Genomic DNA, 57,671 nt, shown 5'->3' with positions numbered 1-57,671 from the left:
CGGCCGGCCCGCCGAGCGCTCCATGGCGGCCGCCTGCCGCGAGGCGACCGGCGGCAATCCGCTTCTGCTCCGGGCCGTCCTGCGCGGGCTCCGCGAGGCCGGGCAGCACGACCCCGGGGCGTCCTTGGCCGCACGGATCGCCGAACACGTCCCGGCCGACCTGGGGCCGGCCGTCCTCGCCCGGACGGCGGCGCTCGCGCCGCACGCGGCGGCCACCGTCGCGGCCGTCGCCGTTCTCGGTGGCGAGCCGGGCACCGACCTGCTGGCCGAGGTGACCGGGCTCACCGAACCCGAGGTCGAGGACGCCGTGCACGGGCTCGTCCGGTCCGGCTGTCTGCAGCGGACCGGTGTCGGCACCGGTGCCGGCACCGAGTCCCGAACCGGAACCGACTCCGAGCCCGATCCCGGGTCCGAGCCCGAGGCCCGGTCCGGGGTCGCTGCCGGTCCCCGGGCCGGGGTGGCCTTCCGGTTCGAGGCCGTCGCCGCCGCCGCCGCGTCCACCGTCCTGCCCAGCCGGCGGATGGACCTCCACGCCCGGGCGGCCCGGTTCCTGCACGCGCACGGCGCCCCGGCCGAACGGATCGCCGCCCACCTCCTGTCCGGGCCGCCGGGCGAGCCGTGGGCGTCGCGGGTGCTGGCCCTGGCCGCCGAGCGAGCGGGCGAACGGGGCGATCAGGCGCAGGCCGCGGCCTACGTGCGGCGCGCCCTGCGGGAGGACGTGCCCGGGAAGGAGCTGGCCGGGCTGCTGGGCGCGCTGGGGCGGCTGGAGCTCGCCTCCAGCGTCCCGGTGGCGGTGCGCAGCCTGGAGCACAGCCTGCGGCTGTGCCGGGAACCGGGCGAACGGGCCGAGGTGGCCCGCAGGTTGGCCGGCGCGCTGCTCGCCCTGGACCGCCACCCCGACGCCGTGGAGGTGCTGCGGCAGGCCGGTGAGCAGATCCGGGAGGAGGACCCCGACCAGGCGATGCGGCTGGAGATCGACCGGCTCCACATCGACCTGACGAACGCGGCCAATGCGCCGCAGACCGTACGGCGGCTGCTGGAGCTGAACGTCCTCGACACCGGCGACCCCGGGGTCCGACGGCCGCTGGCGGCGCTGCTGAGCCTGCGTGAGGCCATGGTCGGCCGCTGTCCGCAGGAGGTGGTGAACCTCGCCGAACTGGCCCTGGGCCAGGGGGCCGACCCGCTGTCCGACGAGTCCGTCGTCTACTACGACGCCCTGATCGCCCTGCGGGCCGCCGGGCGGACGGAGACGGCGCTGGAGCTCGCCGACGCCGCCGTGGACCGGGCGCACGCCCGCGGCTCCGTCCTCGGACGGGTCCAGGCACTCAGCGTACGGGCGCACATGGCGGCCCGTCTGGGGCGCCTGACGGAGAGCCACGCGGACGCGCGGTCGGCACTGGTGGAGCTGCAGGGGATCGGCATCGGGCCCGCGCACAGCTTCGCCGTCTTCGCGACGACGACCGCGATGGACTCCCTGGTGCGGCGGGGCCGGGCCGACGACGCCGAGCTGCTGCTGACCCGCGCCGGCCTGGACGGCGCGCTGAGCCCCAACTGGGTCAACGACCACGTGCTGATGGTGCGCGGACGCCTGCGGGTGGCCCAGGGCCGGCTGGAGGAGGCCCTGGCCGACTTCCTGCACTGCGGCAAGCGGGCCTACGCCCGGGGCATGGCCGGACCGGCCTTCCACTCCTGGCGTTCCGAGGCCGCGCTGGTGCAGGCCGCGCTGCGGCGCGGCGCGGGCGCCCGCTCGCTGGCCGCCGAGGAGGTCCGGCTCGCCCGGCTGTGGGGCGTCCCGGAGGCGGTGGGCACGGCCCTGCACGGCATGGGACTCGTCGTCGGCGGCCCGGAGGGGCTGGAACTGCTCCGCGAGGCCGTCGCGCTCCTGGAACGGTCACCCGCGCGCCTGCGGCACGCCCAGGCGCTGGCCGACTGCGGGATCCTGGCCCGCAAGGCCGGCCGGCTGCCCGAGGCACGCGGCTTCCTGCAGCGGGCCGCCAGCCTCGCCGACGAGTGCGGCGCGACCGTGCTCGGCGACCTGGTCCTCGCCGAACTCCGGGCGGTCGGGGACCGCCCGCGCAGCCGGACCTTCCACGGGGTCGCCGCCCTCACCCCCTCCGAGCGGCGCGTCGCCGACCTCGCCGCCCTCGGCCTGACCAACCGTGAGATCGCCCAGCGCCTCTTCGTCGGCCTGCGCACCGTCGAGGTCCACCTCACGAACGTCTACGGCAAGCTCGCCATCGACGGCCGCAGCGGACTGACGGCCGCGCTGGCGGGCACCGGGGAGCAGCCCGCCCCCACGGTCGTCGGCCCCCGCCCGGGCACACCCCGGGGACTGCCCCGGCCGGCGGGTGTCTAGGGCGGCGGGTGTCCAGGTCGGAGGGTGCCCAGGTCGGCGGGTGTCCAGGTCGGAGGTGCGGCAACGCCGGGGCCACCGGGGCCACCGGGGTCGCCGGGGTCGCCGGATCAGCTCTCGGTCGGCGCCGCCCCGCCCGTGGCCCGGGCCAGCAGGGTGCGCGCCCGTTCCTCGCCCGGGGCGTCACCGAGCCGAACGGCGGCGGCCAGGGCCAGGGCCGCGAAGTCCTCGGCCTCGCCCGGACGGTCCGTACCGGCGAGGGCGGCCGCGCGGGAGAGCAGGGTGCGGGCGTGCTGGGTGCGCAGTCCGCGCGCCTCGCACAGTTCGAGGGCGGCCCGGTACTCCGTGCGCGCCTCGTCGTGGCGGCCGAGGGCGGCCAGTGCTTCGGCGAGGGACCGCTGGGCGACGACGACACCGGCCGGACTCTCGGCCTCGCGGCAGCCGTCGAGCGCGTCGCGGGCGGCTTCCAGTGCCTCGTCGGGCCGGCCGAGGGCGAGGTGGGCCGGGGCGAGTTCGAGGGCGCAGCGGGCGGCCATGCTGATGTCCCCGGCCGCGCGGGAGAGGTCACGGGCGCGGCGGTTGTGGGTCAGGGCCTCGGTGAGGCCGTCCGGGCGTCTGCCCGCCACCAGCCCCCTGACGTGCAGCATCCGGTGGGACATGTCGGGGCCGGGCGGGGGCGGAACCTCGTGCGCGCGGCGGGCCAGGGTCCGCGCCTGTTCGTGGCGACCGGTCTGCGCGCAGGCGATGGCCTCCACCGCGCAGCCGTACATGACGGCCGCGCGGTCGCCGTGGCGCTCACCGACCTCGGTCAGTGTGCGGGCGGCGGCGCCCAGGGCGGACCAGGGCACGGACAGGTCGGGGTAGGCGGTGAGCAGCGCCAGCAGGCCGGCGAGCGTTGCCGTGTCCTCGGCGCTCACCGGCCGGTAGGGGTGGTCGAGGATCTGGGCGGCGACCGCGAGCATCGCCGGGAGCTCGTTGATCACCCACTGCTGGGCGCGGGCCTCGTCGGTGAACGCCGGACCGGTGGAGCCGGTGGTCGGGTCGACGGCACGGCGCAGGCGGCTGTGCGGCCACTCCGCGTGGACGGCGGCGGCCGTCCCGGCGAGGTGGAAGCGGGCGATCCGGCTGAGCACGCCCTGGCGCTCCGGCGAGGAGTCGGCCTCCAGCGTGCGGTGCCGGGCGAACAGGCGCAGCAGGTCGTGGTAGCGGTAGCGACCGGGTTCGGCGGGTTCCAGCAGTCCGGCGTGGGCGAGTTCGTCGAGCACCGCCTCGGCCGCGCGCGGGCCGCACTCCAGGACGGCCGCGGCGGCGGCCACGGACAGGTCGGGGACCTCGGGGATCGCAAGCAGGCGGAAGGCGCGGGCATGGTCGGGTTCCAGCGCCGAGTAGCCGAGGTCGAAGACCGGTTCCACGGCGAGGCTGCCGGTCTCCAGTTCGCCCAGCCGCCGTCGCCGGTCCTCCAGCCGCTCCGCGAGGAACACCGTGCTCCACCGCGGCCGGGCGGCCAGGCGGCTGCCGATGATGCGGACGGCCAGGGGCAGCATGCCGCTGGCACGCACCAGGTCACGGGTGGCGTCCGGGTCCCGGCGGCACCGCTCGGCGCCGGCGATCCGCTCCAGCAGGCCGGTCGCCTCCGCTTCGCTGAGCGGCTCCAGCGCGGTGCGGCCGGTCGTCGGCAGACAGGCCAGCGGCGCCCGGCTGGTGATCAGGACGGCGCACCCGGGCGTGCCCGGCAGCAGGGGGCTGACCTGTTCGGTGCCGGCCGCGTTGTCGAGGAGGACGAGGAGGGTGCGGCCGGCCAGCCGCGAACGGTAGAGCGCGGTGCGCTCGGCGCGGTCCGCAGGGATGTGCTCGGAGGCGACGCCCAGCGCGCGCAGGAACACCTCCTGGACGTCGTACGGATCGGCGGCCTCGGCACCGGCGCCCCGCAGGTCGGCGTACAGCTGGCCGTCGGGGAACCGCTCGCGCGCGGTGTGGGCCGCGTGCACGGCGAGGGTGGTCTTGCCGACGCCGCCCATCCCGTGGACCGTCCAGACGGTCGGTGCGGTCGGTGCGGTCGGTGCCACCGGTGCTGTCGTTGCGGTCGGTGCGGTCGGTGCGGTCGGCGCCACCGGTGCGGTCCGGGGCTCGTGTCCGCCGCCGCCCAGGGCCCGCAGCAGCGCCGCGACGTCCTCCGTACGGGCGGTGAAGTCCGGTACGTCAGGTGGGAGTTGGGCCGGACGAGGCCAGATCTGGCGGTCGCCCTCGACCGGCCGGGCACCCGACTCGCGACCCTCCCCACCGACCGAACCGGCTCCACCGACCGAACAAGCTCCACCGACGGGACCGGCTCCACCGACGGGACCGAGCGGGCCGACCGCACCCACCGACCCCACCGCCCCGGCAGCCCCGGCCAGGTCCGCGTCCAACGCCGGATCGGCGGTCAGGATCCGCTGGTGCAGACGCGCCAGGCCCGCCCCGGGATCGACCCCCAGCTCCTCGGCGAGCACCGCCCGGGCCCCGGCGAAGGCCGCCAGGGCCTCCCCCTGCCGGCCGCACCGGTACAGCGCCAGCATCTGCAGTTCCCGCAGGCGCTCACGCAGCGGGTGCTCGTCCGCGAGCGCGGTGAGCTCCGCGACCGCCGGGGCGTGCCGGCCCAGGCGCAGCTCCAGCTCCAGCCGCGCCTCCGTCAGCGCCAGCCGGTACTCCGTCAGCCGGTCGCGGTGCCGCTGCGCGCCGTCGCCCGGGACACCGGTCAGTGGCACCCCCTGCCACAGGCCGAGCGCCCGGCCGGTCAGCCGCAGCGCCGCCTCCGCCTCGCCACGCGCCTCGGCGGCCTCCGCCTCGGCCCGCAGCCGCTGCGCCTCGGCGAGGTCCAGCGCCCCGTCCTCCAGGTGCAGCGCGTAGCCGCCGGCCCGCGAGAGCAGGGCCCTCGGGGCGGACGGCTCCGGTTCCAGGGCGGCACGCAGCCGCGAGACGTGGTTGCGCAGGGCCGCCGGGGCGCTGGCCGACGGCTCCGCGCCCCACACGTCCCGCACCAGGTCCTCGGCGGTGGCGACCCGGCCGGAGCGCAGCGCCAGGGCCGCCAGGACGGCGCGCCGCTGCGCCGGGCCGGTGTCCAACTCCCGTTCGCCGCGCCACGCGCGGAGCGGCCCCAGTACCGCGATCCGCAGTCCGCCCATGTCCTCGCTCCACCGTTCCGTACTGCCCCGTCCACGGTGCCGGCCGGGGCAGCGGGTGGCCGACGCGCCGGGCGGCCCGGCCGCGGCGAGCCCCCATTGTCCCCCACCGGAGTGGCGCCCGGCCCCGGGCGCTCACGGTGCCGGGGCCCAAAGCCTTCGGTGCGCCCCGTCGTGCCGCGCGGCCCGGGCGGTTCGTAGCGTCACCACGAGGCCTGCTCCCCGCAGACCGGAACCGACCGGTCGGCGCACGCCGGCACCGAGGAGGAGAGCAGCGGATGGCCCTGCGCAAGTCGACGATGGTGAAGCAGGTGGCGGAGGCGGTCGCCCGGGACCTCCCGGGCGAGCAGCCGGTGGCCACCGTGGGCGTCCTGCGCGGGGGCAGCCCGTACCGGTACGCACTGATCGGCGTCTTCGACAACAACGACTGCTTCGTCACCCTCACCGACCGCTCGCTGGCCTTCCACGACGTCGACCCGATCCGGGTGCGCCCGCAGGGCCTGGCCCACCGCGTCCCGCTCCCGGACGTGGCCAGGCGGCTCGTCCCCCTCCGGCGCGGCATCTTCTGGAGCCACTTCGGCTTCGTCCTGCCCGGCGACCGCAACGCGACCCGCCTGAACGTCTGCCGGGCCTGGTACCCCGAACTGAACCGCCTCCTCGACGCCCTGGCCTGACCGGCTCGGCCCCGGCCGGACCTGACCGGGCGAGACTCCACTTACCACGAACACCGCCGGATGCCGGGGCAGTTCACCGCTGTCGCGGAGACCCGCGTTGCCGTTCAGTACGGTGGTGCCGGGCGGCGGGGCGACCGCACGCGGCACCGGCCCCACCCGCCGAACCGTCGAGGCCGGGAGGGCACGCATGGCTGTCGCCGTACGGAACGAGTACGAGGACGCGGCGGCGCTGCGGGCCCTCGTCGAGCGGAGTTCCGAACTGAAGCGCCGGCTCGTCGACTTCGGCCAGGGCGCGCGCTTCGACCGGTGGCTGACCCCCCTCCTGCTGGACGCGGCCGGGCCCGGACGGCAGCTGGACGAGTGGGACGCCGTCCGGATCGTCGACGACTTCATCCTGCGGTACCGCCTGCCGGACGGTACGACCGTGGTGGACCGGTTCGTCGCCGGACAGCGGGACCTGACCCAGGACGACCGGGCGGTGCTGCTCGGCTGGCGCGACCCGGTCGAGGGCATCTTCGAGGTCCGGCGCAAGGAAGGGGACGGTGTCGTCCTGCTGAACCTGCTCGACGACCTGGAGTACCGCACGTACTCGAACATCGGGCGGTCGGCCTTCCGCGGCGTGTCCGCGGGGGGATTCCTCCTCACCCGTCTGGTGCCCCTCCACCCGGTCGACGGGGTGTGGCTGGTCTCCGGGGTGATGACGCCCTACCCGAAGTCGGCCGCCGCCGAGATCGCCAGGGCCGCGCTCCACCTGGCCGCGAGTCAGCTCGAGCTGGTCTTCCGCGACCCCGAGAAGATCGAGCAGGGCTGGCAGTCGATGCGGACGGACCGGGCCGCGTTCGTCGACTTCTTCGGCAGCGACGAACTGGTCCTCCCCCCGGCCGAGGCCGAGGACCGGCTCAACGCCTACCGGCACCGGCCGAAGGCCACCACCACCGCGCCGCCCGGCCGGCCCCGGGGCGGGCACCTGCCGGACCACGGTCTCCCGGCCTTCGAACTGCCCCCGGCCCTGGCGGAGGCGGACACCCTCGGCGTCATCTACGACGAGGTCGACGGACTCAACTTCTACGCCGACTACGGGATGCTGCGGGACCTCTTCGCCGACCCCACCCTCCCGGGCCGCAGCCGCCACCAGGACCTGCTGCGCACCTACCTGCGCGACGAGTCGATCGCGCCGCTGCCGATCCGCCGCTTGGCCGCCGCCCACCCGCGGACGGTCGACGCGGTGTTCCGCAAGCTGCTGCGGAAGCCCGGGTTCACCTGGACCGAGCACGGCGAGGACCTGCTACGCCGGCGCAAGCCCCGGTACTACGAGCAGGAACCCCGGCCGGGCGTCTCCGTGATCGGCGACCGCCTCGGCGAACTCGCCGCCGCCGGCACCCGCCGGCGATCCACCAGGAGGCGGCGCGGCTGACCCGCGGACCCACCCGAAGCCGCGACGCCATCGAGGCGTCCTCCGACACCTCGCGACGTCGGGACGGGGCGTGGTCGACCCTCCCGGTGGTGCGCGATGCCGGACGCCATGATCACGGCCCGGGTTCCGCCGGACGGTGCCGGGCCGCATCCGCCTGCGGCCCGGCACCGTGCTCAGGTGAAGGGCAGCAGCAGCACCGGTGCCGAGGTGGGGTGCGGCGAGCCGCCCGCGGGTTCCACCGTGACGCCGATGCCCACCGCCCCGTCCAGCGGTCCGGACAGCAGTCGTGCGCCGTTCCCGCCGGGGAGCAGTCCGGCGGGGCGCATGGTGCCGGAGTCGTTGAACCACAGTTGGTAGGTGGTGCCGGCGGCCGGCGCCGGCAGGCCGGAGGCGAGGAAGGCGGCCTGGCCCCGGCTGTGGGACCACACCGCGGTGCCCACACCGCCGACGGCACCCCCGGAGGCAAGGCCGGTGGTCGTCCGGGCGTCGGGTGCGGTCAGCAGGTCGGTGACCCGGTCCTGCTGGACCTGGAGGGCGGCTGCCCGGGCCCTGGCCTGGTCGGCCCGGTGGTGCTGCTGGACGGCGATACCGCCGGCCGAGGCGGCGAGGGCCAGGCAGGCGGCCAGCGCCAGTTTCGTCCAGCGGGGTGCCCGTCGCCCGGGGCGGGACGGCCCCTGTCCGGGGGCGGGCGCGGTGTGCGGGGCTTCCTGGCGGATGGTCGGCAGGGCCGCCATCACGTTCGCCTTCAGGGTCTGCGGCGGCACCTCCGACTGCGCGGTGCCGAGTTTGGCCAGGGTCGCCGCGAACTCGGCCACCTCCTGGGCGCAGGACGGGCAGCCGGCCAGGTGGCGTTCGAACTCGGCGTTCTCGTCGGGGTCGAGGGCGTGCGCGGCGTACGCGCCGGTCAGGGTGTGCGGGTCTGCGACGTTCATGCTCCCACCCCCAGGCAGTCGCGCAGCCGGATCAGCCCGTCGCGCATGCGGGTCTTGATCGTGCCCAGCGGGACGCCGAGGACCTCGGCGACCTGCGGGTAGGTGTACCCGCGGTAGTACGCGAGCGTCAGCGACTCGCGCTGCAGTTCGGTCAGCATCCTCATGCACCGCCGGACCTGCTCGCGTTCCAGCCTGCTCTCGACCTGCTCGGCGACCTCGTCGAACGCCGGGGCGTGGGAGGCCCCGGCGGCGCGCCGGTCCCGGTCGGCCGCGGCCTGCGCCGACCGGACCCGGTCCACGGCGCGCCGGTGGGCGATGGTCAGCACCCACGGCATCACCTCGCCGCGTTCGGCCCGGTAGCGGGCCGCGGTGCGCCACACCTCCAGCAGCACCTCCTGGGCGACCTCCTCGGACTGCGCCGGATCCCGCAGGACCCGCCGCACCAGCCCCAGCACCGGTCCGGCCACCGCGTCGTACAGCCGTGAGAACGCGTCCTGGTCCCCCAGGGCGACCCGGGTGAGGAGTTCCTTCAGGTCCGGGCCCGGACGGGCAGGGCCGGACAGGTGGACGACGGCGTTCATCCGACCACCCCGTCGGCACGGCGGGCGGGCGGTGGGCCCCACGAACGGACGGCGGACATCACGGGCCTCCCCACAACCCACGACCGGGACACGGGGTTCCCGCCGGGGCCAACAGAACCAGCTGACATCCCGCATTCGGAGCTGCTCACGGACCGGATTGCCCGCCGTTTCCACTCCTTCGCGCCACCAATCCGCCCGGGTGCGGAGTGCGAATCCCTGGTGGGCGGAGCGGTTCACCTCCGGGAGCGCACCGGCCGGGCCCATGTCGTTCGAATACGTACCGTCCGGGCGTGCCGCCCCGGCCCAGGCACCACCGTCTGGGTGTGCCGCCCCGGTCCACGCGCGGCGCCGGACGGACCGCGGAGATCCCCCGCACGGAGCGATCACCACGAATGAACGATCACGCCGCAGCACTCCCGGTTCACCCTCGCGATCCTGCTGCCGGTGCCCGACAACCACGTCGCCGGGGCCGGAACCGCCACCGTCGTACTCAACAGCGACGACACCGCCAGGGTCACGGTGAACGCCAGCGGGCTGCTCGACGGCGCCCCCCACGCCATGCACATCCACGTCAAGGGCAGCGGCGAGTGCCCCACCGCGGACGCCGCCACGCTCCACAACGGCCACCCCGCGATCAGCACCGCCGACGGCCTGCCCGCCTACGGGCCGATCGGCACCTCCCTGGCCACCACCGGCGACACCAGCCCGGCCAGCGCCCTGGCCGTCGACCGCTTCCCCTCCACCGGGACGTTCCACTACTCCCGCACCATCCAGCTCACCAGCGACGTCGCCCGGCAGGTCCGGGCGGACAACGCCGTCGTGGTGATCCACGGGATCGACTACAACCACAACGGCCGGTACGACGGCGTCCTCGGGCCCAGCGAGCTGAACCCCGCGCTGCCCCAGGAAGCCACCCCCCCCCCCGCCCTGTGCGGCGCGCTCGACTGACCACCTCCCTCCCCCAGCCGGTCTCCCGCCGCACCGGCGGCGGTCGGGCACCGGTGGGCGGTCCCGCCGCCGCGCTGCACGGCGGGACCGCCCGTTCGTCTGTCGGCCCGTCGGCCCGTCGGCCCCTCCGCCCGCGTTCCCTCCCCTCCGCGCGTTCGAGCGTCCGCGCGTTCGAGGACTGCCACTCCTGCGGGTGAAGCGGAAATCCCACCCATCCGGGCCCCGGGAGCCGACGAATCGGGGCTGTGAGTACCGACCCGACACCGACCCCACCGCCATTCGGCCGACGCCCTGCCCGCCGTATCCGCCCGACCCGCCGCACCCGCCGCACGCAGGCCGGAGCGGTCACGGCGGCGCCCCCGGCGGTCACGGCGGCCGGGCCGACCGTCACGGCGGCACTGGCCGCGGCGGCCGGAGTGGCCGCCGCCGTGGCCGCGCTCGGGGCGGGCGAACTGGTCGCCGCCCTCACCGGCCCGGACACCGCGCCGGTCCTCGCGGTCGGCTCGGCGGCGATCGACCTGACACCGACTCCGCTCAAGGAGTACGCCGTCCGCACGTTCGGGACCAGCGACAAGACGGTGCTGCTCGGCGGGATCCACCTGACGATGGCCCTGCTCGCCGCACTGGCCGGGCTGCTGGCCGCCCGTCGACCGGCCGTCGGCGCGGGTGTCTTCGCCCTGTTCGGCGGGCTGGGCGCCTGGGCCGCCCTGTCCCGCCCCGGTGCCGGGCCCGCGGACGCCGCACCGGCGCTGGTGGCCGGCCTGGTCGGCGCGGCCACCGTCCGGTGGCTGACGCGAAGGCTGCGCGCCACCACGGCGACGGGGCCGGAAGCGGCGCCCGAAGCAGGGCCGGACACGGCGGCGGCGCCGGCTACGGCTACAGCGGCGGATGCAGCCGTACCGGCCGAGGAACCGCCCGCCCCGCAGGGCCCCGGCCGCCGGTCCGTGCTGGCCGCCACCGGCGGGACGATCGCCGTCGGCGCGCTCGCCGGTGTCGTCGGCCGCACACTGTCGGACCGCCGCTACGACGTCACCGCCGCCCGTGACGCCGTCCGCGTCCCCCCGGCTGCCCGGCCGCTGCCGCCGTTGCCCGTCCCGGTCCACGCCAAGGTCTCGGGCCTGTCCCCGTTCGTCACACCGACGGCGGACTTCTACCGGGTGGACACCGCTCTCACGCTCCCCCGGATCGACCCGCGCCGCTGGGCCCTGCGCATCCGCGGGATGGTCGACCACCCGCTCCTCCTCACGTTCGACGACCTGCTGCACGAGCCCCTGGAGGAGCTGGACCACACGCTGACCTGCGTCTCCAACGAGGTCGGCGGCCCGTACGTCGGCACCACGCGCTGGCTCGGCGCCTCTCTCCCGGCGCTGCTGCGCCGGGCGGGTGTGCGTCCCGGAGCGGACCAGCTGGTCGGCCGGTCCCAGGACGGGATGGCGATCGGCACCCCGCTGGAGTCGGTGCTCGACGGCCGGCGCGCGTTGCTGGCGGTCGCGATGGACGGTGAGGCGCTTCCCGTCGCCCACGGCTTCCCCTGCCGCAGCGTCGTCCCCGGCTTCTACGGCTACACCTCGGCCACCAAGTGGCTCGTCGACCTGGACGTCACCACCTTCGCCGCCTTCGACCCGTACTGGGTGCGCCGGGGCTGGGACCGTACGGGCGAGGTGCGCACCGCCTCGCGCATCGAGGTGCCGGCCCCGTTCGCCCGGGTCCGCGCCGGTGACGTCGCCGTGGCCGGCACCGCCTGGGCGACCCACCGTGGCGTCGCCGCCGTCGAGGTCCGGGTCGACGGCGGGCCCTGGCAGGAGGCGCTGCTCGCCGCCGATGCCGGACCGGACTTGTGGCGGCAGTGGACCCACACCTGGACCGGGGCCACGCCCGGCACCCACCGGATCGAGGTCCGGGCCACCGACGCCACCGGCGCCGTCCAGACGGAGGAGCGGGCCGCCCCCTTCCCGTCCGGCGCCACCGGCTGGCACAGCACGGTCGTGACCGTGACGTCCTGACGCATCACCCCGCGACCTGCGTCATGCCCGACCCGTGACGCCCCCCGACCCTCACATCCGAGACCCCGGCCGGCCCGACCGACGGACCGGCCGTCACACCCCTGCCAAGGAGAACACCGACATGACCGTCACCCACCGCCGCCGCCACACCGCCGCCGCCCTGTTCGCCGCCACGGCACTCACCTTCGGCCTGGGCGCCTGCGGCAGCAACGGCTCCGGCTCCTCGTCCACCGCCGCGGCGCCCGCCCCCTCCTCGTCCGCATCCGTCGCCGCAGCTCCGGAAACTGCCGCTGCCGCTGCCCCTGCCGGAACGGCGACCGGCGCCGCCATGAGCGGACAGCCGTTCGGCGCGGCCTGCACCGCCGTGCCCAAGGACGGCGCCGGGTCCTTCACCGGCATGGCCAAGGACCCGGTCGCCACCGCCGCCTCCAACAACCCGCTGCTGTCGACCCTGGTGACCGCCGTCAAGCAGGCCGGTCTCGTCGACACCCTCAACTCCGCGCAGAACATCACCGTGTTCGCGCCCACCAACGACGCCTTCGCCAAGATCCCCAAGGCCACCCTGGACGCCGTCCTCGCCGACAAGGACAAGCTCACCAAGATCCTCACCTACCACGTCGTCCCGCAGCGCCTCGACCCCACCGCCCTCACCGGCGCCCGCAAGACCCTCGCGGGCGACAACCTCACCGTCACCGGCTCCGGACAGGACTTCACCGTCAACGGCAACGCCAAGGTCCTGTGCGGCGACGTCCAGACCGCGAACGCCACCGTCTACATCGTCGACACCGTCCTGATGCCCGCTTCCTGACACCTCTCCGGCCCCGCCCACGTGCCGCGGGCCGCCCTGCCGACAGGCGTCCGACAGGACTCCCGACAGGGCGGCCCGCGGCACGGCAGCGACCGGAGCGACCGAGACACCGGGATCCGCCGGCCCAGCGACCGGAGCGACCGGAGCGACCGAGGCCGCCGATCAGGCCGACGTAGCGACAGCAGCAACCACCGCAGCAGCCGGCGACCGGCGACCGAACGCCTCGCCCCCGGCCCGCCGCGCGCCACGAAGGCCGCCGCAGAGCCCGTGCATAGGATCGCCGGCATGGCACTGCGACCCGTGACGGTGAACATCAAGGCCCTTGACGGCCCGGCAGTCAGCCGCTTCTGGGCACAGGCACTCGGCTGGAGTGCCGACCGCACCGGCGTGACCACGTACGTCGGGCCGTCGGGCGGCCTCGTCCGGCCGGGACCGGTGGCCCTCGGGATCGGCGTCGTCCCCGTACCGGAGCCCAAGTCGGCGACGAAGAACCGGGTGCACCTCGATCTCGCCACCACCTCCGCCACCCACCAGGAGGAGACGGTCGCTCGCCTCCTGGCCCTCGGTGCGACGCCCGCCGACGTGGGCCAGGGCGACGACGTGCCATGGACGGTCCTTGCCGACCCCGAGGGCAACGAGTTCTGCGTACTCGAACCCCGGGAGGTCTACCGCGACACCGGGCCGGTCGCCGCGGTGGTCGTCGACTGCGCGGACCCGCGGGCCATGGCCCGGTTCTGGGGCGCGGCAATCGACTGGACCCTGCACGAGGTGACCGACGACCAGGCCGTGTTCCGTTCCCCCGACGGTGTCGGCCCGTACCTGGAGTTCCTCCGCCGGCCCGACCCGAAGACCGTGCCGGACCGGGTCCTCCTCGGCCTGCTGCCGTATCCGGGCGACGACGAAGCGGCGGAGGTGGCCCGACTGCGGTCCCTCGGCGCCACCGACCTCGACCGCGAGCGCGACCCCGATCGTGACCGTGACCCCGACCGCGACCGCGACCGCAGCCTGGGCGACGTCCCGTGGACGTGCCTGGCCGACCCGGAGCGCCACGAGTTCTACGTCCTCGCCCCGTCCTGACCCGGAACCGTCACCGAACGCCTCACCCCGCCCACCCGCGCGCCCACCCGCGCACCGACCCGCACGCCGTCGGAACTCAGTGCCGTATCGGCGGCTGCTCGGCCGGCCCGTGGGCGCGGAGCTGGTACGGGATGCCGGTGGGCCGGCGCCACCGGGCGTCGAGGCCGCACGCGCCGAGGACGGAACCGATGGCGTGGCGCATCGCGTCCCGGACGGCGGTGTGGGCGCGCGCGGCCTGCTCGGCGGCGGGTCCGTCGTCGGCGGCGGCCGTGGACAGCCGCCAGGAGGGGTTCCAGCCGAGGTCGGCGAGGCCCGTGGTGTCGTCGCCGTCGTCGACCGGCGGGCACGGGCCGAGGGTGATGCCGGGCGCGGAGAGGTGGTCGGCGACGGGCAGGCCGGCGAGCGCGGCGGCCCGGCGGACCGCGGCGACGACGTCGGCCCCGACGCCGGACTCCTGCGGCCGGGCCCCGACCGTCGCCGCGGCGAGGCCGCCCGAGCCGACCGCCGGAGCGGGACCACTCACCCGGACGACCCGGACCTCCCCACCCGCCGAACCGGGTACGACCTCGATGCCGAAGCCCGGCAACAGCTCCGCCAGCGCGTTCCCCATGCTCGCGGTGACGACCCGGCGGGCAGAGGCCACGGGGTCCTCGGGCCCCTCCATCGCCGCGGCGGCCACCAGCCGGGGGCCGGGCTTCCAGTGCAGGACGAGCAGGCCCGCGAAGTCGTCCGATTCGCCCGAGTCGCCCGAGTCGTCCGACGGCCGCGCCGACCCCAGCCGGACACCGGGCCCGTGCCCGCCGTGGGCGACGGGCAGACCGGCCAGCAGCAACGCCTCGGTGACCCGGTCGGCGAGCAGCGGGTCGATCCGGGCCCCGCCGTCCCGGCCGTCCCGGCCGGCCCCGGAGGAAGCAGCCGCGGTCACCGCAGGCCCGCCATTGCCCGTCCGAGCCGCGCGGAGACCGTGTCCACCTCTGCCCCCTCCGTCGGGTCCGGGACGACTCCCGGCCGCCCGCCAGAGGGTATCCGCGTGCACGGACGGCTCCTCGACGAATCCGGAAACCGGCCGGCCTCCCTCACCCCCGCCGCCACTGCCACCAGCGGCGGGGCTCGGCCGGGGCGCGTCCTCCGAGGGCGGCACGGATGCGGTCGAAGGTGGCGATCTCGTTCGCGCCGCTCGCGCCGGGAAGGGCGAGGCCGACGCACACCAGCCGGAAGCGGCGGCCGCCGAGCGAGCGGCCGACGAAGACCGGTCCCCCGGCACACCCTTCCGGCAGCGGGCCGCCCCAGCGGACCACGCCGTCCGCGTCCCGCGCGATCGCACCGACGACGACGGCCTGCAAGCGCTCGCCCCTTTCCTCCCCGACGTCATGTCCCAGCAGGTAGGCCGGTGTCCAGCGGTCCCCGATGGCGGCGACGTCCCGGTCGGAGGCCGCCAGCCCGTCGGTGATCTCGTCGGTGGTCCACCGCCAGCCCTTGCGTTCGGCGGTGGCGTCGAGAACCCCGGTCGGCATCACGGCTACCCCGAGCCCGTCGAGACCGGTCCACCCGGCGGCGAACCCGGTCATCGCGAGACGGTCGGCACTCATCGCCGGCTCGCACACGTCGGCGCGCAGCGTCCACTGCCCGAGGTCGTACCGCGTCAACGCCTCGGCGGTCACCAGGTACTGCCTGACGGTGTCGCCGTCCGGCGCGCTCTCGACCAGGTGGTTGTACCGGAACGCCGTCCCGTGGTTCCGGTCGGCGTTCGCCTCCTGGAAGGGCAGGGTGGCGCGCCCGGCGTTCTCCATGATGGCGGTCACGACGTCGTCGTGGGGGGCGAAGGTCTCGTTCACGGGGCCGGACCCTACCGGCCGACCGCACGACGAGCATGATCTTTTCCCCTCGCGTCGCACCACCCTCGCGCCACCCTCGCGTCGCCCGCGCTGCCCGAGCGCGCTCCCCGTGGATCAGCTGCCGTCGGCCTGCCCGCCACCGTCCGCCCCGCCACCGTCCGCCCCGCCGTCGGCCGCCCCGCCGTCGATCCGGTCGTCGAGGACGATCCGCGGCTGGACCAGCTGTCCGCCCCCGCGGCCCCGTCCGCGGGCCGCGTGTGGTTGATCACGGCGGCGATGCGTTCGTAGCTGGTGACGGCCAAGGCCCAGGTCTCGATACCGCTGTCACCGTCGACGCCGTTGTGGGCGGTCCTTCGCAGGGCATTGAGAAGCGCGATGATGCTGCGACCGGACGGCACCATGTCCTCGTCGCTGCCGCTGACGGGCTTGGAGAAGTGGTCGGTGCCCTCGATCTGCGCGGCGAGGAAGTCCCAGGCCCCAGCCATACACGCAGGCTACCGACGAGCGGCTTCGGCCTCCGTGATCACGATCTACGGCTGGAGTACTGATACTCCAGCAGGACTTCGATGTTTTGCCTGCTCAGAGGCTGCGTCGTGGTGAGCGCAGTGGGCTGATGCCCGATCAGGGGCGGTCTGCTCCGGACCGTCCCTCGATCGTGTGCGGCCCACGTTGGTAGTGGCAACGGCGGGCGCCGGCCTGCCGCTGTCCGCGCCAGGTGGGCCGGCTCAGGGCGTGAGTACGGGGCGGGCATCGTCGCGGATGCGGAGCCTGGTCATGGTCAGACACGCGCGGTACCAGAAGGGAGGTGCTTGACCCTCACGTGGCGTGATGCTGCATTGTCGGTCGCGTGGAAGAGCACCTGACCGTGGGACGCGTGGCCGAGCTGGCGGGTGTGAGCGTCCGCACGCTGCATCACTACGACGAGATCGGCCTCGTGCACCCGTCGGCACGGACCGCGTCCGGGTACCGGGCCTACTCGCCCGACGACGTGGAGCGGTTGCGGGAGGTGCTCGCCTACCGGCGGCTGGGCTTCGGATTGCGCGAGGTCGCGGATCTGGTGGACGACCCGAACACCGACGCCGTCGCGCACCTGCACCGGCTGCGCGGTCTGCTGGTGGAACAGCGCGACCACGCCGCCGCGACGGTGACGGCCATCGACAGGGAACTGGAGGCACGGGCCATGGGGATCAGGACGACGCCGGAGGAACAGCTCAAAGTGTTCGGCGCGCGGCTGTACGAATCCATCGGGTCCGCCTACCCTGCGACGCGGCGCACCGAGCCGCGGATCGCCGCGAGGATCTGGGAGGCGCTCGGGGACGCCCGGACGGTCTTGAACGTCGGGGCCGGCACCGGCTCCTACGAACCGCAGGACCGCGAGGTCACGGCGGTGGAACCGTCGGCGGTCATGCGGGCACAGCGTCCTGCGGGCGCGGCGCCGTGCGTGGCTGCCAGTGCGGAGCGGCTGCCGTTCGCCGACCAGTCCTTCGACGCCGCGATGGCGGTCAGCACCGTTCACCACTGGCCGGACCCGATCGCCGGGCTGCGCGAGCTCAAGCGGGTGGCCCGGCGCGTGGTGGTGTTCACGTACGACGCCAGCACGACCGGCTGGCTCCAGCGGTTCTGGCTCACACGTGACTACCTGCCTGAATTCGCCGACCTTCTCGTCGGGTGGCCTTCGCTCGCCGACATGGCCCATGCGATCGGGGGCCGCGCGGAGCCGGTGCTCATCCCGTGGGACTGCGCCGACGGCTTCTTCGAGGCCCACTGGCGCCGCCCCGAGGCGTACCTGGACGATCACGTGCGCCGCGCGGTGTCCGTCTGGACCAGGGTCGGACCGCAGGCCGAGCAGCGGGCGGTGAACATGCTCCGGGACGACCTCTCCTCCGGCCGCTGGGCCGAATGCAACCGCGACCTCGTCGCCCTCGACGCGGCGGAGCTCGGCCTGCGCCTTCTCGTGGCCTGAACCATCGTGCACGAGAACGCCGAAAGGAGTTGACCCGCCGGAATCGGTAGACGTCGCCGCGGCGTCACGTAGCCTCGGTGGCAGACTCGACCTGGCGTTTCCCGCTGTACAGGTCGAGCACGGACCGGTCGGTCCGGTCCATCGGCCCACCACACTCACCACGCAGCCTCTGAACAGGAAGAACGGCCGGAGACGCCCGGATAGCAGTAGTGCACCGTCCAGGCGCGGTCGGTGAAGGCCGGGTCGGGTCGGTCGATGCGGTCGCCGGTGGCGGCGGCGAGGTTCAGGGCGGGCAGCCGGTGGCCGGTCAGCGCCATGACGCGCCTGGTCCAGGACGCCGTCGGCGACGAGTGCTTCGAGGCGCTCGGTGAGGACATCGCGACTGGTTCCGAGCCCCTTCTGCAGCCCCTCGAATGGCGCGTGCCACCAGCGACGTTCCTGATCAGAGGCAGGGTCCAAGCGTCCCCGACCACCGTCAGGGCCTGGGAGATCGCGCAGTCGGGGTCCGCCACCTCCGTGTGCGCACGGCCGCCGACTACATGAGTTCCCAAGAGAGATTGACTTGCGAAAGGGCGGACGTGTCGACACAGACGGTGGATACGGCGGCAGCGGAGGCGGTGCGAGGCGACCGCGCGGGGGTGTTCTGGCGTTACTGGACCGCCTCGACGGTCAGCGGCCTCGGCGACCAGGTGACGGTGGTGGCGCTGCCGCTGATCGCCGTGGTCACCCTGCACGCGTCGGCGATCCAGGTTGGTCTGATCACGGCCGCCGCCTATGTCGCCTGGCTGCTGCTCGGACTGCCCGCCGGGGTCCTGATCCAACGGCTGCCGCTGCGCGGCGTCCAGGTCACGATGGACCTGCTCCGCGGCGCCGCCGTCGCCTCGGTACCGCTGGCGGCGGCCCTCGGGGTGCTCGGGCTTGCGCAGCTGATCGTCGTGGCGCTGCTGGTCGGCCTCGCGAACGTCCTGCGACGTGGGCAACTCAACCTTCCTGCCCTCGATCGTCGCCAAGGAGCAGCTCACCTCCCGCAACAGCCTGATCTCCGGCAGCGTCGCCGCAACTGAGCTGGCGGGCCCGTCGTTGGGCGGCGCGCTGGTGCAACTCGTGGGCGGAGCGGCGGCGATGCTACTGGACGCGGTCAGCTACCTCGCCTCGGCCGCACTGCTACGCAGCCTGCCCCGTGCCGAACAGCCTGAACCGTCAGTGGTCGCCTCCCGACGCCCTGGCATCCGCGAACAGATCCGCGAGGGCTGGCAGTTCGTCGCCCGGCATCCGGTGATCAGGCTGTGCGTCGCCGGCGCCACCGCCGTGAACATCGTCTACGGCGGGCTGATGACGCTCACCCCGGTCTTCCTGGTCCGCACCCTCGATGCTCCGGCCGCCGCGGTCGGCGCCCTGATGGCCACCGGCGGCGTCGGCAGCGTCGTCGGCGCTTCCCTCACCCCCCGCCTGGTTGCCCGGTTCGGCAGCGGGCGCGCGCTGTGCTGGTCGGCCGTCATCGCCAGCGCCTTCGCCCTCCTCCTGCCCCTGGCCGAGTCCGGCTGGGCGATGCTGGTCTTCGCCCTCGGCAGCGCCGGCTTCTACGGCGGCGTCGTGGTCACCGCCATCGTCACCCGCACCCACCGCCAGACCCAGACCCCGCCAGAGCTGCTGTCCCGGGTGATGGCCACCGCGCGCTTCGTCTCCTGGAGCACCATCCCGGTCGGCGCCCTCGCCGCCGGCGCCGCCGCCTCGACTTTCGGCCCCCGCACGGCCCTCCTCTTGCTCGCCCTGGCCTCCGTGGCGAGCCCCGCCATCCTCCTGGCCGGCCCGATCCGCCGCATGCGCGATCTGGCCTGAGCATCAACGTACCCTCTCAGGGCGGCAGTTGAGGACGATCACTTGGGCCGGCCAGAGCCCTTGATGGCTCAATGAAGTCGTCGAACTCAAGGCCGGAGGCCGGAGACGAAGTGGGCGAAGACGTCGGCCTTGACGTCACCGAACGCGGTGCCGCCCTGATGGGCCATCAGCCCACTGCACACACCCCACGCAGCCTCTGAACAGGCAAAACGTCGAAGTCCCCCTGGAGTGCCAAAGCGTGGCGGTCCGGACGCATGTGCACCGGGAGGATTGATGACAGTGTCGAGAAGGCGTCGACCGCTGTCCGATATCAGATCATCACGCAGAAATGATGGAATGCCAGTTCGTGCCGGTAATACTGGTAATCGATCAGGCGAGGGAGTCGGCACAGCACAACCGCCGCCGCGGGAAGCAGATGGGCGAAGTGCACCGCAGGTCGTCCCGGTCGTCCCGGTCGCCCCGGTCGTCCGGGTGCCGCAGCGGTCATGACGGCACGACGCCGCTGACACCCGATCGAGCGATTGCGCGCCGTTGCCGCCGCCCCATAGCGTCGAGAAAACCTTGGTTCGTACCCATACAGGAGGCTTCCATGACGACTGCCCTCTTCGGCCTCGTTCCGTCACCGAACGAAGACGAGTTCATCGTCCGACTTGATGACGAGGCGAAGATCAGGCACGCCCGGGACATCCTTTCCGGAAACGAGACGTCCCAGGTGCATGTCCAGGGGCGGGTCGTCCCGAAGACCGCCGACCACAACCCGGACTGGAACTTCCACCTGGACCCCGACAGCATCACGTTCTTCGACAAGGCGGACGAGGACTGCGACGCCACCGGGCACTACGTCGCAACGCAGCTGGACCACGTCGGCGAGGAGGGCTTCCTGCCGGAGAACGTCTGGGCCCCGTCCCGCTCCAAGATCACCCGCGAACTCGGCAGCTGAGTGCTCCCCAACTGCCGAGGTCGCTGCCGAGGTCGCCCCCGATCAGGATGCCCCCGCGCCGGGGGTGTCGGATCCGCCGGCCGCGGGGTCAGCTCTTCTCGTCGTCCGCCCAGGTGATGTATTCCTGGTCGATGAAGTAGCGGCCGTCGAAGCAGAGGAAGACCTTGGACGTGGTGTCGTTGTCCGCGATCCAGGTCTTGTTCCACTGCACGACGGTGCCGGCGCCGTCGCGTTTGGGGAAGTAGAGGCCCTCGCGGCGCTCCGGCTGGTTGTAGAAACCGTGTCCGTTGGGCAGCCGGTACGGCGTCCGGAAAATGGCGCCGCTGCCGCCGATGCGGTCGAACAGCGGCGCGGGGAAGTTGGTGCGGGCGACGAGCTTCGGCGGGACGTAGTGGACGTCGACCTCCTCGGCGTCCACGTAGCGGGCGGGTTCCCCCGGCAGCCGGTGGAAGGCCCTGCGCACGGCGCCCGCCGTGTCGTAGCTGTCGGTGAAGATCACGAGACTGCTCTCCCGCCCCTCCTTGTACCAGTCGCCCTGGGAGTACTGGTCGAAGTCGAAGGTCTCGATGCGCGTGCCCGGGGTGAGGAGTTCGCCGGGGACCTCCCGGAAGCTGGTCTCATCGAAGATCTGCTCGATGGTCCGCACATGCTTCTCGTAGCGGCGGGCCGGCACGCGGACCCGGCCCGTCCCCACCGGCAGGTCGGTGGCCTTCGGCGGCGGAGCGGGTGCAGGCTCCGGCGTCGGGACGGGCGCGGGCGCCCAGGCGGTGCAGGACCGGTCCTCGGCCCCGGCGCCCTTCTCCAGGACCAGCGGTCCGCCCGGCCGCTCGGCAGCCGGGTCGGCCAGGCCGAGGAGGCAGTTGGAGGAGTCGTGGAGGGCCATCAGCCGACCGGTGTCGCGCTGGACGAAGGCCCGCCACGCCTGCCTCCAGTACGAGGAATCGCTGCCGGTGTCGGGGAACTTGGGGCGCAGGGTGACCGTGGCGCCCTTGCCCGTTCCCTCGGCGGTCAGGTAGAGGCCGGTGGCGGCGTGCCGGATCCGGTGGTTGATCACCCGGAACCGCTCGGCCACCCACTGCTCGCCGTCACTGCCGGTCTCGGGCGCGAGCACCACGGGAGTGCCCTCCGGGCTTCCCGGTGCGGCTCCCGCCACCAGGCCGGGAATGCGGTGCAGGCGTAACACGAACATCTCGCTGGGCCAGTCGACCGACATCGTGAAAACCCTTTCAGAAAAGGAGACATGACTTTATGTCACCTCATGAGGACCCCCGCGGGAGGGGCCGCTCCGGCGCGTGACGAACGCGCCAGGCGGGCCGCAGGCGCGAGAAGCAGGTAGCGGGACCACAGGGGCCACGATCCCGCCGCACCGACCGACGGAGCGTCATGTCCTCGATCTACCAAGGAAATCAGGACACGAACCCAAAGGGCGCGGAGGACGCGATGGCCGGGGCGGCCGACGCCCACACCGGATCGCATGGAAACCGAAGACACCCCCACGCTCCGCCGCGAGATCTACGACGCCGAGCGCAAGGAATCCCTCCCGGGCACCCTGGTGCGCTCCGAAGGAGACGACGCGAGCACGGACGAGCTGGTCAACGGCGTCTACGACGCGCTCGGCACCACCTTCGACTTCTTCCGGACGGCGTACGGCCGCAACTCCCTGGACGGCCAGGGCGGCCCGCTGCGGGCGACCGTCCACTACCGCGACAAGTTCACCAACGTGTTCTGGGAGAAGGGGCGGCTGGTTCTCGGCGACTGGTTCTCGGCGACTTCGACGGCGAGGTCTTCCAGCTGCGCCCGCGCGAGCTCCTCGACGTCGTCGCGGCCGGCGTGAGCAGGCAGATCCTGAACCCGCAGCTCGGGTACTTCCATCAGTCGGGGGCGCTCTCCGAGTCCGTCTGCGACGTCTTCGCCTCGCTCGTCAAGCAGTACTCACTCGGTCAGAGTGCCGACCAGGCCGACTGGCTCCTCGGCGCCGGGATGCTCGCCCCGAGCCTCAAGGCCAAGGCGCTGCGCTCGCTGGCCGCACCCGGAACCGCCTACGACGACCCCCGGCTCGGCAAGGACCGTCAGAAGGCCGACATGGAGCGCTACTTCGATCTGTCTCTCAACCAGGACAACGGCGGGGTGCACATCAACTCGGGCATCCCCAACCGCGCCTTCCACCTCGCCGCCACCGCCATCGGCGGCAACGCCTGAGAAGGCCGGCCGGATCTGGTACGACGCCGCGACCGGCGGCAAGCTCGCCGCCGACGCCACCTTCGCCGACTTCGCCGAGCTGACCGCGACCGTCGCCGAGGACCTCTACGGCAGCGGGACCGAACTGGACGCCGTCGACAACGCCTGGAAGACCGTCGGCGTCCGCTGACCGCTTCCCTCGGCAAGGCCCTTCCGGCACGACGGTCCGTGCCCCGATGCCCGGATGCGGCGGGGTACGGACCGCCTGGCGGGGTACGGACCGTTCGGCGGGGTACGGACCGTTCGGCGGGGTACGGACCGCTTGGCGGGGCAGGGGTACCCACTCCCACCCTCCTGGCATGTCCGCGGCCATAAAGATTGCAGGTCACAGGCCTGTTCACCGACCCCGGTCAGGTCTAGCATTCCGGTCACGGCAGCCCCACCACCCCCTCCCCGGGCTGCTGACCAGGCCGGCCACGCCCCCACGATGGCCGGTGCCTCCCACGGCCGGGACCCCGGGAATCCCCCGTCCCCGCGGTCCCGGCCGGCCTCACGGACAGGCCCGCACGTTCGGCGGTCGGTCCTCGTCCCGCCGCCGCGCCGGTACGCCGGGGACTCCCCTGATGGCGCCGCGTAACGGTCACGTCCGGAGGCGGCGCGGTCGCCTCAACCGAGGTCCCGATGAATCGACCTGGCGAGTCGAGACCACGGGTCGCGGGGGCTCGCAGCGAAGGAACGCCGTCCCGCCCACGTGCGGGACCAGGGAGCGTCGCAGTCCCTCTCACCGGGTGTCGGCACGCACGGCCCGGGTGCCGGCCGCGTACGGCGACGCCCCCACCCGCCGCACCACCGCCGGGGCCCGCAGGAACCACTCCGGAGCCGGCACGGGCATCAACGCCGGAACCGACCTCGCGCTCGCCCTGGACCGGCACGACCACGGCGCCGACGCGGCCCGTGCCGTGGCCCGTGAGCCGGTCGTCTTCACACAGCGCCCTGGCCGCCGGTCCCGGTCCTCCACCGCCCTGGCCACCCCGCCGGCCCGCAGCGAGCTGCTGCGCGCGCTGACCGACGCCGTCCTCGCCGACCCGGCCGCCGGCCACAGCCCGCCCGCGACGGCCGCCACCGCCGCCGTCAGCACCCGCCACCCGAGCAGGCTCTTCCAGTCCGAGCCGAACACCATCCCGGCCGGCCCGCTGGGTCGAACGCGTCCGCCCGGACCGCGCGCCCCGCGACTCCTCCTCGCCGGCCACAGCGTCACCGCCGCCGACCGCCGCAGCGGCCTCGGCAGCGACGAGACCCGGCGCCGCGCCTTCGCCCGACACCTGGGCACCACCCCGACCGACTTCCGCACCCGCTTCGCCACCACCGGCAGCCCGACCGGCAGCCCGACCGGCGGCCCGACCGGCACTCCTACCGGCTGACGCGGCCCCAGGGGCGCACTGTCCACACAGAGGGCTTCCGGAGCGCCCAGAAGGCCTCTCAGCGGCGCCCCCGGACCCGGAGACGCCTCCATCCACCCAACCCGCCCTCCAGGCCCTCAGAGGCCCCTTCAGTCGCCTCCTCGCCCATACTCAAGACTGCTGCCCACTGTCGGTACCGACGCCGACGCCGAGGCCACGTCCGTTGCCACGCGCGTCCGGACCGGCCCGAAGCCATTCGCACGCCGTCATGACCTCGGCCCGGTGCCGCGACTCCGTGCCCGCGATGACGGTGCTGACCTGGCGCGTTCGCTCCGCCTCCCGCTGCACGGCCTCGCGGTAGTGCAGCCAGCGACGCACCACCGCCCCGATCACCACCGGAACGACCACGGCCGCCGCCCGGGCGTCACCCAGACCTGTCACCACTGCGTCGAACACCATCGCGCTGCCTTCCCCGTCGTTCGCCGAACCGATGCGACAAACCCTCCACCCGGTACGGGATTTCCCTCTAGCGTGAGGAAACTCTGCGGAAACCCGGGAGCACCGGGACCTCTGGAACCCCGGAACCCCCGAAGAGCCAGCGCCATAAAGCCCCGGGCCAGGGCCCCGAGCCCCGAGCCCAGAGCCCCGAAGCCCCGAAGCCCCGAGGAAAGCGAGCCCATGCCCAACGGACGGCCGAGGAAGACCGATCAGCAGCCGCTGCCGGAACTGTCCGACCTCGCCGAGTGGTTCCACGCCAAGCTCCGGGCCGCCGGGCACGTCAGCGTCAACGCCTTCCGGATCGCCCCGCGCCCGCCCGGTGCCCCCGCGCTTCCTCCCAAGGACAGCGTCTACGACATCCTCAACGCCCGCCGTCTGTGCAGCCTGCCGACCACCCGGCAGCTCGCGACGGCCCTCGGGCAGCCCCCGGAGGCCGTCACCGCCGTGTGGAAGCGCGCCAGGCGGCAGCTGGAGCGGCGGGAACTCGCCCTGCGCGACAGGACGCGGGCCGCAGGCGTCCCGGACGTCGACTGGACCGACGTTCCGCTGCCCGATCCGTGGCTGGACGGCCTGTTGCGCAGTCAGGCCGCCGCGGCCGAGCAGTTCCCGTACGACGTGCTCGGTGTCGTCAAACCGCCGCTGTCCGACATCTACGTGGAGCAGGACGTCCAACCGCTCGCGCAGAACGGGGACCGGGAGGAACCTCACGGGCCGTACCGGGACGAGACACAGCGGCCGTACCGGGCGGGACCACAGCGGCCGTCCCGGCCGGCGTCCACCCTGGCCGAAGCCCTGTCGGCCCACGGCCACCTCTTCATCACCGGCGGCCCCGGCACCGGCAAGACCACCCTCGGCCAGCACCTCGTGCGGCAGGTGGCCAGGTACTGGCTGCGGGAGGACGACACGGTGCCGTGGTACCCGAGCGCCGTGGTCGCCGTCCGCATCACCTCGGCGGGTCTCCACCTGCCGCAGGCCTGGTACCGGCAGTTGAGCGAGGCGGTCAACCGGAGCGGCACCCACGCCGATCCGGTGCACCACGACCGGTTCGCCGACCGCGCGCACGGCGTCCGGTGGCTCGTCGTCGTCGACGGCCTGGACGAGGTCTCCTCACCGATCGTCCGGCACAACGTCCTGAGGACGCTCGCCGAGCAGATGACGCCCGGCGGGCACTTCCGGTTCGTGATCACCTCGCGGCCCCTCCCCCAGGGCGAACTCGAACCCTTCGGGGAGCTGCCGGGCGTCGGCTTCTACACCCTCAAGGGCTTCGACGCCGACCAACAACTCGCCTTCGCGGAACGCTGGTTCCGCGCCCAGGGCATGGACGACGCCGTCACGCACGCCCGCAGGTTCCTGGACGAGGTCGACCAGGCGGGCCTGCACGAGGTGCTCCGGGTGCCGCTGCTGGCGACCATCGCCGCCGCCTACCGCAGCCGCAACCCCCACGCTCCGCTGCCCCGCGGCCGGATCGCCCTGTACGAGGCGTTCCTGGAGCAGCTCAGGACCGCGCGCGAGGGGAACACCGAGGTCAGGAAACGGTTCGTCCGGCGCTGGGAGCAACGGGACCGGGGCCACATGGCGTCCTGGCTGCTGGACAACCGGGACCTGCTGGTGACCCACCTGGCATGGGCCCGCCTCGACGGATCGCCGTCGCCGTCCCTCCTCCGCAGTGCCCGGCAGTGGCTGGCGTCCCACCTCCCGGCCGGGACGCACTGGCCTGAGGAGTCGGACGGCGAACTCGGGCAGTTCCTGGCGCAGAGCGGGGTGCTGTCCTTCGACGGCACCGAACTGTCCTTCCTCCACCAGTCGTTCGCCGAGTTCCTGGCCGCCCGGGACGAGGCCGCCGCGATCCCGTCCGACTTCCCCGACCTCGGCAGCTGGTCCGCTGCCGCGACGAGCGCCGGCGCGCGCAACCGCATGCTGTTCACCGCCGCCCTCTGGGCCCGTCGACCCGGCAACGACGTCGCCGTGATCGTCCGGCACCTGCTGGCCGGCGAGCTGCCGCACCGGATCCTGGCGCTGCGCCTGGTCACCGCGGGGGTTCCACTGGGGGAAGCACTGGAGCGTTCGGTGATCGACCGCCTCCTGGACTTCGCCGACGACGGGAACCCCCGGTTCTCCGCGCCCGACTCCGAGGTCCTCGCCGAGTTGTCCCAGCTGCGCGGGAACCGTCGGCTCGCCGCCCGCCTGCGGGCGATCGCCGGCCAGGCCGGTGTCCCGGCGGCCCTGCGCACCGGGGCAGCCGCCGCGCTCGCCAACGTCGCCTCCCTGCGGGAAGGGGTCGTCGTCCTCGAAGGCATGGCATCGACGGAGGAGCCGGGGACCGTGGTCCTGTGCTGCCGGCACCTGGCCGCACTGGACCCCTCGGGCACTCCGTTCCGGGCCGAGGTGCTGCGGCGACTGCTCACCGATCCCCGTGCCTCCACCTGGGACCGGCTGACGGCCGGGGAACTGCTCGTGGAGGAGGGTGTCACCGAGGGCGTCGCGGAACTCGCCCGGTCCGTCCTCGCCGGCCCGGAGCACAACGACCAGCGCTTGGAACGGGCAGGAGAACTCTGGTTCGCCGTCGAGGGGTTGCGGGCCGCCGAGGAGGTCGCCCGGGTCATCGGCACCCGGAAGGACCCCCTGATCTGGACCACCAGGGGCCTGATCCTCACGCTGCTCCGCTTCGGCCGCACCGCCGAGGCGGCTCCGCTCACGCAGCGCCTCCTCAACGAGTCGATCAGCAGCGATGACATCGGCGATGTCGTGACGGCGTGGGTCGACGCGGAGAGTACGGCCGGAGCCGACCTCATCGTCAGGTCCATGCGGGGACACTCTCCCTGGAACGCGGACGAGCGCCCGAGCATCGCCCACACCCTGCTGCTCGAAGGATTCACCGACCAGGCACTCGAACTGGTCCGGATGAGCCTCGACGCCTCACCACGGTCGAGGTACAGCCTCCAACTCGAATTCATGGTCCTCGCCAGGGCCCTCGGCCCGGACTCGGCCGACGAGATGCTGCAGTGGCTGGAGAAGCTCGACGCGACGCCCGAGGACCACGCGTCCGCCCTGCGTCTGCTGATCGACGCCGGCGCGGCCCCTACGGCCACCATGCCGTTCGCACACCGCCTGATCCACCAGCCCGGCAGCAGCAACCCGGCGTTCGTGACTGCCGCCCGCATCCTGCTGCAGCGCGGCGGAGCGTCGGCCTGCGAGGAGATCCTCGACGCCCTGGACCACCGCCCCTATGGAGGCACGGCCCTGTGCGCCGGCCTCCTGCCCGTCCTGGTCGAACACGGCCAGGACGCGGCCGTCATGGACCTGGGCCGCCGACTGCTCGACGACCCCGGACTGACCAGGCCGGAGCTCCGGGCCGTGGTCCGGTCCTGGGTGGCCGTGGCCGGCAGCGGGGCCGTGCGCACGATCCTCGACCGGGCTTCGGCAGCCCTCGCCACGATCGACCAGGTCGCCGAACTCGCCTCGCTCCTGGCCGCCGAGGGCCTGCGCGAGGAAGCCGTCCCGCTGTGGTGCCGCATCTGCGGCACAGCGGGTGCCGCCGTCTCGACCCGGTGGCAGGCGCTCCAGAGCCTGATCGCCTCGGAAGCGCACGGCGAAGCCGACCGAACGCTGCGCGAGGCCCTGGCCGCACGCCCCGACCCGGCGGAAGCCGCCGTCCTGCGGCAGCTCCAGGCCTGGCTGGCCGCCTCGGCCTAACCGGCGGCACCTGTGGGACGGTCCGGCATCGAGGCCCGGACGGAGGATCGAGGGCCCGGACGGATCGAGGGCCCGGGTCGCCTCCGCCGGCGGGGGCGTCGGCGAAGCTGCGCGGGGTGCGCGAGTCGGGGACGGCGACGGCGACAGCGACAGCGACAGCGACAGCGACAGCGACAGCGACGAGGGTGCCCTTGGTCTCGACACGGCCGATCTTGGCGCTCGGGTGCGTGGCGGCGAGTCTGACCGCCTCGGCCGAGGGCGGCTGGTGACTGATGGCCAACTTGTTTATATGCCGTCTACTGGGTTTTTTGTGTTCAAGCTTCCGAGCGCGAAGGCGCCAAACGGCGAAATCCTGTCCTCTCCGCCTACTCGGTCGGCCAATCCCACCCGTCGAGGGCGCTGACGCTCTTCGGAGCTCGACCCAGGAACACGAGTCACCCGAACCTCCGTCCGATTCACGTCCTGACCCGATCTGCCCGTGTCCCGGCCCAGCACGAACAGCGGACCAACCGACTCCGCCCGTCGACATCACGTGGCAGAGGCTCAGGTCCGCCATGAGCCGTCAGCCATCAGCCGTCAGCCGTCGTCGCTCGGGGAGCGGTCGCTGAAGCCGCGTTCTGCGGAGATGGCCAGAGGGTGCTGACGAAGCGAGCGGGTCATGAGCGCCGGAGGGGGTGGAGCGGATCCGGGCGAAACGTCCGGACTCCCAACGCAGTCGTCGTGGCCGGGGCGAGTCTCTTCGGTCGGCAGTGACCTCAACGGGTTGAGGATCAGATCGGCCGACGCGGTGACCTCGGGGAAGGGCGCCAAACGGTGACGGTCACCAGAGGGATCTTCCAGATTCCGGGGTGGCGCTGGTAGCCCTCTATGCAGTCGAGGTGGCGAATCCACTCCCGTCGAGGTCAATCCGACACTGTCGGGGGGAGGCTCCCCTCGGGTGAGAAACCGGGGGAGCTCAAGGTCGTCACAACCGTTTGCGGACCACTCCCCCACCGTCTGCCGAGAGCCGGCCCAACAGGGCGCCGGAGTGCTTCAGCCGAAGGGCACCAGCCCGGCCTCACTCCCCCGACGCCCGGCCTCGATACCCGAGGCTCGATACCCGAGGCCCGATGCCCGAGGCCCGATGCCCTCCAGAAATTTTCCGCAGAAAATTGGTGAGCCTCAGCCGCCTCCGCCACGGCACGGCGCCTGCTCCTCAAAGGCATCGCTCTGCCTGCCCTGGTGCCGGCTATGGGCCACCCGGCAGCACCACCCAACCGGTGGCCCTACGCCCGGATCACTCACGACATTCGACCGCTGGTCCCTCCGGAAGAAACCCGGCGTTGTCCTCATCGTCCTCATCGGGCCAGCGCCCCTCCACGTGGAGCTGGATGAGCGCCGCGTGGGAGAGGGGGCTGGCCGGGTCGGTGACATCCCCGTTGATGGTGTAGTCGAGGAGTACGACATCGCCCTTGGTCCTGATCTGCTCGACCAGGTCGGCCACTCGGTGCTCAAGGATCCAGCGGTAGGCCGGCAGGTAGATCCGGCGCCGAGCCGATTCGTAGGACAGCAGCCGGTCGCCGTTCAGACCGGTTCGGTGGCCCTGGACGGGACCGAATCGACGAACCGTCCGCTTCAGTCCTTTCATCGTGGTGACCCCGAGCTTGGCGGGGTCGACGTCTGCGTCCTGGAAAACCTTGAGTGCCTGCCAGATACCTTCCACGGACTGACTCGTCACACCGTCGCTGAAGGGAACCGGGATGCCGCCATGGGGATAGAACGGGCTCAGCCGCACCCACGGATCCGGCGCCTTGGAGGTCACGTCGATGATCTCCGCGCCTGGGAACGCTGCGGTCAATGACTCCATCGCACGGCGACGACTGGCAAGACGGATCGACATCTGTGGGCCCCCTGGTTCGATGACATCAGCCACCGAGCATCCCCGATGGCACTGACATTCCGCCCTGCTCACCGAACCGGGCGCGCTCCTGCCGCTCCACGTGTCTGCTCGATCAGGCCCGCGCTCAAGAATTTTCCGCAGAAAATTTCGCGCCCACCGATCGCCACCTGAGTGGGCAGAGCCGCAGCTCATCACAGCCCAGGATTGCCGCCGGACTGCGCCGTGTCTCGGCCGACGGTCGGCCGACGGTCAGCCAAGGGTCGGCCGCTGAAGTCCGCCGAATTTTCCGCGGAAAATTGCTCGGCAGCCTGATGGGACTGGATGACCACCTGGCGCCAAAGAGCGGATGACAGGTGGACCTACCGCACGACGACGACCCAGAGGGTGCGCCGGCACATGCTGCGCGCCGCTCGCCGAACCACCGGTGAGACCGTCCTCACGGTGCTCAACGAACCAATCCGCCCCGCAACGAATCCGCCCCTGCCGCCACAGTCCGCGCAGGCTCTGATGATCCCGGCCCTCCCCGACCACGGCGGCCGTCGCCCACCGCCGCCTTCGCTCGGCACCCCCCTGCTCCAGCCCCTGGCCCGGCGCCGGGGCCGGGGCCGGGGCCGGGGCCGGGGCCGGGGCCGGCGGTCCGCGTTGCCGCCGCACCGGCTCTGCCGAAACGAACAGGGCGCCCTACTCAGCGAACGTGGCCGCCGTCTTCGCCGAGGCGGGCGACGACCCGGGGGATCAACGCCCTCTCCGATGATCACCCCGGGTTCGGAGCGACCGACGAGTGCGCAGGGTTCCCGGTCCTGGGTGCCAAGGACGTCGAGGGCGTCGTTGGCGTCGAGGACGCGGACGCGCTCACGGGGGTGGCCCGTGGCGGGGTCGCCCGAGGTGATCACCAGGGCGTGATCTGCACTGGGCGCGGCACTCCTCCGAAACCGCCGTTCGGCTCACCGCCGCCCCGCTGCTTGAGGACACCCCTGAAGCCGCCTCAGCACCTTGATCGGCGCCACCTCACAGTGACTACTCAACGCCTCCGGCCCCGACCCCGAGCCGTCACCCGCCCACCGTCTCCTCCCCCACACCAAGGCCACCGGCGCCACGGTCGCCGCCGCCCGTTCTCACCGGTGATCCGGATCCCGCCCCGCAGCTCCTGTAGCTCCGGCTGGCTCGACGGACAGGAGACCCGCAACAGGAGAATGCGAGGCCCTCGGCGCCGAAGCTACTCCCCCGCCACCTCCGATCGTGCGGTACTCGCCGGTGAATCGGACTGCCCCCGGATGCACGCCCCGCTGCCTACCCCGGCACCACCGGCCACTCGCCCAAAGCACTCCCCCGTCCTGGCCTCACTGATCCACCCCATCCCGTCCCGTGAGTACCAGTCCTCCGCCCCTCGCCCCAAGCGCGCCCTCCCTCCGCCCATGCTGAACCTCAGCCGCTGCACCCGACGACCCCCATACGCCAACGGCGGCACGCATCGGCACATGGCTCCCGGTCCGCCATCAGCACCTGGCCAACGACGGCCAGCCCCCGGAGGCGGCACATCGGATGCCCTCCCGATGTCAATGCCGGCGGAGCTGCAGAGGCGCCGGGGGAGTGGATACAGGACGCCGGGTCGAGTGCGGGTTCTCAGTTCCCGGCTACCGACCGGGCTCCTCAGTTCCCGGCTACCGACCGGAGTCCATCTCCGAGTGCCTGGCCGATCAGAAGCCGGCCGTCTCCACCACGCTCGACGTGCCGGACGAACTGCTCCTCAATCCAACCGACGACCTCGGTTCCCGGGCCAACCACTGGAACGTCGAGCGGACCCCGACGCAGCGCACAGACCTCTGTGACCCGATCCGGATCCGCCGAGACGTACTGCGCTCGGCGCGGAAATTTTCTGCAGAAAATCCGGAGCCCATCCACGACCGACTCCACGAAACAAGTTGCGGCCCGACGGAACCCGCGGTGGAGAAGAGCGGACAGCATCCGGGGCGACAGAAACGCCTCCGGCATCACACCGAGGCGACCTGCCAACTCAGCAAGCCTCGGTTAGCCCGGCTTCGATTTTCCGCAGAAAATCCAAGCCCTGCCGAGCCAGGCCTCACGAACCGTTGCCGGCAGACCGAGCCGCAACCGAAGGGCACCGGCCAGACCCAGCCCACCAACAGCTCACCCCGGCGTCACTCCGACCCGTCCCAGAAAACCCCAACCACCCCTCACCCGATTTTCCGCAGAAAATCCGAGCCCCACCGACATGGCCAGGCACATCCGGCCCGGCAGGATCAAACGACCGGAGCTCGCCATCTCCACCACGCACAACGTGCCGAACAGGCCAAGGGCTGTCCCGTCATTGATCTTGAGAGGGCGGGGGAAGGGGCTGGGCCAACCATCGACCCACGCCGAGATCAATGTCCTGTAGCGGGCGGCCCACATGACCTCGCCCCACGGAAACCCGATGGTGCGACACAGCTCTGACCTCAAGAATCGGCAGATGCATGAAGTGAGGCTGTCCGATGGAATCGTCACTCTGTCCCCACTGCGCCTGGACGATGTCGAGGCGCACCTTGCGGGCGAGGATGAGCTACTCGTGCGCTGGCTCAACGGCGGCCCCGGCACCCGGGAGGGTGTTGAAGCGTACTTCCAACACTGCCGGGAACAGTGGGAGGCCGCCGGTCCACTCCGTGCGTTCGGCATCCGGGTCGACACCCCCGAGGTACTCGCGGGGACGATCGACTTGCGGTTCACCGGGGAAGGTCTACGTCCCGGTCAGGTGAATATCGCGTACGGCCTCTACCCGTCTTGGAGGGGACGCGGCCTGGCAACCCGCGCGGTCCTCCTGGCCTCCTGGTACGCAGCCAGCGAGAGCGGGACGGAAGCGGTGATCCAGGTGGAACCGGAGAACCCCGCATCTGCCGCAGTGGCTCAGCGGGCAGGATTCATCCCTGGCCGGCAGACGCACAGCAGGGACGGCACACGGTTCGACTGGTACACCCGGGACCTGCGCGCCGCCGTCGAGTGACGGCCAGCGGTCATGAGGAAGCCCTCACTCCTCGATCCAACCGGCGGCCTCGATGCCCGGGCCAACCACTGGAACGTCGAGCGGACCCCGACGCAGCGCACAGACCTCTCAAACCCGACCCGGATCCGCCGAGACGTACTGCGATCCGGCCGGAAATTTTCTGCAGAAAATCCGGAGCCCATCCACGACCGACTCCACGAAACAAGTTGCGGCCCGACGGAACCCGCGGCGAAGGAGACCGGACAGCATCCAGGGCGACAGAAACGCCTCCGGCATCACACCGAGGCGACCTGCCAACTCAGCAAGCCTCGGCTAGCCCGGCTCCGATTTTCCGCAGAAAATCCCAGTCCTGCCGAACGCCATCGCCCAACGTCGGCAGTTGGCGTCGCGCCAACTCGCCATGGAAGAGCCACACCACTGGCCTCTCCACAGCGCTCCGAGCCCCGAAATTTTCTGCGGAAAATCCGAGTCCAGCCGAGAGCGACCCTACAAAGCTTCACCGACGGACGGGGCCAGTTGTGGGGGAGACCGCCCAGAGTCCGCGTTCTTTGAATCGTGGTTCGGGATCGATTTCCGTGTCAGGGCCACGGAGGGGCACCGGAGCCGCGATCATGAACGGTCGTGGCTGACGAACTCCTCCAAGACCTCCGGGTCCACCAGACCGCCGACATCGCGGTCAACGCCCGGACCATCCACGCCGACCGCGTGACCGTCCACGCCGCCACGACCGGCGACCTCATGCCGCAAGGAGGACGCGCTTGCGCAGGAGGTCGAAGCCGGCGCGGCCGAACATCTGGCGCTTGATCATTTTGATCTTGTTGTTGTGGCCCTCGACCGCGCCGGAGCTGTAGCTCAGGGTCAGACCGGCGACGACCGCATCGAGGTCCTGAAGGAGACCGGTGGCGAAGCTTCGAAGGGCCGGGACCTGGTCCTGCTGGACGCGCGTGATCCAGTCCTTGAGCTCTCGTCCGCGGCGGTCGTTCATCGGCTCGGCGAAGGTCCTGAGGTGCTCGGCAGCGGTGGCCAGCACCGGGACGCGGGCGAGGACCTCCTTGAGCTGCCGGGCGTCTTCGTCGCGCAGGCGGTCGGAGTGGCGGGTGATCCAGCTGGTCACGTCCCGGACGGAGGGCTTGCGACGGGGCGGGTCCTGGCGGGGGAATGTCTCCCGCAACCGACGCACGTAGACAGCCACGATCTGCTCCCGACCGGGGAATCCGCGCTGCCGGATCTCCTCGAAGAGGCGCCGCGCGATGGTGTGGCCCTCGGCGAACCTCTGGTGGATGTATGGCTTGTAGGGGTCGAGGATGCTGGTGCGTCCGGTCCAGCGGCCGACCAGCAGCTCGTCCGGGTCCTGCGTGCCGACCGGTCGGCGGACTGTGTCGCGGGCCAGGCCCGGTCGTCGGCCGATGGCGCGCAGGCCGAACCCGTCGTCCATGAGCGCGTGGACGGCGGCGTGCTGTTCGCGGACCCGGTCGGACAGCCGGCCGGTCCGGCGGCGCTCGGAGCTGACGGACGGCAACGCGGCAGCCGGAGCCGGACCTGCTGGAGGGGCCGGTTCGGGTAGCAAGGCACGGTGCTGGAGCACGGTCTTCTCCACCGCGTCGGCGAGGTTCTGCCACAGGTGGAACCGGTCGGCGACGTGGATCGCGTCCGGAAGGTCAGTCCCGGCGCCTGCTCGACGAGCGTGGCCCGGGGGCAGGCTCGTTCACGGCAGCGGAACCGGCGGACCCGTAACTCGACCGCCACCCGACGCCGGCCCGCCGCGCTGTCGTCCAACCGTCGAACGTAGCTGCTGTGCACCCGGGTCGAGACGGTCCCACACGACGGACAGCCCGCCTCGTCCCCGGCCGTGGCGGCGTGGACGGTCACACGGTCAGCGTGGATGGTCCAGGTGTTGACCGCGACGTCGGCGGTCTGGTGGACCCAGAGGTTTTGGAGGAGATCGTCAGCCACGACCGTTCATGACCGCGGCTCCGGTGCCCCTCCGTGGCCCTGGCACGGAAGAAGTGATCCAGAACCAAGGTTCAGCGACCGCCGACACCCGAAATTTTCTGCGGAAAATCCGAGCCCAGCCGGGACCGACCCTACGAAGCGTCACCGACGGACGGGGCCAGTTGTGGGGGAGACCGCCCAGAATCCAGCCCACCAACATCCCGTCCGGATCACAACAGCCCGTCCCACCACCCCAGCAACCCCCAGCCAATTTTCCGCAGAAAATCCCGCACCCACCCGGCAGGGGCAGACACAATCAGCCTGGCCAGCGAGACCGGCGGGGAAAGCAAGACCGGGCCCGACGTGTCGGCAACGAGTGAAACGAGGGCCACGGTAAGGCCTTCACCCATGCCGCTGCCGCTGTCCAACGGTCGAAAGCCTTCGAGCGGCAAGCGGCCGGCGCCCTGCAGGACCCCGTTCTCCACCCCACTGCCCGACCGCCACAGCGACGAACAACCCCACCGCCGCAGACAGGGACCACCATCGCGCGTCGCCAGGAGGGCCGGTGCTCCAGGCGTTGGCGGGCCGTTCCCCGAGGCCAACGTACGGGCGCCGTTCCATTGCGATCGTGATGCTTCTGCCGCCGTGACCTCCGGGCAGCTCCGCACGCCTGACTGCACACCCGAGCCGGGAGCCGAGTGATCCCCTACCGCCATGGGGCACCGCCCGATGGCCAGCTCGGGGTCTCGCGGGGATCAGAATTTTCTGCGGAAAATCGTCAGACCGGATTCCCGGACTCCCGGATCCTCGCACCACTTCCGACAGCCGGCGGGGGTGGGGGAGAGCCGTGGTGACCGTCCCCGGATGAACACGGCGGGGAAATCCCGTCGGTCTGCCAGAGATCGACCGGTACCGTACGGAGACGATCTCCGGGGGTGAGCTGATGCGGCCCATGCTGCTGATAGACGTCGACGGGCCACTGAATCCAAACGCGGCGAAACCGTACCGGCGGCCCGAGGGCTACGAGACGCACCGGCTGATGACGCCCCAGTGGGAAGCGGCCGAGCGCCGTAGGCTCCGGGCCTGGGGTCTTCCCAACAAGGCGCCGAAGCCACTGCGGGTCTGGCTGAACCCGGCTCACGGACCGGCGCTCACTGCCCTGCCGTTCGACCTGGTGTGGGCGACGACCTGGGAGGAAGAGGCCAATGACTTCCTTGCGCCCCTCTTGGGACTGCCCACGCTGCCGGTCATCACCTGGCCGGATCCGCGTCCCCAGCCCGATGACGGCGTGTTCTGGAAGACATCGAAGATCGTGTCCTGGGCTCAAGGCCGCCCGTTCGCCTGGGTCGACGACAACATCACTGACGCGGACCGCACCTGGGTCCAGGCCCACCACCCCGCTCCGGCGCTCGTCCGCCACATCGACCCGACGATCGGACTGACGGCGGACGACTTCGCAGCTCTGGCGGACTGGGCACGACTGCTGGTCTGACGGGCGGCTCCCCACCTCGGACCAAGCCAGGGGGTCCGAAGCAGCACCGCTGCACAGCGCGCCCCTCACTGCCGGGTTCGGGCCGGTTCTCCCGACCGCCCCAGCCGCCGTGCTCACCGACATGTCGGCCCGGAGTCCTCGCGCTCCATCGGTTCGTCGTCCGGCCAGACGAAGCTCAGCTCTCCGTTCATTCCGGCCACCAGCCACTGGCTGAGGCCGATGTCCTGTGGACGACAGACGCCCTCGGCACAGGCCCACATCGCGCCGTCCGGGTCGCGGAAGTCGATCATCGACCACCTCGTGCAGCCCCAGTCGTAGAGCGGCACCACTCCGGCGGGCACTCCGCCGGTGGGGTCCGGCCCGTGCTCGTAGGACTCGGCGAGGTGCTCGTGCCACTGCCCCACATCGACCGGCAGGACGCCGTCCGGGGGGCCGAATCCGCCGTTGGACACCTCGGTGTACAGCCGGCGCAGAAGCGTGGGGAAGACGAATTCGATGACACGTTCCGCCCGGACGACGGCACCGTACGGAGCGGGTGGGGGCGCCTGTCGGTCCCGGGCGATCCTCCGGCAGGCTTCGACGATCTCGTCATCGGTCACCGGGGGATCGTAGGGGCGGGGTCGGACACTTCGAGGCAGTCGAGGCCGTGGGGCGATATCCGTCCGGACGAGTTCGGGAGCGGTGAACGCCTGTGCGTCGGGATCCTCACTCCGTCAGAAGTGCGTCAGGGTGCTCATCGGAGACGGCGTCAGAGCGGGCCAGGGGCAGCACCTTCGCGCCGCTCCGGCGGCATGCCGGCAGGGCATCGAAGGTCTGGGAGGAGGAGGGTGACGTCTACCCGAGCACCGCGCGTCAACTCGGTCGAAGCACGGGTGTTCGAGCCGCGTGGGGCGCGCATGACCCCCGCCTCCTGGGCCGCGACCGAGCACGAGGATGCTCTCACTGATGCGGCGGTTCGTCGCGCGCGTCGCCGAGCCGGTGGACGCCCTCGGGCGCGACCAGGACCCCCGGCTAGGCTGAAGCCGCACGTCAATGGCCGTGGATGACGGCCGGGGAGGGTCTGGGCAAGTGGAGAAGATGGGCGAGCTGGACGAACTGCGGGCACGGGTGGCGGCGCTTGAGGCGGAGGTGAGTCGTCTGCGCGAGGAGTCCGCAGCCGAGCGCTCCGCGGCGAAGCCCGCGACGGCGGCGCGGGGTCGGGTTGCAAGGTCGGAGGCGGTGACGACGGTGAAGCGCGGGGCGGCGGCGAAGGCCGCGGTCGCGCCGACCGGGAGTGCACTGACAACGGCGCCCACGACGCCGACTGCAGCGACTGGAGCGACTGAAGCGACGAAGTCCACGAGGACTGCCCGGACCGGTACCGATGTCCGCGCCTCCGGGAACGACCGGGCTCGGACCCCGGAGGCGGTCCGTGTGGACCCTGCCGAGCCGCGTCAGTCGATGACCGACCTCGCCGATGTCCTCGGGGTCATGGTCTCCGAACAGGCCGCCCGGGCCGCCCGGGCCAACCGAGGCACCCGGCCCGACCGGGCCGGTCGGCCCGACCGGCCCCAGCAGAGCGACCCGACCGAGAAGACCCAGGTGCTGCGGACGCAGCCCAGGGCGCTCGAGGCCCGCAGCAGCGCACCCGCCCGACACGGCCAGTTCCTGGAGAGCCTCTTGGCGGGGCAGGCCCCCCTCTCGGAGGAGCCGCACAGAGAGAGGCGGTAGGAAACGGCGGACAGCCGCGAACCCTCGTCGCCCGGTGCCCCTTCGTGCCCTGCCCCCTGCCCCACGACCCGCGGGGCAGGGCCTCGGCCTGAGGCCGAAGGCCTCAGGCCTTCGGAAGCGTTATCCCCAGCTCCAGCATCGCCGGCGAGGCCGGGCCGCCCTCGGAGCGCTCGGTCTTGTAGCCCTTGACCCCGGGGGCGACGGTGCGCGGGTCGACGGCCTCCGAGGGGGCGCCGGTGGAGTACAGGCCGTTCGGGTCCTGGTCCCGGTCGTGGGGGAGCAGCCAGAAGACGCGCCGACGGAAGGTGCCGGAGGCACGGGAGGACTTGGCGTCGGGGCCGAGGATCGCGTAGCCGACCATCCGGCCGTCGCGGTGGTAGGCGGGGCGGCCGCGGCGGGTGGTGAGGCGGTCCAGTGACTGGCGGACGTAGTCCAGCTCGGCGGTGTCCTCCAGCCAGACGAGGTCGGTTTCGTGGGCGAGCTCGGCCGGGTCGATCAGCGCGCTCACGCGTTCTGCTCCTCTGTGTCGTCGGTGATCAGGCCGATGCCCGGGTAGTACTTGCGGCTGTTGGACAGGACCATCTCCTTGGGAGAGGTCATACCCAGTGTCTCGCGAACTCGTGCGGCGAAGGCACGTCCGGATACGGGATTGGCTCCTTCGAAGCCGCACCAGCGGGTGTAGGCGCCGAAGAGCTGGGATTGTTCGGCCCGCATGCCCTCGCCTGTGACGCATGCCTCCTTGAGGAAGCGGCCGACGTGGTCCTCGGTCTCCGCGTAGGCGGTGGTGGCGACCTGGACGCGCTGGGGGCCGGCGAGGTCCTTCTCCCCGGCGAAGTAGCGGCGGGCGCCGTCGATGAGCCAGGCGAGGATACCGGGGCCCTCCTCGGCGACGAGGACGTGGGCCAGGTTGTCGATCTTGCGTTCCTCGGGGACGACCCGTTCGAACGGGATCAGGCGCATGCGGCGCCAGAAGGCGAAGCCGCCGGTGCCGACCTCGGGGCGGTGGTTGCCGAGCAGCCAGAGCTTGTGGGTGGGCTCGAAGGAGAAGAAGTCCTGGCGCATCCGGCGGGCCTTGATCTTGTCGCCGCCGGTGAGCAGCTTGACCCGGGCCTCGTCGAACCGGTCGCCGGGCTTGAGCTCGGAGCACACGATGATGCGGCGGCCGTGGAGTTCGGCGAGGTCGGTGGGGTGGCCGTCGAAGGTCTTGGCCATGAGGAAGCCGGGCGGGGCCGCGTCGGCGTAGTCCCCGAGCAACTGGATCATGACGTCGAGGAGGACGGACTTGCCGTTCTTGCCCTGGCCGTAGAGGAAGGGCATGACCTGGGCGCCGACGTCACCGCTGATGGAGTAGCCGAGCAGCAGGTGGAGGAAGTCGCGGGTCTGGCGGCCTTCCTTGTCGTCGCCGAAGGTGTCGGTGAGGAAGCGGTTCCAGCGCGGGGTGGGCATCCGGGCGGGGGCGAGGGTGGTCGAGCGGGAGTGGTGGTGGACCTTCGGGTCGGGCGGGACGATGGCGCCGGTGCGCAGGTCCACGACTCCGCCGGGGGTGCAGAGGGCGTAGGCGTCGGCGTCGAGGAGGGCGGCGTTGAGGACCATGCCGGGGGCGGACTTGGCCTGGGCGAGCATGGCGTTCATGCCGGAGGTGGACAGGGCGCGGCGGCGGTGCCGGCGCAGGTCGGTGTTCGTGTAGACACCGCGCGGGTCGTGGGTGGCCACGCTCTCGGCCATCTCGCCCGCTGCCCACAGCACGGTGTCGTCCTCGTCGAGCTGCCAGCGGTGGGTGGACCAGCGGTACCAGCCGATGCCGGGGACGTGGCGGTAGTCGCGCCCATAGAGGTGGACGAAGAGCTTGGCGTTGCCCCGGTCGGAGAGGGAGTCGGGCAGCAGGCCGTGGGAACTGGCCTGCGGACCGGCCGAGGCCTTGGCGGCTTTGGGCGCCGGTGCGGTCTGCGTGGACGCGGTGGGGAAGGGCTGCGCGGGTTGCGCGGGGTGGGCAGGGGCCTGCGAGACCTCGGCGGGTTCGTCCAGGAGGCTGTCCTGGACGGCGGCGCCGTGCCAGGGGGCCTGCGCGGGACCGGGAACCGGCGGGTACTCCAGGATCTGCTGGGCTGCGGCCACGGGGTCGAAGACCGTCCTCTTGCGGGTGCTGTCGGTCATCCGCGGGCCTTCCCGATGTGCAGGGGCTGCCGGGCGCCGGCGGCGAGGCCGGAACGGATGACGGCGGAGCTGTGCCGGTCCTGGGCAGGACGGGCAGTGCGAGCGGCATCGAGGAGCAGCTGCTCGGCGGCGGTGTGGGTCAGGTGCCCGGCGGAGACCAGGCCCCCGACGGTGTAGGCGGCACGGTTGAGCTTGCCGGTGAAGCCGGCGCCCTCCGGCGTCGTTGCGCAGTCGGTCACGTCCTGGAGGACGGTCTCCAGGACCCGTTCGGCTCCACGTTTGCCGCCACCCGCGGCCACGACGGCCTGCCGGGCGCGGTCCGGCACGGGAGCCGGGACGGTCGGCTGGGACTCCGGCTTGTCCTTGAGGTGTCCGGTGCGGACCAGTTCCTCGCCGAGCCACCGGGGGAGCGGGGCGGGTGCCCAGGCACCGGGGAGCGCGGTGTAGGTGCCCGCGCTCGTGATGGTGCCGGGGGCCACGATGTAACCACCGTGGGCACGGACGTCGACCTGCCAGGCCAGCGCCCGTCCGGTGGAGGAGCCGCTGGAGCAGGTGAAGCGGCGGTGGTCGTCGTCCCGGTACCAGATGTGCAGGCCGCCGGAGGGGGTACGGACGCGCAGTGTGGAGGTGTCCTCTGCAGGATCGGGGGAGCTACGGAGCGCTGCGAGCAGGGCGAGCGTATGGTAGCCGTCCTCCAGGCCTTCGAGGTCGACGTGTTCGTGGATCGGGATGCCGGGCAGGATCCGGTCCCTGGCGGGGACGGTGCCGGCGTGACTGTCGACGTCGATGACGACCAGGCCTGCTGGCCCGCAGGCGACGCCGGTGCCGAAGTCGGGGTTGGTCCGCCACCACGCGGTGATGACGTCCTGGTCGAGGGTGGCGGCGTGGAAGCCGTGGCACCAGCGACCGAAGCCGGGACAGGCGCACTCACCGGGGGAGTGCGGGGAGTCCTGACAGGCCTGGCAGTTCGCGGGCGGTGTCTTGCGCCCGGGAGCCAGGGGATGGACCGGCCAACCCTGGTGGGCACACCAGCGAGCGACAGCCAGCGCGTCCGGCTGGCGGCCCGTTCGGTCGCTCCCCACGGCCTGCGGCGCCGTCACGCTGGTCCCTCCCCCTTGGTTCAGTAGCTGCTTCAGCTGCTTCAGTCGCTCGGTAGCTGATCCGGCTTGAGTCGCTCGTTCAGTAGCTGAGGGCAAAAAGCCAGGTCAGGGCACTGGTGAGCGCCGGATCAGCGACTGAAGCGACTGAAGTCCAGAAGATAGCTCACACAGACTATCCGAGCGAGCACGTACGCACCCGGAGTGGCGTCCCTCACCGGGAAACTGAGCGACCCAACCCTGGGGGAGCGACCGAGTCACTTCGGTCGCTGTTTTCGGTCCGCTGACGTTTCCGCAGGTCAAAACCGTTTTTCCCACCAAACAGCGACTGAAGCGACTGTAGCCCGGGTCTATAACGCGCACACGCACACGGGAATGTCTTCATATACCCAACCTTGAGTCGCTTCGGTCGCTACGGGGGTGGGCATACAGCCTCTGACCTGGGATTTTGTCCAGCGACTGAAGCCCAGCGACCGTAGCGACCGAGTCTCTCTCGCCCGGTCGCTCGGCGTGTCGCGCGTGTCAGGACAGCCTGAAGGTCCGGATTTCGGTCGCTTGAGTCGCTTCGGTAGCTCGGGTAGCTCGGTAGCTGCCGGATCGGTGCGGGGTGGTGCCCCCGGCAGGAGGGACGTCCGCCCCTACCGGTGCACGAGCAGGACCGAGGAGTTCCTTCCTTGAGTCGCTTCGGTCGCTTCAGTAGCTCCCTGGGCTCGTGCGGTGCCCGGGCGAGTGCCAGGGAGAACCGGGTGAGGGCCGAGCCACCGTGCCGAGACGAACCATCCGCTGGCCGCCGGGAGTGTCCCCCCGTAGGAGATCTGACGCCGACAGCGACCGAAGCGACTCTCCTCCAGGATTGCTTCGCCACTGCCCACGACGGAGAGCGTCCGTCCCTGTCGGCAGGCTCCACCGCAGGTGACAGGCCTGAATACCGGGGACGAGACCCTTCCGCCGCTGAAGAGAACCCAGCGACCGAACGCGAGGGACCGGTCCCCTCCGCTTCGGTCGCTGCCCTTCGGTAGCTGACCCCCGGTCGCTACCGCCAGGCAGCGACCGAACCCTTCCCGGGACAGGCGTGACTTTTCGCGGCCCCGGTCGTTGTGTTCGCGGATCCTGCGGGCACGGATCGCCTCCCCCGACCGACCGGGGCGACGGCAGTGCTTTCCTCGGTGGTAAGGACCTTGCGGATGGGCGTCGCGCTGGATGTGGTGCTGACGACGGGTGATCGGACCCGGGAGCTGTCCCGGCTCCCGGGCTCGGTGGCCGGTGGCCGCACAGGAGGGCGACGCGGTGACGGCCGTGATCCCCGGACAGGGAGGGGAGCTGTCGGAACCTGCTGGCGCTCCGGGGCACCGGTCGATGTCAGTGGTGCATGCGATGCTGCGCGGGTGATGACCTGGGACGGGTTCTGGACAGGGCGTGCTCGACGAAGCGTCGCGCTTCTTCCTGTTCACGGCCACGACCTTCGAGGCCGGGTGGGGGCTCCGGGTGCCCCGGCGGGCGTATCAGTGGGCGACGGGCCGGGAGTGGGACGGTGTCACCCGCCATGACCCCGAGTCGTACTCCGACCTGGCTGGGTGGCCGCAGCATCGATGAGCGTCACGGCCAGGTCACCCTCCGCGCCGACCTGCCCGACTTCCCCTGGCCCCCCACCGACACCGTGGACCAGATGGCCCGGCGCCTCGGCCGCCTCACCGCCTGACCCGTCCGGTCAGGGGCGGTAATGCGCCTGCACTCGCGCCCGTGCCCGCACCCGGGTCGGCGTTCGCGCCGGTGGTCCGGCAGGGGCGCGGGGTCGGACGGAGTGGGGCGGTGACGTGGGATTTTCCGCGGAAAATCGAGTTCTCCGTCTCCGGCTGTGGAGGACGGTGGGGCCGGGTCGCCCCTGTGCAGGTCAACGACTCACTGACGCTGGACTTCATGTCCGTCGAGAAGCCGGTCGGCCACCACTGGCCTATGGCGACGATCCCGCCGAACCCGACAACGGCCGGACCGACCACCCGCTGTGCCCCCGCGGCCTGGACTTCACCGATGACACCGGGAAACTGTCCGAGGTCATGCCGCCCGAGTGGCCGGCAGCCTGCCTGGTCGTCCTGCCGTCCGGTTGTCCGGCGGGGGCCTGCGCGCCGCCGTGTCATGCGACCAGGCGCAGCCAGGCCTCCGCGAGGGCGGCGTGACCGGCCGGCGTCGGGTGCACGCCGTCCGCCGCCCAGTACTCCGGCCCGGTTGCCGCGGCGAGTTCGGCGAACATGACGTCCGCGGCGAGCAGGTGCGCGCCGTACTCCTTCGCGAGGTCGCGGACGGCCTGGATCTTCGGGTCCAGGTCGGACCGCCACGCCTTCCGGACCTCGTCGTCGACGAGGGCGTGACCGGCCTCGACGGTGCCACTGACCGGGAGGAGGAACGGCTCGACGAGGATCAGCTCCGTACCCGCCTCGGCCAGTGGCGCGAGCAGTCGGCGGTAGCCCGCCGCGTAGTCCCGTGCGGGGATCACGTGGCCGTCCGGGGCGAGGGTGTGCCAGCCCATGTCGTTGACGCCGACGAGGATCGACACCACGTCCGGGCGCGCGTCGAGCACGTCGGCCTGCCACCGGGCTTCCAGGTCCATCACCTTGTGGCCGGCGATTCCGGTGTTCAGCCAGGTCACGGGCCGCTCCGGGTGCCGGAGGCCCCACTCGCCGGCGATGCGCAGCGGGTAGCCGAAGCCGAGGCCGTCCTCGCTCTCCAGCCGTCGGCAGTCGGTGATCGAGTCGCCGGTGAACATCACGGTGCTTCCCGGGCGGAGGGTGATCGGCATGTGTGCTCCTCGGGCTTCGGGGGCGGGGGATCCCGCCGGGAACACCGAGCCTGCGGCAGGCCTCTCACACGGGGCGCACACGGCGTTGACACGGGGACGGGCGGCCACGGACCTGATGTGAGGAGCCGGCCGGGCGCGTGCGAGGATCCGGGGATGAACGGGGAGGGGCGGCTTCGGGTCACGCTGCTCGACGACTTCAGGGTGTGTCGGGGCGGGACCACCCTGCCCGTACCGGGTGCCCGGTTACGGGCCCTGGTCGTACGGCTCGCCCTGGCCGGCGGACGCGAGGTCGAGCGGAGCGGCCTCGTCGACGCGATCTGGGCCGAGCCCGAAGACCTTCCGGCCGACCCGGCCCACGCCCTCCAGGCACTCGTCTCCCGGCTGCGCCGAACCCTCGGCCCGGCGAGCGTCGACGCACGTCCTACGGGCGGCTACCGGCTGGCCGTGGAACCGGCCGACGTGGACGTGCTGCGGTTCGAGCGGCTCGCCGCCGAGGGCCGTGACCGTCTCCGCGCCGGTGCCGGTGGAGGTGTCGGTGCCGGTGGAGGTGTCGGTGCAGATACAGGTGACCCGGCTGCGGCGGCTGCCCTGCTCGGCGAGGCGGTGGCGCTCTGGGGTGACCGTCCCGGCACCGAGCCCGTGGTCGTCGCCGCGGTGGTGCCCGCGGTCGCGGTCCGGCTGGCCCGGGCCTCGACGGAGGCCGTCGCCGATCTCGCCGACGCCGAACTCGCGCTGGGTCGCGCGGAAGCGGCTGCCGCCCGGCTGGCCGCACTGCTCGCCGAACACCCCGTCCACGAGCGCGCCGCTGCTCTGCTCATGGACGCGCTCGCCGCCCAAGGACGCCAGGGGGAGGCCCTCGCCCTGTACGAGCGGGTCCGCGGGCACCTGGCCGACGTCCTCGGCGCGGACCCGGGCACCGCCCTGAGTGAACGTCACCTACGCCCGCTGCGCGTTCCCGCTTTCGCTTCCGCCCCCGCGCCTCCAGTCACTGCCACTGCCACTGCCACCGCCATCGTCCCTGCTCCTGCCGAGGCTCCCGCCACGGCCGGGGCCACACGGGCCGGGCGCGGCAATCTGCCCGCGCCGCTCACCGGACTCATCGGCCGTGACGACGACCTCGCCAGGATCGGCACACTGCTCGACTCCGGTCGCCTGGTGACCGTGACGGGTCCCGGTGGTGCCGGCAAGACGCGCCTGGCGGTCGAGGCGGCACGCCTCCGGCGACACGCGTACCGCGACGGCGTCTGGCTGATCGACCTCGCCTCCGTCACCGAGCCCACCGAGGTCGGTGCCGCGCTGCTGGCCACGATCGGGCTGCGCGGCCCGGCGCTGTTCGAGGCCTCCGCGCGGCTGCGCGGCACCCCGGTCGGTGGCCTGGCCGGTGGCCTGGCCGGAGGGCCCACCGGTGGCCCGGGGCCGGCCCGGCTGGTGAACCGATAGGTGAACCGACAGGTGAGCCGGCCAGTGAACGGACTGGTGAGCTGGACGTCCTCGCGGATCAGCTGGACGGCCGGGAGAGCCTGCTCGTGGTCGACAACTGCGAGCACCTGGTCGACGCCGTGGCCCACCTCATCACGGCACTGCTGACCCGCTGCGCCGAGCTGCGGGTGCTGGCCACGAGCCGGGAGCCGCTGGCGGTCGACGGCGAGGCACTCGTCCCGCTCGGTCCGCTCGCCCTGCCTGCGCCGCGTACGGGGATCGAGCAGGCCCGCCGTACGGCGTCGGTGCGCCTGTTCGCAGAACGGGCGGCCGCTGTACGGCCAGGGTTCGCCGTCGACGGGGACAATCTCGGGGAGGTGCTGCGCGTCGTCCACAGCCTGGACGGCATGCCGCTCGCCCTCGAACTCGCCGCAGCCCGCCTGCGCACGCTCCCGCTCGCAGGCCTGGCCGCCGGGCTGTCCGACCGCTTCCACCTGCTCACCACTGACAGCCGCACCGCCCGGCCCCGGCACCGCACGCTGCGCGCGGTCATCGCATGGAGCTGGGACCTCCTCGACCCGGACGCACGCGCGGTCGTGGAACGCATCTCGGTCCTTTCCGGTGGCGTCACCGCAGTCTCGGCGGCCGCCGTCTGCGCCGGGACACACGTGCCTGCCGCCGACGTACCCGAACTGCTCGCGGGCCTCGTCGACCGGTCGTTGCTGCAGCTCACGCCGGACACCGGCCGCTACAGGATGCTGGAGACGATCCGCGCGTACGGTCTGGAGCGCCTGGCCGAGCACGGCGCCCTGACCGACGCCCGGGAGCGGGCCGCCCGCCACTTCGCCGACCTGGTCGCCCGTCAGGACCCGCTGCTGCGAGGCCCCCGGCAGCTCGACGCACTGCGCGTGCTGCGCACCGAGCACGACAACGTGCTCGCGGCTCTGCGCCACCTGTGCGCCCCCGACGCCCCCGACGCCCCCGACGGCAGCGACACCGCAGACGGTGCCTCCGACGACGCGGTCGACCTCGCGGTGAACCTGACCTGGTACTGGCAGATGCTCGGCCGTCACACCGACGCGGCCCACTGGCTCCGCGCGGCGACCCGGTCGCCCGTCGCGCGGCCGAGCGCGGAACGCGCCGTCGCCGCGGGGCTGCTGGCACTCACCGCCGCCGCCCCCGGCACGCCCGCCGGCGGCCTGACCGAGGAACGGCGCGACGAACGGGGCGAGGATCAGCACGATGAACGGCGCGAGGAACAGCGCGATGCGCTGCGGGCACTCGCCGACCGGTTGCCGCGCGAACCGGGGCCGACCGGTGCCGGTGGCGTGCTGGCTGCTGCCGGGCTGGCCCTCCTGCTGGGGACCGAGCTGCCGCCGGTCCTCCTCAGGCCGTCGGCCGACACACCGGACACGTGGTCGACCGGCCTGGCCCGCCTGCTCAGGGCCCAGTTCGCCGAGAACGAGGGCCGTCTCGACCAGGCCCGCGGTGACGTGGATGCCGCGCTGGACTGCTTCGCCGGAGCCGGCGACCGCTGGGGCGTGGCCAAAGCGCTGCCGCTGCGCGCGCTGCTACGGCAGTACGACGGCGACCTCGACGGCGCGCTGGCCGATCTGAACGAGGCCAAACGGCTGGCCGCCACGTTCGGATCGCTCAGCATCAGCGACGAGGTCTTCGTCGACCTGCGCCTGGTCGACCTCCACGCCGGGCTCGGTGACACCACCCGGGCAGCCGCGCTGATAGCCGAAGCCCGGGAGCGTGCGCTGCGCTCGGCGTCCCCGGAGACGGCGGTCCTGCTCTCCGTCCGGGAAGCCGCCCTCCGGGCGCAGAGCGGCGACCTGGCCCGGGCCGGGGACCTGCTCGGCTCGGCCGAGACCGGGCTCGCGCAGCAGGCCCTGTTCGACCTCGACCAGGGGCAGGCCCTGATCGGCACGGTACGGGGCACCATCCAACTCGCACGCGGCGACGGTCCGGCCGCCGAGCGCTCGCTGCGCCGGGCGTACACGGCGGCGCTCGGCAGCGGCGACATGCCGATCGTGGCGACGGTCGCGGTCGGCGTCGCCGGCCTCGCCGCACTCCGCGGGCGGCACCGTGACACCGCCACCCTGCTCGGAGCCGCGGCAAGACTACGCGGCGCCCACGACCGCACCGACCCGCAGATCCGCACACTGACCGCCCGCAGCCGCGCCGTGCTCGGCGACGAACGGTTCACCGAGGCCTACGAAGCGGGTCGGCAGCTGGACGTACCGACAGCCCTCAGCCGGGCGGACCCCGCACGACTGCGCCGTGAGCCGTCGCTCGGATCCCCCGCGAACCCGGCTGAGCCCGGAGCCGGCTGACCCACCTCGCCACGGCCTGTCGGCGGTTCGGGTTCGGTCCTGCTCATCGCTCACCCGTCGCTCACCCGTCGAAGCGCCGCCAACCGAGGTCGAGCCCGGCGAGCGGCCGCAGTGCGCTGCGGTGGCGGGCGCCGGCCCGGACCTCGGCGGCGTCCTCGCCTTCCGGACTGCGCCCGACGATCGCGACCAGGCCGGGGCCCGATGAGGAACCTGGTCCCGGAGACCGGAGCCGGGCACGGGCCGAGCGGCACGCGCTGCAGCAAACTCTGCGCCCCGGCCAGCGAATGCCGGGGCGTGCTCCCGTCGTCCGCCGTGTGCGGGGCGGTCAGGGCCGCCTTGTGGAGGGTGAACTGCGGCAGAAACCTGCTCAGCGGTTCTCGCTCGGGTCCGGAGGCGCCTGCCTCGTCGGACCAGACCGTTGGATCGGTGCCCGTGGCGTCCGTCTCCCCCGGGGCGGTCGGCGCGGTCGGCGGCCGGACCACGTCGAGCACCTCGCGGCTCGACGGTGGATCGATGCTGGGGTCCGCACTCGTGAGTTCCCCGTCGCTCCGGCTGCTGCGGCGGTGCCGCACGGGGCCGATGTGCGGACCGGTGGGCAGGACCCGGTGGGGCACAGGCTCCGTCGGCCACCCGGCCACCCGGCCACCCGGCCACCCGGCCACTCGGCCACCCGGCCACTCGGCCCGGTCAGACGGTCAGGTCGAAGATCGTCTCGGTCTTCGTCGTGGACGTCCGGGCCCTCAGGTAGCTGTTCAGGTTCGCGTCGCCGTTCAGGTCGGACGGGATCACCACCTCGACGGAGAACGCACCGGCGCCGTCCGTCAGGGTGTCGCGCAGGTCGCGGACCCGGTAGTCCTCACCCAGGTCGCCCTTGACGACGAACGAGACCCGGACGATCTCGTTCGGCGGGAAGCCCTTGCCCGTGAGCACCGTCCTCGTCCCGCCGAGGCCGCCGTCGGGGGCTGCGGTCAGTACACGTACAGCCGTCGGGGGCGGACTGCCGGCCGCCACGCCGGTCGGCAGCGTGTTCAGGGAGGGGGAGACCGCCGGGCCGCCGACCGCGGGCAGGGTGACGGTGGGACCGGGCACGGTCACCGTGGGGCCGGGGACGGTGACGGTCACCGCCGGCTGCGGTCGGGCATCCGAGCCACTGACCTGGGACTGGGTGAAGAAGCCTCCGGCGAAGCCCGCGCCGAGGGTGGCGACGCCCACGAGCGCGGTGATCATCGTCCCCCAGCCCTGGAGGTCGAACCGGGGCGTGCCGGGGTGGTGCGGCACCGGGGCTCCGGGAGGCCTCGACGGTTGCGGGGGAACGACGGCCGCCGTTGCGGGGCGCTCCGACGGTCGCTCCGACGTCTGATCTGACGGTCGTTCTGGTGTGGTCGGCGCGCTCACCGATGTCCCCCTTCGGTCCAGCCTGTCCGCATGGAGTGATCATGCGCGTTCACCTGGGTACCACATCGGCGCCCGCTTGTCCGGGCCCTTCCGTGACCACGGCAGCCCGGTGCTTCGGTGCCCGGGACGGGACGGAGGCCGCACCGGGCAGTGCGCGGGCCCGGTGGACACCGGTGCTCGGTGCCCGGACTAGTGTCGTGGTCGTGCCGCGGCCGGCGGCCGCCGCCCCGTCGGGCGGTGCGGCCGGGCGGTGCGGCCGGGCCTCGGCGCCGTCGTGACTTCTGGGGGCTGAAGCGGATGAGGATGACGTTCGGGCTGCTGGGTCCCCTGACGGTCGCCGTGGACGGCGAGCCGCAGGTGCTGCCGAGGGCCACGGTGTTGCGGGGGCTGTTGGGGGCCCTGCTGCTGGCGGAGGGGGAACGGCTGCCCGTGGGGCGGCTGCTGGACCTCGTGTGGGCGGAACAGTCGGAGCGGGTCGGCCGGGGCGCCGTGCACACCGGGATGTCGCGGCTGCGCACCTGGCTCGGGCGGTTCGGGGACGCGGCGGTGGCGCTGGAGTCCGACGCGCAGGGGTACCGGCTGGTGACCGGGCCGGACACGGTGGACCTCGGACGGTTCCGCAGGCTCGCCGCCGACGGGGACCCGGCGGCGGCGGTCGCATTGCGGCGGGGCCCGGTGCTGGCGGGGCTGGAGCGGGTGAACCGTGCGGATCCGCTGGTGGCCTCGGTGGAGGGCGCGGTGCGTGCCACGGCCCTCACCCTGGCCGGGGCCGCCCTGGCCGGTGGCGTGGCCGGAGCCGGGCCTGCCGGGGCGGGTGGGACCGTTGGCGCGGCCCGAACCGCCGTTCACGCCCTGACGGCGCTCGCCGAGGACCACCCGTTCGACGAGCCCGTACACGCCGTCCTGCTGCAACTCCTCGCGGCGGACGGCCGGGCCGCCGAGGCGCTGCGCCGCTTCCAGTCGCTGCGCCGGCGGCTGGCCGAGGAGCTGGGGATCGAGCCGGGCGAGCAGGTGCAGAGTGTCTTCCTGACACTGCTGGCCCATGACCGCGAGGGTGCCCGCCCGGACCCGGGGCGGACCCGAGTGCCCTCCCAACTCCCGCGTGACGTCACGGATTTCACCGGTCGTGAGGAGCAGGTGCGGCTGGTCCTGGACGTCCTGGCGGCCGGCCGGGTGCCGGTCGTCGCCGGCATGGGCGGCATCGGCAAGACGGCGCTGGCCGTCCACGCCGCGCACCGCGCCGCCGCCGACTACCCGGACGGCCGGCTGTACGCGGACCTGCGCGGGGCGGACGAGTCGCCCGCCGACCCGGCCCGGGTGCTGGCCGCCTTCCTGCGGGCCCTCGGCGCCGACCCCCGGGAGATCCCGGCCTCGCTGGACGAACGCTCGGCCCTGTACCGCACCCTGCTCGCGGGCCGCCGCACGCTCGTCCTGCTCGACAACGCCGCCGACGAGTGCCAGATCGGACCGCTGCTCCCGGGCACACCGGCGCCTTCGACCAGTTGCCCGGCCGAGGGACCCCACTCTGCGGCTTCCCGCCCCGCCGCTTCCCGCCCCGCCGCTTCCCACTCCGACGTTCCCCGCCCCGACGGTCCCCGCCCCGACGTTCCCCGCCCGGCCGTCCTGGTCACCAGCCGTGCCGCGCTCACCGCCCTTCCCGGCACCCGCCTCATCGACCTCCACGAACTCGACGCCCCCCACGCGCAGACACTGCTGCGCCGCATCCTCGGGGAGCACCGCGTCGCCGCCGAGCCGGTGGCCGCCGCCCAGATCGTCGAGCTGTGCGGCGGCATGCCGCTGGCAGTCCGCATTGCCGGGGCCCGCCTCGCGGCCCGGCCGCGCTGGACCCTGGCCCGGCTCGCCCACCTGCTGCGCGACGAACGGCGGCGCCTCGACGAACTGGAGGCCGGGAACCTGGCCGTGCGGGCGGGCTTCGCCGTCGGCTACGCCCGGCTGTCGGAGCCGACCCGCCGCACGTTCCGGCTGCTCGGCCTGCTCGACGCGCCCGACTTCGCCCCGTGGGTCGCGGCGGCGATGGCGGGCGTCCCGGTGGAGCAGGCGGAGCGGCAGCTGGAGGAGCTCATCGACGCCCAGCTCCTGCAGGAGAACGGAACGGAGCCGCACCTGCGCTACCGCTTCCACGACCTCGTCCGGCTGTACGCGCGCGAGCACGCCGAGGCCGCCGACGAGCCGTTCGAGCGCACCGCCGCGCTCGAACGGGCCTTCGGTGCCTGGCTCCGGCTGGCCGAACAGGCGGCCGACCAGGTGCCCGGGCCCTGCTTCGCGCCGATCCACGGCTCCGCCCCGCGCCACCCGCTGCCGTCCGCCGTCACCGCCGCGCTGCTGGACGCCCCGATGGCCTGGTTCGACGCCGAGCAGCCGGCGCTGAACGCGAGCGCCCGGCAGGCCGCCGCGCTGCGCATGGTGCCGCTGGCCTGGGACCTCGCCGCCTGCCAGGAGAAGTACTGCGACGTGCGCGGCCTGTACGACGACTGGCGCACCACGCACCTGGCCGCCCTCCAGGCCTGCCGGGCGGCCGGCGACGACCTGGGCACGGCCGTGCTCACCCGGGGCCTCATCGAGGTGACGACCTGGACCACCCCGGCCGACGGCTCCCATCCGACGGTCGACCTGGCGGACGGCACCCAGACGATGGTCTCCCTGGGGGACCGCGCACGACACCTTCAGCGCCTGTTCGAACAGGTGGGGGAGCCGCGCGGGACCGCCGATGCGCTCGTCCTGGCCGCGTGGAGCCTGGTGGCCCAAGGCCGCGAGCAGGAAGCCCTGGACGAGGCCCGCCGCGCCCTGGACCTCGCCACCGTCCACGACCACCCGGGCGGCCAGGCCCGGGCGCACCAGATCATCGCCATCGCGTACGGCGAGACCGACCTCGACCGCACCATCGACCACCTGACCGAAACGTTGCGCCTGGCCCGGCTGATCGGCAACACCCGCTTCGAGGCGACCGCCATCCAGTTCCTGGGCGCCGCCCACGGCCGGGCCGGCCAGGTCGAGCGGGGCGACGAACTGCTCACCCGCTCGCTCGCCATGGCCCGCTCCCTCGACGACCGCTACGTGGAAGCGTTCTCCCTGCTCTACCTGGCCACCCTGTACGCGGCCACCGGCGACGGCCGCGCCCGCGACACCGCGGAGGCCGCACTCGCCATCGCCCGGCGCTTCGACCTGGGACACCACCTCGCCCAGGCCCTCGGCATCCTCGGCGAACTGGACCTCGCGGCGGGCGACCACGCCTCGGCCGTCGCGTACCTCGAAGAGTCGGTCCTGGTGTGGCGCGCCCGTGGCTGGCGCTCCTTCCTCGCGAGGGCGCTCCGGGCGCTCGGCCGGGCCTACGACGCCGCCGGGCTGCCCGAGTCGGCGGGCCGCGTGGTCGCCGAGGCCCGTGAACTGAGCGACACCCCGGCCACCGGCCCCGGCGACACCCCGCCGTACGGCACCTGACGGCGCTCCACCCGGGGCCGGGTCCGCTCGGCTTGCTCGGCCCTCACTCACCGCACGCCTGGCGACGACCGTCCGAGCAGAGGTGACCGGAAGGGAGCGGAAGGAACCGGAAGGGCCAGAAAGCGACCGGTAAGCGATCGGTAAGACGCGTCTCCCTAAGCTCGACCCCCACGGCACAGGACAGGCGCACACGATCAGAGCCCGGTCGACGCGTCCCTGTCCCACCCACGCCCCCTCGGGGGCCGCCGGTCGGGTCCGCGCAGGGGACGGACCCGACCGGAGGTGCCGCCCCTTTCCTCCGCTGTCCCGGGTCCGGGCGGCTTCCGGACCCGCAGGCCCGGCACCCCACCGTTGCACCGGATCCGACGGCACCACGCGGCGGGCACGAGCGGGCAGGATGACCGAGGCGGCACGTGCCGCCAGGCACCAGGGAGACCCGCGTGGCTGACTACTTTCCCTACCGCATCGTGACCAGGAGAGGGGACCTGACGCTGATATGGCGGCCCGGAGAGGGCGATGCCTCCGATGAGTTCGCCGTCGACGAACGCGGCAGGCTTCTCGCGTTCCACGAGTACACGCCGCTGCAGGAACACTGTGACCGCAACGGCTGGAGGCTCCTCCAGGAGGGCGAGGGCGCGCTCGACCTGGGCGTCGTACGGCGGTGGGTCGAGCACCCGGACCTCGGCTCGGCTTCGGCGGGGTTACTGCTGGAAGCGTGGAACTTCTTCGAGGACCTGTCCCGCAGCCTGAGCGACGGCCCGCCCCTTCCGGTGCAGGGAACGGTTCACGACAGCGCCTACGAGAAGGTCTTCGGCGGTGAAGCGCTCGAACCGGCCGCCGGCGAGGGCGCGTGGACGGCTGAGGAGACCGTGGCCGTGCGCGAACTCCTCCGCGCGGGGCTGGACCTCTGGGAGCAGGCCGTGCACGGGTCGGGGATCGGCTGGGGGACCGGCTGACCGGTGGCGTCCGCTCGACCGGGGGCGTCCGGTGGCGACCGGTGGGGCAGCGGGGGTGGTGAACGTCCGTCGGGCCCGGAATGCGCTGCACATCATTCGAGTGCTGACGTACCATCCGGCAATCCGTTGAACGTTTGTTTGCATGAATGAGATGACATGGTGGGAATGGAAACCGAACAGCCGCCCGAGAAGCTCAGCGGCCTCCAGGCGATCTGGGCCAACACCCTGGAGCCGGTGGCCCCGCTGCCCTGGTACCGCACGGTGCCCCGCAGGGCCTGGATCGGGGGCGGGGTGGTCGTCGCCCTGGTCACCGCCCTGACCGTGGCCGCCGTGACCGGTGCCGGAGCCCCGCCCCCGCACCGGATCGTCCTCGCGGACCGGATCGGCGACCACGAACGGATGCCGGACGACGAGGTGGTCCTGGCCGAACGCGGCCACCTGCAGAAGAACCTGACGGCGTTGAGCCGCTACCGGGACGTGTCGGTGGCGGGCTACGGCCCCGCCGGATCGGGCCGGAGCACCCTCCTGGTGGCCGGGATGACCGGCAGCTTCCCGGACGCCCGCGGGGAGTTGGACCGGCAGTTCGGCGGGATCTGGGGGGCCGACGTGTCCAGCCGGATCAATGAGACCGTGACCGGCCGCAAGGACTACCCGGCCGGCCCGCTCGGCGGCGCGCTCGACTGCGCGGTCCTGACGGCTCCGACCGCATCCCGGACGATCTGCATCTGGGCGGACGGAATGACGGTCGGCGGCGTCATCGACGAGAAGGGCGTGACCCGCCTGGACGACCTCGCCCGACGCGCCCTGGAGATCCGTACGGCCGTCGAGGTCGAGGTCCACTGACCGGGCCTTCTGACGTGGTCTTCGCGGACGCCTCGACCGCGAAGACCACCACCGAGCTCACAAGGAGCAGCCGATCGGTCGCCCGGCGCGCGCCTTCTCAGGTGAGGGTGGCGTCGAGGAAGGCGCGCCAGGCGGCGTGAACGCGCTCGGTGTGGGAGCCGTCGCCGTCACTGCCGTCACCGTCGTGGCTGCCGTCGCTGTCGTCTCCGTCGGCGGCGAGGAGGTCGAGCAGCAGCCCGCGGAGGACGGCGAGCACCACGGTGGGGTTCGCCCCGGTGCCGGCCAGGACGCGGCCCAGGGGCGGCAGCCACTCGTCCAGTGAGGTGGTGCCGAAGTCCCGCCAGGGCCCGGAGCGGCCGAAGGCGCGGACGTACCCTTCGAAGAACAGGCGTAGCGCGCCCCGGTGCCCGGGGTCCGTCAGCCACTCCCAGAGCAGGTCGAGGGTCGCGCGGGCGCTGCCGCCCTCGATCTCGGAGCGCTCCAGCAGCGCCAGCTGTTCGGCCCGGCCGACCGCCAAGACCTCCCGGATCAACTGCTCCTTCGACCCGAACAGGTACAGCAGCACACGCGGGCTGGAGCCGATCTCGGCCGCCAGCGGGCGCAGGGAGAGGTCGGACACGTTGTGCTCGGCGACGTAGCGGACGGTCGCGGCGAGGATCTCCTCGCGGCGCGGCGACGGACGGGAAGGCGCATTGGCGGGGGCGGACACGTGGACTATCGTTCCACTGAAACGAGTGTTTCAGTGAAAGGGGATGCCGACATGGCCATCACCGCATCCGGGGTCGCGACCGTTCGCGAGGCCCTCCGCCCCGGAGACCTCGGCGCCGTCGCCGCGCTCCACGGCGTCCTCTACACCCGCGAGTACGGCATGGACGAGACCATGGAGGCCTACGTCGCCGCCGGCATGGCCGAGTTGGTCCTTGCCCGAGTCCGCGAACGCGACGCGGCACCCGGCCGGCTGTGGGTCGCCGAACTCGACGGCCGGGTGGTCGGCGCCACCGGTCTCGTCAGGTCCGAGGAACGCCCGGGCTGGGGCCAGCTCCGCTGGGTGCTCCTCGACCCGGCCGCCCGGGGGCTGGGCCTGGGACGGCGGATGCTGGAGACGGCCCTCGTCGAGGCCCGCGCCCGCTCGTACGAGGGCGTCCTGCTGTGGACCGTCGCCGGCCTCGACGCCGCCCACCACCTCTACGCGAAGGCAGGCTTCGAGGTCACCGTCTCCCGCCCGGCCCACAAGTTCGGCCTCGACACCGTCGAGCAGCGGATGGACCTGCGGTTCTGAGGGCGGCGCCGCCTGGAGGGACCGGCGCGGCCTCGAGGGATCGGTGCGGCCTGGAGGGATCGGTGCCGCTCTCCAGCCGTCCGCTCTCCCGCTGTCCCGGGGCGGGCGATGCCGGCGCAGGGCGGGGAGCCATGCGAGCACGGCCGGGTCCCTGACGTCGGCCCGGGAGAGGTCCGTGCCCCGCCGTGAGGCGCGCTTCGTCTGTAGCGTGTTTGCCGTGGTTATTTGTGCTCAGGATCTCTGGCTGTCAAGGTGTGCGCCATGAAGATCACGATCACCGTGGAGAATCCGACCCCCGAGGTGCTGGAGAAGCTGCTCGCCCTCGCCGCCATGCCGGCCGCCGTCGTGACCGCGGTGGCCGACGACCGCTGGACCCCGGAGCGGGCCCGCTCGTACTACGACCGCCTGCCGCCGAGGGCGCAGCAGATCCTGCTCCAGATCGTCGAAGGCGAAGGCGAGTGTGCCGCGGAACAACTGAAGGCGAACGGCCGGAGCCTGCGGGGATCCACCGGCGCCTTCCGCCGGGTGCTCTCGGAGGGCAAGCGAACCGGCCTCTGGCCGGAGGCCCTGCCCGTACCGGTGGTGTCCCATGTCGTCGGCGGGCAGCTCAAGAAGATCGAGATGCCGGGGCACGGTACGGAACGGTACGTCCTCCCGGTCTTCGCAGAAGGGCTGGGCGAGCTGCGGAGCGGCGACTGAGAAGGGCCTGCGGTGATCTGGCCCTGGCCGTCCGGTCCTTGTGACGACCACGGCGGTTCCCTCCGGAATCGGTGCTTTCCGGTTGCCCGTCACCGCCTGGGACGAGACGCGGTGAGGGGCCGTCACGCCGGCGTGTCGGGGTGAAACGGGGGCATGGCGTTCCCGCCCGGCCCCGCATGATCGCCGACTGTTACACGTCGGTGACGATCCGTCGACAACCGATGTCCGGTACATGGCGTCTCTATGGGTGGCAGAGCCCGAATCGCGGCATCGACGCCTTCGGGCCGAACAACCACCTCCCCTCGAAAGGGGTGCACCCGTGATCGCCTCCAAGCGGAACCACCTGCGCCTGGCCGCCGTGACCACCCTCGCCGTGCTCTCCCTCGGGCTGGCGGGCACCGCCGTGGCCGCCACCCCCGTCGCCACCACCAGCGCCGCCCAGCCCGCGGCCGTCGTGCAGTCGGCCGCCGCGCAGCCGGTCGTCGTGCAGGCGGACGCCGCGCAGGCCGGGATCACCGCCAAGCCGTCGGTGTCCTCCGTCCAGGCGTGGCAGCTGTTCCGTGTCACCGGCACCACCACCGGCCTCAAGGCGGGCAGCACCGTGACCCTGCAGCAGAAGCAGCACGGCGCCTGGGTCACGCTGCCCGCCTCCGTCCACACCACCCGCACCGGTTCCTACTCGCTCGGCGTGAAGCTCGGCCTCAAGGGCCTGAACGAGCTGCGCATCATCAGCGGGAGCACCGCCTCCCCGGTCTTCACTGTCACCGTGCGCTGACCCATCAGCCCATGGGCCATGAGCCACGGGCCATGAGCCACATCCATACGGAGAAGGGGGCGTGCGCCGCGGCGGACGCCCCCCTATCCCGAATGTTAAGCGTCATAAAAATGTGCCCCCCGAGGGAGACAAACCCGGGCCCCGGAGGTAATAGTAC

General features: G+C 72.8%; 46 protein-coding genes and 1 pseudogene (1 of these 47 running past the window's edge). 28 read left to right on the top strand and 19 right to left on the bottom strand.

The annotated features are described in order from the left end of the window. Positions 1–2,356 carry the 3' portion of an ATP-binding protein gene (locus tag ACFV04_RS17755; RefSeq protein ID WP_380529966.1) on the top strand. Its footprint begins 725 nt before the window's first position, so 2,356 of the gene's 3,081 nt are visible here — the last part of the coding sequence; the start codon falls outside the window, past its left edge; the stop codon is at positions 2,354–2,356. A gap of 107 nt (positions 2,357–2,463) precedes the next feature. Here ACFV04_RS17755 and ACFV04_RS17750 read toward each other — a convergent pair whose 3' ends face one another. Continuing rightward, entirely contained in the window at positions 2,464–5,514 is a 3,051-nt protein-coding gene (locus ACFV04_RS17750; RefSeq protein WP_380529965.1) for a BTAD domain-containing putative transcriptional regulator, read from the bottom strand. 275 nt (positions 5,515–5,789) lie between these two features. On the opposite strand from ACFV04_RS17750, the gene ACFV04_RS17745 reads away from it, so the two are divergent. After that, the gene (locus ACFV04_RS17745) at positions 5,790–6,185 is read left to right on the top strand and encodes a hypothetical protein (protein WP_380347335.1); all 396 of its coding nucleotides are present in this window, start codon (positions 5,790–5,792) and stop codon (positions 6,183–6,185) included. Between the two features lie 187 nt (positions 6,186–6,372). After that, positions 6,373–7,599, top strand: coding sequence for a hypothetical protein (locus tag ACFV04_RS17740; RefSeq protein ID WP_380529963.1), 1,227 nt, complete (start codon positions 6,373–6,375; stop codon positions 7,597–7,599). Between the two features lie 173 nt (positions 7,600–7,772). On the opposite strand, the gene ACFV04_RS17735 is transcribed toward ACFV04_RS17740, so the two are convergent. Then, on the bottom strand, positions 7,773–8,531 hold the full coding sequence (locus tag ACFV04_RS17735) for an anti-sigma factor domain-containing protein (protein ID WP_380529961.1): 759 nt from the start codon (positions 8,529–8,531) through the stop codon (positions 7,773–7,775). Continuing rightward, on the bottom strand, positions 8,528–9,112 hold the full coding sequence (locus tag ACFV04_RS17730; protein ID WP_380347343.1) for a sigma-70 family RNA polymerase sigma factor: 585 nt from the start codon (positions 9,110–9,112) through the stop codon (positions 8,528–8,530). The genes ACFV04_RS17735 and ACFV04_RS17730 overlap by 4 nt, the downstream gene beginning before the upstream one ends. Before the next feature lie 444 nt (positions 9,113–9,556). Here ACFV04_RS17730 and ACFV04_RS17725 point away from each other — a divergent pair, with 444 nt between their 5' ends. From ACFV04_RS17725 to ACFV04_RS17710, 4 genes are all read left to right on the top strand, one after another. Next, entirely contained in the window at positions 9,557–10,060 is a 504-nt protein-coding gene (locus ACFV04_RS17725; RefSeq protein WP_380529960.1) for a hypothetical protein, read from the top strand. A gap of 245 nt (positions 10,061–10,305) precedes the next feature. Beyond that, the gene (locus ACFV04_RS17720) at positions 10,306–12,063 is read left to right on the top strand and encodes a molybdopterin-dependent oxidoreductase (protein ID WP_380529958.1); all 1,758 of its coding nucleotides are present in this window, start codon (positions 10,306–10,308) and stop codon (positions 12,061–12,063) included. A 121-nt stretch (positions 12,064–12,184) separates the two neighbouring features. After that, positions 12,185–12,871, top strand: a complete 687-nt coding sequence (locus ACFV04_RS17715; RefSeq protein ID WP_380529957.1) for a fasciclin domain-containing protein — start codon at positions 12,185–12,187, stop codon at positions 12,869–12,871. 285 nt (positions 12,872–13,156) lie between these two features. Then, positions 13,157–13,948: a VOC family protein gene (locus tag ACFV04_RS17710; protein WP_380529955.1), complete on the top strand. Its 792-nt coding sequence runs from the start codon at positions 13,157–13,159 to the stop codon at positions 13,946–13,948. Between the two features lie 76 nt (positions 13,949–14,024). On the opposite strand, the gene ACFV04_RS17705 is transcribed toward ACFV04_RS17710, so the two are convergent. The 3 genes from ACFV04_RS17705 to ACFV04_RS17695 all read right to left on the bottom strand — a co-directional run bounded on the left by ACFV04_RS17705 (position 14,025) and on the right by ACFV04_RS17695 (position 16,268). Further along, a complete protein-coding gene (locus tag ACFV04_RS17705) occupies positions 14,025–14,873 on the bottom strand; it encodes a hypothetical protein (RefSeq protein ID WP_380529953.1) in 849 nt (282 codons plus the stop codon). Positions 14,874–15,024: 151 nt separating this feature from the next. Next, positions 15,025–15,783, bottom strand: coding sequence for a hypothetical protein (locus tag ACFV04_RS17700; RefSeq protein ID WP_380347349.1), 759 nt, complete (start codon positions 15,781–15,783; stop codon positions 15,025–15,027). 11 nt (positions 15,784–15,794) lie between these two features. Continuing rightward, positions 15,795–16,268: a hypothetical protein gene (locus ACFV04_RS17695; RefSeq protein ID WP_380347350.1), complete on the bottom strand. Its 474-nt coding sequence runs from the start codon at positions 16,266–16,268 to the stop codon at positions 15,795–15,797. Between the two features lie 362 nt (positions 16,269–16,630). Between ACFV04_RS17695 and ACFV04_RS17690 the strand changes: the two genes are divergently transcribed. After that, positions 16,631–17,746, top strand: a complete 1,116-nt coding sequence (locus ACFV04_RS17690; RefSeq protein ID WP_380529951.1) for a MerR family transcriptional regulator — start codon at positions 16,631–16,633, stop codon at positions 17,744–17,746. 155 nt (positions 17,747–17,901) lie between these two features. On the opposite strand, the gene ACFV04_RS17685 is transcribed toward ACFV04_RS17690, so the two are convergent. Beyond that, a complete protein-coding gene (locus tag ACFV04_RS17685; protein ID WP_380529949.1) occupies positions 17,902–18,123 on the bottom strand; it encodes a hypothetical protein in 222 nt (73 codons plus the stop codon). A 201-nt stretch (positions 18,124–18,324) separates the two neighbouring features. Between ACFV04_RS17685 and ACFV04_RS17680 the strand changes: the two genes are divergently transcribed. The 3 genes from ACFV04_RS17680 (at position 18,325) to ACFV04_RS17670 (ending at position 20,525) form a co-directional block, all read left to right on the top strand. Then, on the top strand, positions 18,325–18,810 hold the full coding sequence (locus ACFV04_RS17680; RefSeq protein WP_380529948.1) for an MFS transporter: 486 nt from the start codon (positions 18,325–18,327) through the stop codon (positions 18,808–18,810). Beyond that, positions 18,719–19,585, top strand: coding sequence for an MFS transporter (locus ACFV04_RS17675; protein ID WP_380529946.1), 867 nt, complete (start codon positions 18,719–18,721; stop codon positions 19,583–19,585). Before ACFV04_RS17680 ends, ACFV04_RS17675 begins: the two co-directional genes overlap by 92 nt. Positions 19,586–20,174: 589 nt before the next feature. Continuing rightward, positions 20,175–20,525 (top strand): calmodulin, encoded by a 351-nt coding sequence (locus ACFV04_RS17670; protein WP_380347354.1) that lies wholly within the window; start codon positions 20,175–20,177, stop codon positions 20,523–20,525. Between the two features lie 88 nt (positions 20,526–20,613). Here ACFV04_RS17670 and ACFV04_RS17665 read toward each other — a convergent pair whose 3' ends face one another. Then, a complete protein-coding gene (locus ACFV04_RS17665; RefSeq protein ID WP_380529944.1) occupies positions 20,614–21,738 on the bottom strand; it encodes an RICIN domain-containing protein in 1,125 nt (374 codons plus the stop codon). 261 nt (positions 21,739–21,999) lie between these two features. Between ACFV04_RS17665 and ACFV04_RS17660 the strand changes: the two genes are divergently transcribed. The 4 genes from ACFV04_RS17660 (at position 22,000) to ACFV04_RS17645 (ending at position 24,124) form a co-directional block, all read left to right on the top strand. Beyond that, positions 22,000–22,359, top strand: a complete 360-nt coding sequence (locus ACFV04_RS17660; protein WP_380347356.1) for a hypothetical protein — start codon at positions 22,000–22,002, stop codon at positions 22,357–22,359. After that, positions 22,356–22,724: a M4 family metallopeptidase gene (locus ACFV04_RS17655; RefSeq protein WP_380529942.1), complete on the top strand. Its 369-nt coding sequence runs from the start codon at positions 22,356–22,358 to the stop codon at positions 22,722–22,724. Before ACFV04_RS17660 ends, ACFV04_RS17655 begins: the two co-directional genes overlap by 4 nt. Then, positions 22,624–22,893, top strand: coding sequence for a M4 family metallopeptidase (locus ACFV04_RS17650; RefSeq protein ID WP_380529970.1), 270 nt, complete (start codon positions 22,624–22,626; stop codon positions 22,891–22,893). The genes ACFV04_RS17655 and ACFV04_RS17650 overlap by 101 nt, the downstream gene beginning before the upstream one ends. A 598-nt stretch (positions 22,894–23,491) precedes the next feature. Further along, positions 23,492–24,124 carry a hypothetical protein gene (locus tag ACFV04_RS17645; protein ID WP_380529940.1) on the top strand — a complete coding sequence of 211 codons (633 nt, stop codon included), beginning with the start codon at positions 23,492–23,494 and terminating at the stop codon, positions 24,122–24,124. A 150-nt stretch (positions 24,125–24,274) separates the two neighbouring features. On the opposite strand, the gene ACFV04_RS17640 is transcribed toward ACFV04_RS17645, so the two are convergent. Further along, positions 24,275–24,562: a hypothetical protein gene (locus ACFV04_RS17640; RefSeq protein ID WP_380529938.1), complete on the bottom strand. Its 288-nt coding sequence runs from the start codon at positions 24,560–24,562 to the stop codon at positions 24,275–24,277. Positions 24,563–24,781: 219 nt separating this feature from the next. On the opposite strand from ACFV04_RS17640, the gene ACFV04_RS17635 reads away from it, so the two are divergent. Then, positions 24,782–28,294 (top strand): NACHT domain-containing protein, encoded by a 3,513-nt coding sequence (locus ACFV04_RS17635; RefSeq protein ID WP_380529936.1) that lies wholly within the window; start codon positions 24,782–24,784, stop codon positions 28,292–28,294. A 1,276-nt stretch (positions 28,295–29,570) separates the two neighbouring features. Here the strand turns inward: ACFV04_RS17635 and ACFV04_RS17630 are convergent. After that, the gene (locus ACFV04_RS17630) at positions 29,571–30,206 is read right to left on the bottom strand and encodes a DUF6939 family protein (protein ID WP_380529934.1); all 636 of its coding nucleotides are present in this window, start codon (positions 30,204–30,206) and stop codon (positions 29,571–29,573) included. Positions 30,207–32,643: 2,437 nt separating this feature from the next. Between ACFV04_RS17630 and ACFV04_RS17625 the strand changes: the two genes are divergently transcribed. After that, positions 32,644–33,171: a GNAT family N-acetyltransferase gene (locus tag ACFV04_RS17625; RefSeq protein WP_380347362.1), complete on the top strand. Its 528-nt coding sequence runs from the start codon at positions 32,644–32,646 to the stop codon at positions 33,169–33,171. 736 nt (positions 33,172–33,907) lie between these two features. Here the strand turns inward: ACFV04_RS17625 and ACFV04_RS17620 are convergent. Both ACFV04_RS17620 and ACFV04_RS17615 read right to left on the bottom strand, forming a co-directional pair. Continuing rightward, positions 33,908–34,690, bottom strand: a complete 783-nt coding sequence (locus tag ACFV04_RS17620) for a transposase (protein WP_380529932.1) — start codon at positions 34,688–34,690, stop codon at positions 33,908–33,910. A gap of 188 nt (positions 34,691–34,878) precedes the next feature. Further along, a pseudogene (locus tag ACFV04_RS17615) lies at positions 34,879–35,040 on the bottom strand (transposase family protein); the annotation flags it as partial. 1,015 nt (positions 35,041–36,055) lie between these two features. On the opposite strand from ACFV04_RS17615, the gene ACFV04_RS17610 reads away from it, so the two are divergent. Further along, positions 36,056–36,595, top strand: a complete 540-nt coding sequence (locus tag ACFV04_RS17610; RefSeq protein ID WP_380529930.1) for a hypothetical protein — start codon at positions 36,056–36,058, stop codon at positions 36,593–36,595. Between the two features lie 113 nt (positions 36,596–36,708). Here the strand turns inward: ACFV04_RS17610 and ACFV04_RS17605 are convergent, their stop codons facing one another. After that, on the bottom strand, positions 36,709–37,194 hold the full coding sequence (locus ACFV04_RS17605) for a hypothetical protein (RefSeq protein ID WP_380529928.1): 486 nt from the start codon (positions 37,192–37,194) through the stop codon (positions 36,709–36,711). Between the two features lie 814 nt (positions 37,195–38,008). On the opposite strand from ACFV04_RS17605, the gene ACFV04_RS17600 reads away from it, so the two are divergent. After that, entirely contained in the window at positions 38,009–38,305 is a 297-nt protein-coding gene (locus ACFV04_RS17600) for a hypothetical protein (RefSeq protein WP_380529926.1), read from the top strand. Positions 38,306–38,408: 103 nt separating this feature from the next. Here ACFV04_RS17600 and ACFV04_RS17595 read toward each other — a convergent pair whose 3' ends face one another. Genes ACFV04_RS17595 through ACFV04_RS17585 form a run of 3 tightly spaced genes read right to left on the bottom strand, consistent with a single transcriptional unit; the run spans position 38,409 to position 41,559 of the window. Next, positions 38,409–38,813 carry a DUF6009 family protein gene (locus ACFV04_RS17595; RefSeq protein WP_360262464.1) on the bottom strand — a complete coding sequence of 135 codons (405 nt, stop codon included), beginning with the start codon at positions 38,811–38,813 and terminating at the stop codon, positions 38,409–38,411. Further along, positions 38,810–40,459 carry a phage/plasmid primase, P4 family gene (locus ACFV04_RS17590; RefSeq protein WP_380529924.1) on the bottom strand — a complete coding sequence of 550 codons (1,650 nt, stop codon included), beginning with the start codon at positions 40,457–40,459 and terminating at the stop codon, positions 38,810–38,812. Before ACFV04_RS17590 ends, ACFV04_RS17595 begins: the two co-directional genes overlap by 4 nt. Then, positions 40,456–41,559: a bifunctional DNA primase/polymerase gene (locus ACFV04_RS17585; RefSeq protein ID WP_380529922.1), complete on the bottom strand. Its 1,104-nt coding sequence runs from the start codon at positions 41,557–41,559 to the stop codon at positions 40,456–40,458. Before ACFV04_RS17585 ends, ACFV04_RS17590 begins: the two co-directional genes overlap by 4 nt. Positions 41,560–43,099: 1,540 nt before the next feature. Here ACFV04_RS17585 and ACFV04_RS17580 point away from each other — a divergent pair. After that, entirely contained in the window at positions 43,100–43,255 is a 156-nt protein-coding gene (locus ACFV04_RS17580; protein ID WP_380529920.1) for a hypothetical protein, read from the top strand. Positions 43,256–43,687: 432 nt separating this feature from the next. Here the strand turns inward: ACFV04_RS17580 and ACFV04_RS17575 are convergent, their stop codons facing one another. Continuing rightward, entirely contained in the window at positions 43,688–44,350 is a 663-nt protein-coding gene (locus ACFV04_RS17575) for an SGNH/GDSL hydrolase family protein (RefSeq protein ID WP_380347370.1), read from the bottom strand. Positions 44,351–44,503: 153 nt separating this feature from the next. On the opposite strand from ACFV04_RS17575, the gene ACFV04_RS17570 reads away from it, so the two are divergent. Together ACFV04_RS17570 and ACFV04_RS17565 are read left to right on the top strand one after the other, a co-directional pair. Continuing rightward, positions 44,504–45,790 carry a BTAD domain-containing putative transcriptional regulator gene (locus ACFV04_RS17570; RefSeq protein ID WP_380529918.1) on the top strand — a complete coding sequence of 429 codons (1,287 nt, stop codon included), beginning with the start codon at positions 44,504–44,506 and terminating at the stop codon, positions 45,788–45,790. A gap of 86 nt (positions 45,791–45,876) precedes the next feature. Then, positions 45,877–48,108, top strand: coding sequence for an ATP-binding protein (locus ACFV04_RS17565; RefSeq protein WP_380529916.1), 2,232 nt, complete (start codon positions 45,877–45,879; stop codon positions 48,106–48,108). Between the two features lie 687 nt (positions 48,109–48,795). Here the strand turns inward: ACFV04_RS17565 and ACFV04_RS17560 are convergent. Then, entirely contained in the window at positions 48,796–49,386 is a 591-nt protein-coding gene (locus ACFV04_RS17560; RefSeq protein WP_380529914.1) for a hypothetical protein, read from the bottom strand. A gap of 420 nt (positions 49,387–49,806) precedes the next feature. Between ACFV04_RS17560 and ACFV04_RS17555 the strand changes: the two genes are divergently transcribed. From ACFV04_RS17555 to ACFV04_RS17545, 3 genes are all read left to right on the top strand, one after another. Next, entirely contained in the window at positions 49,807–52,962 is a 3,156-nt protein-coding gene (locus tag ACFV04_RS17555; protein WP_380529912.1) for an ATP-binding protein, read from the top strand. Positions 52,963–53,402: 440 nt separating this feature from the next. Continuing rightward, entirely contained in the window at positions 53,403–53,918 is a 516-nt protein-coding gene (locus ACFV04_RS17550; RefSeq protein ID WP_380529910.1) for a hypothetical protein, read from the top strand. Between the two features lie 156 nt (positions 53,919–54,074). Next, positions 54,075–54,761 (top strand): hypothetical protein, encoded by a 687-nt coding sequence (locus ACFV04_RS17545; RefSeq protein WP_380347381.1) that lies wholly within the window; start codon positions 54,075–54,077, stop codon positions 54,759–54,761. A 97-nt stretch (positions 54,762–54,858) separates the two neighbouring features. Here ACFV04_RS17545 and ACFV04_RS17540 read toward each other — a convergent pair whose 3' ends face one another. Then, positions 54,859–55,470: a TetR/AcrR family transcriptional regulator gene (locus ACFV04_RS17540; RefSeq protein ID WP_380529908.1), complete on the bottom strand. Its 612-nt coding sequence runs from the start codon at positions 55,468–55,470 to the stop codon at positions 54,859–54,861. A gap of 51 nt (positions 55,471–55,521) precedes the next feature. On the opposite strand from ACFV04_RS17540, the gene ACFV04_RS17535 reads away from it, so the two are divergent. The 3 genes from ACFV04_RS17535 to ACFV04_RS17525 all read left to right on the top strand — a co-directional run bounded on the left by ACFV04_RS17535 (position 55,522) and on the right by ACFV04_RS17525 (position 57,514). Further along, positions 55,522–56,040 carry a GNAT family N-acetyltransferase gene (locus ACFV04_RS17535; protein WP_380347383.1) on the top strand — a complete coding sequence of 173 codons (519 nt, stop codon included), beginning with the start codon at positions 55,522–55,524 and terminating at the stop codon, positions 56,038–56,040. 261 nt (positions 56,041–56,301) lie between these two features. Then, on the top strand, positions 56,302–56,739 hold the full coding sequence (locus ACFV04_RS17530) for a hypothetical protein (RefSeq protein WP_380347384.1): 438 nt from the start codon (positions 56,302–56,304) through the stop codon (positions 56,737–56,739). 319 nt (positions 56,740–57,058) lie between these two features. Continuing rightward, positions 57,059–57,514 carry a hypothetical protein gene (locus ACFV04_RS17525; protein WP_380347385.1) on the top strand — a complete coding sequence of 152 codons (456 nt, stop codon included), beginning with the start codon at positions 57,059–57,061 and terminating at the stop codon, positions 57,512–57,514. Positions 57,515–57,671: the final 157 nt, after the last annotated feature.

The organism is Kitasatospora sp. NPDC059599 (assembly GCF_042735125.1).
Classification (GTDB): domain Bacteria; phylum Actinomycetota; class Actinomycetes; order Streptomycetales; family Streptomycetaceae; genus Kitasatospora.
Note: the sequence above shows the minus strand (reverse complement) of the source record. Positions and strands in the feature narration are given on the sequence as shown.

Bases quoted from the DNA above. Each gene is read 5' to 3' on its own strand.
- ACFV04_RS17750 (WP_380529965.1), bottom strand. From the start codon at position 5,514: ATGGGCGGACTGCGGATCGCGGTACTGGGGCCGCTCCGCGCGTGGCGC.
- ACFV04_RS17745 (WP_380347335.1), top strand. From the start codon at position 5,790: ATGGCCCTGCGCAAGTCGACGATGGTGAAGCAGGTGGCGGAGGCGGTC.
- ACFV04_RS17740 (WP_380529963.1), top strand. From the start codon at position 6,373: ATGGCTGTCGCCGTACGGAACGAGTACGAGGACGCGGCGGCGCTGCGG.
- ACFV04_RS17735 (WP_380529961.1), bottom strand. From the start codon at position 8,531: ATGAACGTCGCAGACCCGCACACCCTGACCGGCGCGTACGCCGCGCAC.
- ACFV04_RS17730 (WP_380347343.1), bottom strand. From the start codon at position 9,112: ATGAACGCCGTCGTCCACCTGTCCGGCCCTGCCCGTCCGGGCCCGGAC.
- ACFV04_RS17715 (WP_380529957.1), top strand. From the start codon at position 12,185: ATGACCGTCACCCACCGCCGCCGCCACACCGCCGCCGCCCTGTTCGCC.
- ACFV04_RS17710 (WP_380529955.1), top strand. From the start codon at position 13,157: ATGGCACTGCGACCCGTGACGGTGAACATCAAGGCCCTTGACGGCCCG.
- ACFV04_RS17695 (WP_380347350.1), bottom strand. From the start codon at position 16,268: ATGGCTGGGGCCTGGGACTTCCTCGCCGCGCAGATCGAGGGCACCGAC.
- ACFV04_RS17685 (WP_380529949.1), bottom strand. From the start codon at position 18,123: ATGTCCTCACCGAGCGCCTCGAAGCACTCGTCGCCGACGGCGTCCTGG.
- ACFV04_RS17670 (WP_380347354.1), top strand. From the start codon at position 20,175: ATGACGACTGCCCTCTTCGGCCTCGTTCCGTCACCGAACGAAGACGAG.
- ACFV04_RS17665 (WP_380529944.1), bottom strand. From the start codon at position 21,738: ATGTCGGTCGACTGGCCCAGCGAGATGTTCGTGTTACGCCTGCACCGC.
- ACFV04_RS17660 (WP_380347356.1), top strand. From the start codon at position 22,000: ATGGAAACCGAAGACACCCCCACGCTCCGCCGCGAGATCTACGACGCC.
- ACFV04_RS17640 (WP_380529938.1), bottom strand. From the start codon at position 24,562: ATGGTGTTCGACGCAGTGGTGACAGGTCTGGGTGACGCCCGGGCGGCG.
- ACFV04_RS17635 (WP_380529936.1), top strand. From the start codon at position 24,782: ATGCCCAACGGACGGCCGAGGAAGACCGATCAGCAGCCGCTGCCGGAA.
- ACFV04_RS17625 (WP_380347362.1), top strand. From the start codon at position 32,644: ATGCATGAAGTGAGGCTGTCCGATGGAATCGTCACTCTGTCCCCACTG.
- ACFV04_RS17610 (WP_380529930.1), top strand. From the start codon at position 36,056: ATGCTGCTGATAGACGTCGACGGGCCACTGAATCCAAACGCGGCGAAA.
- ACFV04_RS17590 (WP_380529924.1), bottom strand. From the start codon at position 40,459: ATGACCGACAGCACCCGCAAGAGGACGGTCTTCGACCCCGTGGCCGCA.
- ACFV04_RS17580 (WP_380529920.1), top strand. From the start codon at position 43,100: ATGACCCCGAGTCGTACTCCGACCTGGCTGGGTGGCCGCAGCATCGAT.
- ACFV04_RS17575 (WP_380347370.1), bottom strand. From the start codon at position 44,350: ATGCCGATCACCCTCCGCCCGGGAAGCACCGTGATGTTCACCGGCGAC.
- ACFV04_RS17570 (WP_380529918.1), top strand. From the start codon at position 44,504: ATGAACGGGGAGGGGCGGCTTCGGGTCACGCTGCTCGACGACTTCAGG.
- ACFV04_RS17555 (WP_380529912.1), top strand. From the start codon at position 49,807: ATGACGTTCGGGCTGCTGGGTCCCCTGACGGTCGCCGTGGACGGCGAG.
- ACFV04_RS17545 (WP_380347381.1), top strand. From the start codon at position 54,075: ATGGTGGGAATGGAAACCGAACAGCCGCCCGAGAAGCTCAGCGGCCTC.
- ACFV04_RS17535 (WP_380347383.1), top strand. From the start codon at position 55,522: ATGGCCATCACCGCATCCGGGGTCGCGACCGTTCGCGAGGCCCTCCGC.
- ACFV04_RS17530 (WP_380347384.1), top strand. From the start codon at position 56,302: ATGAAGATCACGATCACCGTGGAGAATCCGACCCCCGAGGTGCTGGAG.